Here is a 57,671-nt window from a genome sequence, read left to right on the forward strand (position 1 = left end):
GCCCGGTTCTTGTTTCTTTGTCATGGAATCACCTTATAAATTAATAATGATTCACTTCAAAAGTGTCCTCCAAAATTAGACCACAGCAAACAGCGGCGCCCTTGCCTCCCCGCGCTGGGCCTCGGCCGCGGCAGGCTCGAAGCTCGCTCACCCCACTTCGACCCCCGTCGCCGCTGGACATATTCGGACTACAAGCAACACGACAAATCGGCAAGGTCGATTGGGAAATGGACATTAGAACTTGTGGCTTATCCCCGTCATAAAGCGCGTGGTCGTCCCTTGCCCGCGAACCACCTGATCTTCAAGCGAGTAGCGTGTGGCCAGGCCTGCCATGGCATAAAGGGTGGTACGCGGTGACAGGGTATGCACGTAGCCCAGTGTTGCAACCTGCCCGGCCCGGGCTTTTGTGCCATCCTGCCAATGCCAGCCGGGTTTGACGTAAGACCATTGGGCCAGAACCGTGCCATGGGCGCTCACGGGAACGGCGAGGCCAAGCAGATACGCGTCCTCTTGACCGCCATTGGCAAACTCGGCCGCCCCAAGCCCCAAGCCCAGCCCGCTCGGATCGCCGCCATCCAGGCCGGCATAGCCGTTTTTCATGCGGCTCCAGGCGACTGAGAGTTTTGCCACTTGGAAATCGTACGAAGCGCCCAGCTGCCAGGCTTCCGGGTTTTTACCTCCGGGTAGCACAGTGCTGGATAAATAGGCCTTATCCCAAGTTGCCACGAGCAATAATGGCCCCTGGCTATATTGCAAAGCTGCGCTGACCATGGGGGATTTCTGGCCGTTGATTTGCGTGCCGGTAACGTCAAAGCTATATCCAGCGCCAAAGCTGAAACCCGAGAGCGAAGGCGATACATAGTTGACGGCGTTGCTGACCCGATAATTATCCGATGCCTTGAAGGTCGCGCCCATGCCCATTTCTTTCCAGGACGCAATTTCAAGCTGGCTGCCGAATTGCTGTGCGATCGTATGTTGGCGCCCTAGCCGCAACTCGCCCAAATGCTGGCTATTCAAGCCTACCCACGCAGCATGGCTGAAAAAACTGTCCTTGTCGGACAAATGCCCTGTTGCCGCATCGAAGAGTGATTCGAGCTGAAATGTCGCCGACAGATCGTCGCTCAGTTTTTCCTGACCCTTGATGCCAAACAGTGAATCGGTAAGGCCGCCGGAGACGACTCCGGTCACGGAGCTCTTGGCGCCATCGGGGCCTGACACATGAGTAGAGGCAATGCCGGCATCCACAATACCGTATACGGTGACCTCGGATTCGGCGGAGTAAGCGACGTTCGTTGCCGCAGCGAGTATCCCTACCATTAATAAGCCGTACTTCATCGATTCTCCATTTATGCGATAAAAATAAGCGTCTATTTAAACACACAAATACGAATCATTGCTATTAAGCTTATAAATTAACGGCTGGCGCATTCCCCATCAGACATCTCGAGACAGGATCCCCCATGCCAAACAAGCCCGCAATGGCCTTTACAGCTCAAACTGCATACCCATTTCAACCACGCGATTGGGTGGTATTTTGTAGAACCGGGTACTGCGGGTGGCGTTGCGCGCCATGAAGGCGAACAGACTGCGGCGCCAGCTTAACCGCCACGACAGCCTGCGCACGACAAGCACGGTTTGGCGCGACAGGAAATACGAGGTTCGCATGGGCTCCAGATTGAGCTCGGGATGCGTCTGTGCGATCTGCTCGAGCAACTGCGGCACATTGGGTTCTTGTTTGAATCCCCACGTAGCCACCACCTGCCAGCTGGAACGGCTAAGGCGCTCAAGTACAAAGCGCTCATTAAACGGGACATAAGGCACGTCTGCGCTTTGCACATTCAAGAAGACGGCCTGTTCGTGCAGTATTTTGTTATGTTTAAGATTATGTAAGAGCGCCGGCGGCACTGTATTGACGATCATGCTCATGAACACGGCCGTGCCGTCCACACGCGTGGGTGGATATTCCTCGAGCGCTTCCATAAACGTTTTAAGCGGTTGCTGGTCGCCGGCCAGGGTTTCGTGCATTTGTTCACGGCCCTGTTTCCAGGTAAGCATCATGACAAGAATAGTCAGGCCCACGATCAGCGGCAACCAGCCTCCCTCGACAATCTTCAACGCATTGGACGAGAACAGCAAAATGTCCAGTATCAGAAACACGCTAAGCAAAGACATCCATAAAACACGTTTTGCACCCACCGACTTTCGGGGCAGTACGGAAAAGGCCAGCATCGAGGTCATCAGCATGGTGCCCGTAACCGCAAACCCATAGGCCTGCGCCAGGCGGTCGGACGATTCAAAAGCCAGCACCAGCACCAGCACCGCCACAAACAACAGCATATTGACGCGCGGCAAATAAACCTGGCCTTCCTCGCGAGCCGAGGTGTGCTGTATTACCATGCGCGGCCAAAACCCCAGTTGAACGGCCTGACGCGTGACCGAAAACGCACCGGAAATCACGGATTGCGAGGCGATGACCGTTGCGACCGTTGCCAAAACCACCAGCGGGACCAGCCCCCAGGAAGGCGCCATTAAAAAAAACGGATTTTTAATGGCTGAAGGGTCTGCCATCAACAAAGCCCCCTGCCCGAAATAGCACAGCACCAGTGCGGGCAGCACCAGGCCGAACCAGGCGCGCTGAATGGCTGGACGGCCATAATGGCCCATATCGGCGTACAGGGCTTCGGCGCCCGTCAGCGCCAGCACGACCGCTCCCAGCAGCAAGAAGGTGCCCCAGGGCGCATCGCCAATAAAGGTCAGCGCCCACATGGGGTTGAGGGCCAGCAGTATCTGCGGGGTTTGCGCAATACGCCAGGCGCCCAATACCCCCAGCGTCACGAACCACAACAGCATAATGGGGCCAAACAGCTTACCTACCGCGCCGGTACCCCGCGACTGGATGAAGAACAGACCCGCCAGCACCAGCACGGACAAGGGAACGACCCAATGATCCAGACGGTGCGAAACAATGCTCACTCCTTCGATCGCCGACAGCACTGAAATAGCCGGCGTGATCATGCTATCGCCATAAAACAGAGCCGCGCCGATCAGGCCAAGCACGGTCAAAACCCATTTCTTCCGCCCCGAAAAGCCGCGCACGGCCAGTTCCATCAGCGCCAGCGTCCCACCCTCGCCATGGTTGTCGGCACGCAGAACCAGCATCACATATTTAAGCGACACCACCACCATCAGCATCCAGAACAAAATCGACAGCACACCCAGAATGTGCTCGTTATCCAGCGTCGGAAACTCGGACAACGACACCTTGATGGTGTACAGCGGGCTGGTGCCTATATCGCCATAGACCACGCCCAGCGCGCCCATCATAAGCGCCGCTCCCGGCGATCGCTTAGCCTTCGAACCGTCATGCCCCGCCGCTGTTTTATTCATGTAATTGCTCTTGTTAGTTTGGCGCCAATCCGCGGGCCTGGAAACACAATACTGATCCGCGTACCGGCAAATGCCGGGCGGCTGGCCAGATTCCACCAGGCCCCATGGGCCCGCGCAATTTCCCGGACAATGGCCAGACCCAAGCCCGAGCCTCCCGCATTGGCCCGGGGAGAACGATAAAAGGCCTCGAACACCCGCACGCTGTCGGCCTGATCGACCCCCGACCCGTCGTCTTCGACTGCCAGCGCAGGCGGATTGGCGGTTATTTGCAGGCGTATGTTTTGAGCGCCCACGCCATAGCGTAATGCGTTATCGATCAGATTGCTTAGCAATTCCTCCAGCAGCAAGGGGTCGCCATCGATCCAGACCGGATCGTCGGGCGCAACCAGATGAATTTGCACCTGGCTTGCGCGCGCTGCCGGTATCCACTCGGCGCCGCTGATGCGGGCCCACTCGCACAAATCCAGACGCACAAAACTATCTTGCGGCCGGGTGGACGAATCCACGCGCGCCAGCACCAACAACTGCTGGCCCAAGCGTATCATACGATCGGTGACGCTCTTGATCCGTTCCGCACGCACCCGCACATCATCGGGCAGTTGCCGCGCCAGCATGAGCTCGGACTCAAGCTTGAGACCGGCCAATGGAGTTCTGAGCTGATGCGCCGCGTGGCCAACAAAGCGCTTCTGGGCCTGCATGGAGTCGTCCAGACGCACCAGAAGGTCATTGAAGTGAGCGACCACCGGGACCACTTCGGTCGGCAACCCCGCCATCCCCAAGGGCTGCAAATCGTCGATGGAGCGCTGGCTAATCTCTTCGGAAAGGCGGTTGATCGGTTCCAGACCCGAACGCACACCGGACACCAGTACCCAGGCAAACAACAATACCAGCAAAAACTGGCTGAAAATCATGGACCAGAAAATGTCTTCGAGCAGCCAGGCGTCCAGGCTGATCTGGCGCGTCATGGCCCAGGTCGCAATCAGGTCGAGCACAACCAGGACAATCACCGCCGGCAAAAGACGCAGCACCAGATGGCGCGCGAGCGAGCCCGGTGGCATTAGCGCAGCCAGCTGCCCTGGTGAAAATCTGGGTTTGGACGAACGGCCCAATGACTCAGGCGGCACTTTCGACGTCGAGCAAGTAGCCAAAGCCACGTACAGTCTGTATGCCCGCGCCCGTCCCTTCCAGACGCTTGCGCAAGCGATATACATAGACCTCAACCGCATTTTCGCTGAAATCGGCATCCCATGCCGACAGGGAATTGACGATCTGGCGCTTGGTGACTACCCGCCCCACCCGTGCCATCAACATCTCAAGCACCGACAGTTCGCGCACTGACAGCGACAGCCGATCGCCGTTGACGCGCACTTCACGGCCCACGGTATCGAACACCAAAGGGCCCGCTTCGATAAAAGGCTGTGCCTGACCCGCCCGGCGCCGTGCAAAGGCACGTACCCGAGCGGCCAGCTCGGGCAATTCGAAAGGCTTGGTGACGTAGTCGTCGGCCCCCGCGTCGAGCCCGGCCACGCGATCCTCGACGCCGTCGCGCGCGGTCAGGATCAACACCGGAATTTGCTGCCCATTGCTGCGCAGCTGGCGCAACACTTCGAGGCCGCTCAGGCCAGGCAGATTCAAATCAAGCAATAACAGGTCGTACGATTGCCCCGCCACGGCCCCCAGCACCTGGTCGCCGTCTTTCAGCCAGTCGACCGCATACCCCTGCTCAATCAGGAACTCCTGCAGCGCATGGCCCAGGGTGGTGTCATCTTCAATTACTAGAACTCGCATGGCGTGATTCTATATCGAACCGAAAATTTTGGGTGAAACACCCCGGACTATCGTTGCGGCGTTACAAATTAGGCGACTTACTTTACCGCGGGGGTCGCGGGGGGCCGAGTAACAAACCCCAGCTGTTTCAAACCAGCCAGGCGCGCATCCCCCATAATCCGGGCCAGCACTTCATAGCGCGTGTTCAAATCGGCGCGTATGCGTACCTGCGGTTGCGGATCCGCTTGCGCCTCCTGCGAGAAACGTTGTGCCAGTTGATCCATAGACACCGGCTGTTCGTTCCAGAACAGGAGTCCCTGCGCATCGACGGCCAGGTCTATCGTCTTGGTCTCCGGCTTGGCTTGTGCCGCACTGGCCTGCGGAATATCGATTTTGATCGAGTGCGTCAGCAGCGGCGCCGTGATGATGAAGATCACCAGCAGCACCAGCATGACGTCGATGAGAGGAACCATATTGATTTCCGAAACAGTATGGCTGCCCTCCTTGCTATCGAAGCTTCCGAATGCCATGCCTATTCTCCCGAGGCCGCCAGCGCCACATGGCGCCGCTTGATATTGGACACATCCACTTGCTGCCCTGTGGAAAGAAAGGTAAACAGATCGTGGGCGAAGGCGTCCAGACGCGCCAGATAGACTCGATTGCCGCGTACAAAGCCGTTGTACGCCAGCACGGCCGGAATCGCCACGGCCAATCCCAATCCGGTCATGATCAGCGCTTCGCCCACCGGGCCGGCAATCCGGTTCACGCTCACCCCCTCGGACAGACCAATACTGACCAGCGCATGGTACACACCCCAGACCGTCCCAAACAAGCCTACAAACGGCGCGGTAGAGCCTATCGAAGCCAGAACCGTCAGGCCATTTTCCAGCCTTGCGGTTTCTTCGTCGATCACCTTGCGTATCGTGCGCGTAACGAACGCGCCGGTCGAGCCCTTCTCTTCAAGCTTGAGCGCACCGTACTTGGCGTGATGGTTGCAGGCATGTATGGCATGGCTGGCCACGTGAGAAAAGGGCTCGGTGGCCCCATGCGTCTTGATCTCATTTTCAACTTGCTCAAGCGAACTGGCGCCCCAGAACTCGGCCAGGAATTTAGTCGAGCGGCGCTGCATTTGAAGGTTCATGATTGATTTCACAAAAATCAAATACCAGCTAAATAAAGACATCAGCAACAAAAATCCAAAGAGCGCCTTGCCCACCAGATCACTATGCCCGATAAAATGCAGGATCCCCGTACCCTGCCCCGCGGCCTCCGCGACACCGGGCGCAAGCGCCGCTGCATGACTCGCCGGCTCCGCCGCGCTGCTTATTTGTGCAAGCACCTGCAAGGCGCCGTTCAATAAATCAAGCATTTTCGTTCCTATAAAACAAAATCAAATGGAATATCCGCCATCGCGGCATAGGCAATGCCGTTTTCCGTATAAGGCTTGAAATGAGCCGCGCGCGCCGCATCGAGCGCCGCGCTGTCAAGCCGCGAATAGCCCGAAGAGTGACGCACCGATACGCTAACGACCGAGCCTTGCGCAGAGATCAAGACCCTGACGATGACCCGCCCCTGCTCTCCGCGCCGCTCGGATAGGCGCGGATAAACAGGAACGGGGCGCTGGCCCAGGTAATCCACCCGGCCTATCAATCGCGGCTGGTCCGACTGGGCGGGGCGCAACGGCGCGCTGGAAGATGCGGCGGCCGTCGACGCAACGGTGCCGGGCGGCGGCTCAACGTTCGTTTTGGCCAATGTCGGCCGGGGAGCGGGCTCGGCGGATTTAAGTACAGGCTTGGGCCTGGCGTTGTGCTCAGGCTTATGCTCGGGCTTGCGTTCGTGCCTGCGCGGCTTGGGGGGGATCTGCACCACCTTTTCCTCTGCCGGCGACACCACCACGGGCAGCTTCTCGGGCTCCACAGCCGCAGTATCCACCACCGGTTCCGGCGGCAATTCATGCGTCGTTTCCGGTGGAGCCTCGGCCGGCTCTTCGGGCTGCGGCTCCGCTTGAGGCGCCTTTTCCTCAGCTGCCGCCGCCGCAGGCGGCAATGGCGCTGGCGCAGGGCCCGGAGCCTGGGCCGGCTCCATGGCGATTTCAACCATCTGCACATCGGCCGCGTCAGGCGGCTGGATTTGAGATTGAACCGACGGCGCCGCCAATACAAGACCCAACACGGCAAGATGCAAGCCCAGCACTAACCCCGCCGCGATTAATTTAACCGGCACAGAACGATAATTTAGGCCGACAGTCGAAAGCAAGAAGAGTCCAGCGCAGAGTAGAAGTTGAACAGACCAGACGCCATCGCGACAGCGCCTGGCGCAAGGCTTTGCATCTCAGATTAAATAAGAAGCATTCGCAATTATAAACAATCTTAACGCTTAGCAGCAACAGTCCAGCCTCAAGGCGCTACGCTGGCATCGCCTTGGCCACTGCGTTCCAATGCCGCCGCGACAAAGCCGCTCGCCTTCATCTCTTCGACAAACGACGCCAGGTACCGCCACCCGCTCGTGCGCCCCTTGGGCGTAACCATGGCCTGATCGATGGCGGTAAAACGCCCGTCCATGACACGAAAGCCACGATGTCCGGCTGCATAGGCCATCAATGGTTGCCTGACACCGGCTACGGCATCAAGAGACTGCTCTACAAACAACTCGATCGCCGCCGCCGATGTCGCCGCCCGGACAATCTCGGCGTGCTGCAAACTACGGGTCAGGAACAGGTCGTATGCGGCACCCTTGCCCACTGCCACACGCACCCCTGCGCCATCGACATCATCCACCCGCATGAGAGGCGAATCGGCCGGCACCATATAAGTGCCTTCGATAATGACGTAGGGCTTGGTGAACTGAACCTTTTCGGCGCGCACCGGATCGACGGCCATGAAAGCGATATCCCACGTGTCGGACTCGGCAGCGGCAAAGACCTTACCGGCCGCATCAAACGCAATGAACTCTGCACCCAGGCCCAGTTGCCGGGCAAGTTCTTTAGCCAGATCGACCGACACGCCCATGGACTCGCCCGTCTCCGGGTGCCGCTGCGCCAGGACAGGATTGCCAAAATTAAGAGCAACTCGAAGCTTGCCATGAGGGGCCAGGTCGTTAATGACAGCGGACACGGTATTCATAAGCACTCCTGGCGGCAAGATGGCTATTCTATTTCTAAATCAATCGTGAACGCGAAAGCAGAGCGCAGATGTAGCGGTAGCCCTTGTGGCTGCCATCAATACGGCCAAGCAGACAAGCGAAGCTGACCAAGTTCACGATTAATTTAGAAATGGAATTAGACCAATTATCGGTGGCGCTTTAACGCCTCTTCCATTAAACCGGAACAAACCCGGAAATGAAACCCGGAATAAAAAAACCACCTAATGAATCAGGTGGTTTTTAAGCATGCAAGTGGTGGGTGCTACAGGGTTCGAACCTGTGACCTACGCCTTGTAAGGGCGCCGCTCTACCAACTGAGCTAAGCACCCCTTTGAACCTTGGGGCCACTTCACTTCATGCAAAACGAAGCGAAATTATAGCGATTTGTCGTATGCGGCGCAAACAAGAAGCGGCTATTAATTAACAGCGTCTTTAAGTGCTTTGCCGGGACGGAATTTGGGCACTTTGGCTTTTTTGATTTTGATGGCTTCGCCGGTGCGAGGATTACGGCCGGTACGGGCAGCGCGTTCGGACACGGCAAATGTGCCAAACCCAACCAGAGTCACCGTGCCGCCTTTCTTTTTTAGCGTAGCCTTGACAGCGCCAATAAATGCATCAAGAGCGCGACCAGCGTCGGCTTTGGATAAATCGGCTTTGGTGGAGATATGTTCGATAAGCTCTGTTTTATTCATTAAGGATTACCCCTAAAAATTATTAAAACCAGACGCCTCCCATAAGAACCGCCTGGCGTTTTATCGGTAAGCACGCGTCGCACACACTGTGCTATTCGTGCTGCCCAGTCATCAAAGACAGTGCAACAAAGCGAGATCGCTTAACGACGCTAAGCCATCAGTACGCTTCGTTGGCTAAAACGTATTAAGCCTTTTAAAAATAAGGCTGTCAAGCAGTAAACCTCTCAGAACCCGCATATCTGTTAGGATTTTTGTTTCGGCAAAGCAACAGCGGCAAACTTGACAAAAATTTAAGTGCGTCATCCGCCTGTCAATGTATCGTCAAGCCAGCGCCTGAACAAAATCATCAATCAGATCCTGCGTGTCCTCGATCCCCACCGATACGCGCAACTGATTATCTGAAATACCCATCAACGCACGCTGCTGCGCGCCCATCTCGTAATAGATGGTATGCGCTACCGGCAGCACCAGGGTGCGGTTGTCACCCAAATGGGTAGCCAGAATCAGAACACGCAGTCTGTTAAGAAACTCGAACACGTCAAGATCGTCAGCCAGTTCAATACCCATCAACGTCCCAAAGCGATGCCCGTACAAATCGACGGCACGCTCGTGTTGGGGATGGCTGGGCAAGCCGGGGTAATGGACCTTGGCAACCCGGGGATGGCCCGCAAGAAATTGCGCCAGGGTCAGCGCATTGGAGCAGCCCTTTTCCATGCGCAAGGCCAAAGTTTCAGCGCCTGCCGCAATTCGATGCGCCGCCTCGGCAGACAGGGTCCCACCCATATCGCGCAACCCTTTTTTCTTGATCTGCAACAAGCCCCAGGACGTGGGGGAGCCCTTGCGATAGGGCGCGGCAATGTTGGGATACGCCGACCAGTCGTACAGGCCGGTGTCGGTCACGGCTCCGCCCATGGCGTTGCCATGCCCTCCGATATGCTTGGACAGGGAGTTCACAACCAGGGACGCCCCCAGTGTGATGCCCTGGCACAACCACGGAGTCGCCAAGGTATTGTCGAGTACGTAGACCAGTTTTTCCTGCCGGCACCAATCACCGATGGCACGCAAATCGGCAATTTGCGTGCCCGGATTGGCAATGGCTTCCGTAAAAACCATCCGGGTTTCGGGCCGCAAGGCCTGTTTGACACTTTCAATGTCGGTCGCGTCGACCAGCGTCACCTCGACCCCCATGCCCATCAACGTGCCAAACAAGCTATTGGTGTTGCCAAAAACATATTTGCTGGAAATCAGATGGTCGCCCGCGCGCAGCAGAGCGAAAAAAGTAGCCGCCAGCGCGGCCATGCCTGTTGCAAAACTGACCGTGCCGACTCCACCTTCCATTTGCGACACTTTGGCCTCGAGAGCGGCCGTGGTGGGCGTGCCCTGACGCGCGTACGTAAACCCGGCCTTGCCTTGAAACACAGCCGCCAGCTCGCGCGAGTCGGCGTAAGCATATTCGGATGAGGCATGCATGGGCTTGTGTATGGCCCCGTGTTCGACCGACCCGCGACGGTCGGAATGAAGAATCGTGGTGGTAAAGCCGTTTTTTTGTGGCATGGTCAATGGGTACAAGGTGGTGCGATGCTGCGAACGCCGGGTTTAAAAACGCCGAAGCGCCCATACACGGGCGCGATCGACAATCCAAGTACGTAACTATAGACCTATTTTTCAACGCTGGCGTTGACGCACCGACTCGTAAAGGCACACCGCGCTGGCTACGCTGACATTCAGGCTTTCGACCGAGCCCAGCATGGGGATGGCGACGCGCTGGTCGCACGTCTCGCCTGTAAGGCGACGCATGCCCTCGCCTTCGGCGCCCAGCACCCACGCCATGGACCGACGGGCATCGACCTGATAGAGATCGCCCGAGGCCTGATCATCAGTGCCTACCAGCCAGACATTACGTTCCTTTAGCTGGCGCATGGTGCGCGCAAGATTGGTAACCATGATGTAGGGCACGATCTCTGCCGCCCCGCAAGCCACGCGCGTAACGGTACTGTTCAACCCCACTGCACGGTCGCGCGGCGCAATCACCGCATGAACCCCGGCGGCATCCGCCGTGCGCAAACACGCCCCCAGGTTATGCGGGTCGGTCACGCCATCCAGAATAAGCAACAGCGCCGGTTGACCCTTATCCTCCAGGCCATCGAGCACTTCATCCACATCGACGGCCAGCTTTTCGGCTTCGGCCAGCGCCACCACACCCTGATGCTTGATGCCACGCGCCAGGCCGTCAAGCCGCTCGGTCGACACCGGATGCACCCGCACTTGAGCGGCCTGAGCCTGATCGATGAAGGTCTGCATGCGCTTGTCGCGGCGCGATGCCTCGACATACAGCTCCTTGATCGAAGCCGGCGCATGCCGCAAGCGTGCAACGACGGCATGAAAGCCGGCCAGAACCTGATGAGACGCCATGAAACCCTTCCGTAGATTATTCTTGCATTCTATATGAGCGGCATCCCTGCCCTAGCGGCGACCACGCCCAGGTTTGCGGGAACCGCCCACACCCGATTTCGCACTGCGCTTGGCGGCAGCCCTGCGTTCACGCGACGTGGTGCCCTTCAAGGCCTCAGGCTTGGTCGAGGCCGCACGCTTGGCGCGAGGTTTGGGCGTTTTTTCAGGCGCCGCCACCGCTTTCTGCAGCTCCTTGAAACCCGTGCCCTTCACCAACCGGAATTCGATGCGCCGGGCCTCGAGATCAACCCGCGCGACCTGGACCTGCACCGCGTCGGTCAAACGATAGCGGATGCCGGTGCGTTCGCCGCGCAGTTCGTGCATGGCTTCGTTGAATTGAAAGTAGTCCGAACCCAGCTCCGAGACGTGCACCATGCCTTCCACATGCATGGTATCGAGCGTGATGAAGACGCCGAAAGTCGCCACACCCGTTACGCGGCCGCTAAATACCTCGCCCACATGTTCCTTCATGAACCAGCACTTAAGCCAGGCTTCGACATCGCGCGACGCATCGTCGGCACGCCGCTCGCGAGCCGACAGCAACAAACCCAGCTTCTCCCAGACCGCATGCTCGCGCTCGCCCCGAGGCAGCGCCGCCGCGGCCGCCACGTCTTCGATCTGCGGCACATAATGCTTGCCGGCCAGAATCGACTTGATCACCCGATGCGTCAAAAGATCGGGGTAGCGCCGGATCGGCGACGTAAAGTGCGAGTAATGCTCGTACGCCAGGCCAAAGTGCCCCATCTGCTCGGGACTGTAGATGGCCTGCTGCAAAGAGCGCAGGCACATGGTCTGCAAAATTTCAAAATCGGGACGATTGCTGGCCGATTGAACCAATTGCGCGTAGTCGCGCGTACTGGGCTCATCGCCCCCGCCAAGCGTCAACCCCAGATTGCGCAAGTACTCGCGCAAGGCTTTCAGCTTTTCGGGAGTGGGCCCTTCATGCACCCGATACAAACCCGAGCGTTTATTGCGCACCATGAAATCGGCCGCACACGTATTGGCGGCCAGCATGCATTCTTCAATCAGGCGGTGCGCATCGTTGCGCTGATACGAAACAATCTTCTCGATCCGCCCCAGCGGGTTGCACAAAATCTTGGTTTCGGCCGTATCGAAATCGATGGCGCCGCGCCGGGTTCGCGCCGGAGCCAACAACTGAAACAGCTCATACAGATTCTGCAAATGCGGCAACACATCCTGCATGGCCAGCGCCGCCGGCCCGGTGGGCTGCTGCAAGGCGGCCCAGACGTCGGTATAAGTAGTGCGGGCATGCGAATGAATGACCGCATCGTAAAACTGATAGGCACTGACTGTGCCGGCATTGGCGCCGCTCGCATGGATCACCATATCGCAAACCAGGACAAGGCGATCGACCTTGGGGTTCAGCGAGCAAATGCCGTTCGATAGCGACTCGGGCAGCATCGGGATAACGCGCCGCGGGAAATAGACACTGGTGCCGCGCAAAAGCGCATCGGCATCGATTGCATCGCCTACCCGCACATAATGACTGACATCGGCAATGGCCACCAGCAGGCGCCAGCCGGATTTCTTGCGCTTGGCGGTTCCCATCTCGACGGGCGTGCAAAACACCGCATCGTCGAAATCGCGCGCATCTTCGCCATCGATCGTGACAAACGGAACATCGCGCAGATCGATGCGGCCCTTGAGTTCACCAGCCTTGACGGTAGCGGGCAGCTTGGCCGCCTGCACGAGCGACTCGGGTGAAAATTCCAGGGGCACATCGAACTTGCGCACCGCAATTTCAATTTCCATACCTGGATCGTCAATCTCGCCCAGCACTTCAACCACTCTACCCATGGGTTGGGTATGGCGAGTAGGCTGCTGGACGATTTGCACCGTAACGACTTGTCCGTGCTCGGCCCCCGCCGTGTCCGATGCCGGAATCAGGATATCGTGCTTGATGCGTTGATCTTCGGGGGCGACGATAAGCGCCCCGCGTTCGTTAAGAAAACGCCCCACCAGCTTGTCGGTGCGCCGTTCGATGACTTCGACGATCGTGGCTTCAGACTTGCCGCGGTATTCGCCATCGGGCTTGGCCAGAACCCGGTCGCCATGCAAAACCTTGAGCATTTCACGGGGCGACAAAAACAGATCGGGGCCGCCATCGTCGCGCAATAAAAAACCAAAGCCATCACGATGGCCCTGTACGCGTCCCGCGATAAAGTCGGGCTTGCTGGTCAAGGTCAGCCGGCCCTGGGGATCAGACACCAACTGCCCGTCTCTTTCCATGGCTTTGAGGCGGCGCTCGAATCCGACGGAAATAGGCAACGTCGCGCCTACCGCCTCGACAAGCGTTTTGAGCGCCACCGGTTGTGGCGACAAGCGCAACTGCTTCAGAATTACTTCCCGGCTGGGAACGCCAGGGTCAAAATCGGGGGGCAACTCGGACACACCTTGGGGGATCTCGTTGTTATTAACTTCGTTTTTGGATCGTTTGGTCAAAAGATAAATTTCCGTTTATTAAAATATAAGCTATACTAGCGCCTCTTAGCGATTTGGATCAAACCAAAGCGTTGGGCCCAGGTGGCGGAATTGGTAGACGCGCATGGTTCAGGTCCATGTGCCGCAAGGTGTGGAGGTTCGAGTCCTCTCCTGGGCACCACCCAATGATTTTAAAGCATATTCATATATGCCTCAATGAAAACCGGTGGTTGCAACAACAGGCCGCAAGACATCGTCTTGGCGGCCTTTGTTTTCAGGGCTGCAGCAAAGCCGAAAAATGGCTCGGCAAGAGATTCAATAGTTTGAATCAAGCCGTCAATGCCCGGCGCATGGTGATGTGCAAGATGCCGGCTTCCATGCAGGGCTCGCCTTCGGCCACAAAGTGGTGCGCTTCATAGAAAGCACGGGCATGAACCTGCGCCAATAAAACAACTTCGGGATAGTTGCGGGCTTTCGCCTCGTCAACCAGTGCCGTCAACAGGCGAGACCCCACACCCGCGCCACGATACGGCGCGCGCACAGCCATGCGGCCAATATGCGCATCGCGCAGCAAACGACCCGTGCCTATGGGTGCGCCAAGCTCGTCATAAGCCACCGCATGCACGCAATGCGCATCTTCGTGGTCCATTTCCAGCTCGGGCGGTACCCGCTGCTCTTCTACGAATACCTCATAGCGTATAGCCATGGCGGGCCCTTTGCACAAATTCCAATCGCCCACCACTATTCTGATTTGCCCAGTCAAGGCATGCTCCTTTTCAACTGGCCAGCTTAAGCCCGATGATCCCGACGATGATGAAAGCCACACTGATCAGTCTGGGAAGACTGGCCGAGTCGCCAAACAGGATAATGCCCAGGATCACCGTTCCTACCGCACCCACGCCCACCCATACGGCATAAGCCGAGCCCACGGGCAATGATCTCATTGCAATTCCCAGCAAGACCACGCTGATGGTCATGGCCAAAACCGTGCCGACAGTCGGCCACAAGCGCGTAAATCCTTCGGTGTACTTCAGGCCTATGGCCCAACCTACTTCGAACAAGCCCGCAATAACAAGAATCAGCCAGGGCATACGATAAATCTCCAATTGCCAGGGGCCGTCCCCACTAATCGCCGAAGCAGTGAGGTCGTCCCCACTTTCGAAAACGCTACGATTCTACTACTATCGACCCCTTCCTCCTCCCTGACCGTTGCCCGCCGTTCCCATGCCCGTGATTCCCGCTATCGCCGCTCTGGTCGTTTTCGCCGGCACCCTGTTTCTGGTGATCCGGCAACCCCGAGGGCTAGGCATAGGCTGGAGCGCACTGGGAGGCGCGGCCATCTGCCTGGCGCTGGGCCTGATCCATCGCAGCGATATCGCCGAAATCTGGCGTATTGTCTGGAACGCGACGGCCACCCTGATCGCGATCATTATCACCAATACCATTCTGGATGAAGCAGGCTTTTTCAAATGGTTCGCGCTGCACGTCGTGCGATGGTCACGCGGCAGCGGGATGACCCTGCTCATACTGATAACGCTGTTCGGAGCGGGCATCTCGGGGCTGCTGACCAATGACGGGGCCGCGCTGATCCTGACACCCATCGTTATCGAGATCCTGCTCGCGCTGGGCTTCTCAGGCGCGAGCCTCTTTGCCTTTGTCATCTCGGCCGGCTTTATCGCCGATGCCGCCAGTTTGCCCTTGAGCATATCCAACCTGGTCAATATTTTATCGGCCGATTATTTCGGAATCGGCTTTCGCAGCTACGCAGCCGTGATGGTGCCGGTCAACGCCATCGCGATCGTCGCGAGCCTGATCGTGCTGGGGCTCTATTTCAAGAAGGACATTCCAGGCCGCTATCCCGTCAGCACCCTGCCCGACCCCGCCGCAGGAATACGCGACCGCCTCACCTTTCATACGGGGTGGGTGGTGCTGCTCCTGACGTTGGCCGGATTCTTCACGCTGGGGCGCTTCTCTATTCCCACCAGTGTCATTGCCGGCGCCGGCGCTCTGGTTTTACTGGTCGTCGCCGGCCGAAACCATATTATCGGCACACGCCGGCTGCTGCGTCTTGCTCCCTGGAACGTCGTCTTCTTTTCGATGGGCATGTATTTAATCGTGCTGGCGCTACGCAACGCCGGGCTCATTCTATGGCTGTCGAACCTGTTCCAGTTTTTTGCCGACTCGGGGCTGTGGATGGCCACACTAGGCACCGGAGTCGTCGCGGCGTTTTTGTCGTCCATCACCAACAACCTGCCTGGCGTACTGCTGGGCATGTTGTCGATACAAGACAGTCACGCACCCGATCTCGTCCATCAGGCCATGATTTACGCAAATATTATCGGCAGCGATCTGGGCCCCAAGATCACCCCTATCGGCAGCCTGGCCACCTTGCTTTGGCTGCACGTGCTGGCGCGTCGAGGGATAAAAATCGGCTGGGGCGCTTACTTTCGCACCGGTATCGTACTGACGGTGCCGGTGCTATTGGCGACACTGATAGCCTTGGCGCTGCGGTTGCAGTTTATCCATTAGCTTGGATTACCCACATCTATATATCTATTGGTTATAAAAGAATACCTAACCATTTGTTCTCGAACAGGCCGCCAGACGCTAGACTCTGGTTTCAGAGTTTAGCGGTTTCACCTCCTTTTCAGACATCGAACGATGAATACCCTAGTCTCCAGGCTAAATCCCACTGCGCCCAGCTTGCCCGCTCGCGTCAATTACCTGCCGCTAATCGTATCGTTGGCCCTGCTGGCCATCGGGGCCAACTATCTGAATCACGAAGTCGGCTGGCGTCAAAGTTCGTTATGGCTTGTAGGTGCGCTGCTGGGCGTCACGCTCTACCATGCGTCGTTCGGTTTCACGCAGGCATGGCGCGTCTTTGTCTCCGACGGCCGCGGCGCCGGTTTGCGTGCACAAATGATCATGCTGGCTTTAGGCGTAGTCCTGTTTTTCCCCTGTCTGGCTCAAGGCAGTCTGTTTGGCCAACACGTATCAGGCATCGTCGCTCCCGCCAGCCTCTCCGTGGTCATCGGCGCATTCATCTTTGGCGTAGGCATGCAGTTAGGCGGGGGCTGCGCATCGGGCACCCTGTTTGCCGTGGGCGGGGGCAGCACCCGCATGATCGTCACCCTGCTCGGCTTTGTCGGCGGCTCGGTGCTGGCCACCGTTAATTTCACTTGGTGGGCTACCCTGCCTTCTCTTCCGCCTACGTCGCTTGTCCTGGCCTGGGGCTGGCCTGCCGCCCTGGTCGCCAACCTGGCCGTATTCACCCTGATCTATTGGCTTACCACCCTGGTTGAAAAACGCCGCCACGGCGCGCTCGTTAAACAGGCAGACAGCCCGCGCACCCCATTCTGGCAACTTATCCGCGGCCCATGGCCGCTCGTCTGGGGCGCCGTAGCGCTCGTGCTTCTTAATTTCGCTACCCTGGCGCTGTCCGGCCGCCCCTGGGGCATCACATCGGCGTTCACCTTATGGGGCGCCAAGGCGCTCGACGCGGCCGGCACCGACGTCGCATTCTGGCAATACTGGGCGAACGACCAGAACACCCTGTTCGCCCCCGTTCGCCAGGATGTCACCACCGTCATGGATATCGGCATTATGCTGGGTGCGCTGGCTGCCGCGTCGCTGGCCGGCCGTTTCGCGCCTATCTGGAAAATCCCGCTGGGTTCGCTGGTTGCCGCCATACTCGGCGGCCTGATGCTGGGGTTCGGCGCCCGCCTGGGTTGGGGCTGCAATATCGGTGCTTATTTCAGCGGTATGATTTCCGGCAGCCTGCACGCCTGGATATGGCTGCCCAGCGCTTTTGCCGGCAGCATTCTGGGCGTACGCCTGCGTCCATTGTTCGGCCTGGCCGTAGAAAAAACCCCGCGCCCGAGCGGTTGCTAAGCCGGAGGCGGCGCCTATAAAGGTGTCGCGCCTTTGTATTCGTGTGGCACCCACAAGGGGTGCCGCCACATGAACAACGGCCACGTATTTGTAGCGGAAACGCAGTTGTAGCGGAAACGCAGGTTTTGTAGCGGCACCCCTTGTGGGTGCCATAACGGTCAACGAGCGCGCTTCTGTAGCGGCAACCCCTGCGGCTGCCAAATCGCCAACAAACGGAACAACGCAAACAAAAACAGATCCACACTTTAGCCGCATCAAAAACTAATGCACCCAGGGGCGGGCTCTGGTATGGTTCATGGCAAAGAAACATCAGGATCAAGTCATGAACCGTCTGCTTACACGCTATACCGCTTTTTATCTGGCCATATTCGGAACACTGATTACCGCGTTTCTGACGCTGGCCGCCAGCGGCTGGTGGTTGATACCCACCGCCGTATTCGCGGCTCTCACCGCACTGGGCATCACCGACCTCAGGCAAACTCACCACGCCATCCGCCGCAATTATCCAGTCATAGGCAATCTGCGCTTCATCTTTGAGGCGATTCGCCCCGAAATCCGCCAATACTTCCTGGAAGACGATACCCAGCAATTGCCATTTTCACGCGCGGACCGCTCGCTGGTGTATCAACGGGCCAAACAGCAGGTCGACAAACGCCCCTTTGGCACCCAACGCGACGTGTACGGTACAGACTACGAATGGATCAACCACTCCATGGATCCGGCGCATCCCGAGAACAGCGACTTCCGCATCACGGTTGGCGGCCCCGATTGCGCCCAACCCGTTTCCCTCTCGGTACTGAATATCTCGGCCATGAGCTTTGGCGCCTTGTCGGCCAACGCCGTCATGGCGCTGAACAAAGGTGCTTTGCTGGGCAATTTTGCTCACGACACCGGTGAGGGCGGCGTCAGCCGCTACCACATTGCCCACGGCGGCGGGCTGATCTGGAATATCGGCTCAGGGTATTTCGGTTGCCGCGACGAGCACGGCCAATTTTCGGAACAGGCCTTTGCCGAGCGCGCCACGCAAGACAATATCAAAATGATTGAAATCAAACTGTCGCAAGGCGCCAAACCCGGGCATGGCGGCATTTTGCCCGGAGCCAAAGTAACACCCGAGATCGCTGCCGCCCGAGGCGTCGCTGCCTGGCAGGACTGCAACTCTCCAGCCAAACACAGCGCCTTTAGCACGCCTATCGAGCTCATGGAATTTATCGCGCGCCTGCGCACTCTCTGTGGCGGCAAGCCCGTTGGATTCAAACTGTGCGTAGGCCACCCGTGGGAATGGTTCGCTATTGCCAAGGCGATGCTCAAGACAGGCATTACCCCCGACTTTATCGTGGTCGACGGCGCCGAAGGCGGCACGGGCGCCGCCCCCATCGAATTTGTCGACCATGTGGGAACGCCTCTGCGCGAAGGCCTGCGCCTGGTACACAATACCTTGGTCGGCATCGGCCTGCGCGAACGTATCAAGCTAGGGGCTTCGGGCAAGATCATCAGTGCCTTCGACATGGCACGCACCATGGCCATGGGCGCCGACTGGTGCAACAGCGCACGCGCGTTCATGTTTGCCATCGGCTGCATCCAGGCCCAGACTTGCCACACGGGCAACTGCCCCACCGGTGTGACGACTCAAGACCCGAAGCGACAAGAAGCCCTGGTGGTCACCGATAAATCGGTGCGCGTCGCCCACTTTCATGAAAATACATTAAAAGCGCTCGGCGAACTGCTGGGCGCGGCCGGCCTGGAACACCCCTGCGACCTGCGCCCCCACCACATTGCCCGGCGCATAGCCAGCGGCGAAGTGCGTGTGCTCTCCGCCTTGTTCCCCGATCTTGAAAAAGGCGAATTGCTAAAGGGCAAATTCAGGCAAACGATATTCAGGGTAGCGTGGCCCATGGCCCAGGCCGAATCCTTTGCGCCCACCTACAGCCTAAGCGCCGCGTTGTCGGGCAACGCCGCCGCACCTGTCCCAAACAATACAGAGGCGATCGAAGAGCCTGCGTAACAGGCCGAGCGGTTTGCGCCACCTCTGGTGCCGCCTCGACCACTAGCGCGAAATACGCTGCGTCCCGACTCCCGCATCTATTGTCCCGTAAAATTCGACCCCGGAACGCGGCGAGGCACTGGATGTTCCATCCGCTGCGCTATCGGATGAAGAGGGCTGAATAGCGCAGGCGGTCAGCAACGCCAGCATCACTGATACACAAAATAGGATACGTTTCATCGAAGCTCCAATAAGACTGTCGGCGGCTCTCCCAGGAGGGTTACAAAATTGGTATTTGCCCTGAGTTGTCAAGTTTTCTGATTAGGATTATCGTTGAATCACTGCCGCACTGGCAGTTCAACTATCGTCAACGATAGTGCATTTAACACTGCTTCCTGGCAGTGTTCACTGCCATCCCGGCAGTAGGGCCCTGCCAAAAGGCGGGGCCTTTAATATTCCACACCATCGTATAACAAATACCATCGGGCCGTGGTACGCAAGCCTGCCTGAATGGCATCGTCCTCCCCTGGCTCACCCTGCCTTGCTAGCACACGTGGTGAGTAAATTATGGTATAGTTTTGCGCTTTGGCGCATTAGCTCAGCCGGTTAGAGCGACGGAATCATAATCCGCAGGTCCCCTGTTCGAATCAGGGATGCGCCACCAGAATTTTCTTATGCCGTACCAAGCAATTAATTTCGCCAACCTTTCCCAAGGTTGGCGTTTTTATTTCGCCGCTGATCCAGGCGGGAACAACCCGACATACCGAATTCTTACCTATTTTGCATACGCAAATGGCTCGGGCTTCAGCGACCGGAGATAGGTTATCAATGCCTTCATATCCGAGTCATCAATATTCTGGTACCAGTCAAACGCCATGATGCGTTTCAGATGGGTGCCGCTCTTGTCGACTCCATCGCGAATTGCGCGCGCAATCTGTGCGTCACTCCAGCTCTTGAGCCCGCTTTCATCGGGAGTCAGGTTGGGCGTAACCGCTTCGCCACCCGCCGGCCACTTGATTACCTGGCCGCCCGCCCCCAGACGCGCCGTAACCAGCATACCTTTGTTATTGCGCGGCGTGTGGCAGTCCATGCAGTGACCAATATTGGCGAGATATTCGCCATACTTCAGGGTATTTGTCGTTGCAGGCAAATCAACGTGCGCTACCGGCGGACCATAATTGGGAGGCAATGGTATGTTGTAACTTGATTTCTTTACCTGATGTTTTATGGCGGGCTGGGCTTTCAGGTAGGCAATAATGGCGGCCAGGTCCGAGTCGGACAGGTTTCGATAGAACGGAACGGGCATCGGCGGCCCGATCAGCGTTCCATCAGGCCGTATGCCTTCACGAATCGCCTTGGCAAGTTGCGCATCGGTCCACTTGCCTATCCCCGTTTCGGGGTCCGGAGTAATGTTTGGCGCGTACGCCTTGAAAGCGGCATCATCAAAGAACATGCCGCCCGACAGGCCTTTATCGAACAGCGGCTGGCCTTTGTCGTCTCGCGCAATATGACAGTTGGCGCAAGCCACCACGCCTTCCATCAGGTATTTTCCCCGCATCAGAAGCGCATCGTCCTGCGCCCAGCTCGCTGCGCCCTGGCCCGCCAACACAATGCACAAGGCGACCCGCAAGAATGTCCGCAATTTATTTCTCCCTTATTGATTTGTCGAAAAAATCCAATGGCCTGGCGTCACGCCGACAGCGTAAGCCCGTAGCGCGTCATGACTTCGAGTAGTTTGACCTTGTCGGGTGGGCCGCCCGCGTCGATTACGGCCTTGATATCGCGAAAGTATTGCGGGCCGATGTCCGGCGTTTGCATAATCAGCGCCCGAGCGGTTTTGCCATGTGGATTGTTGAAAGCATGCACCGCGCCGCGCGGAGTGAACATAGAGTCCCCGGGCCCCAAGTCGCGGGTAGTTTCATTGACCGAATAACGCAACGTTCCGTCAAGCACATAGACGAACTCATCGTTATCCGCATGGCTGTGCGGCGGCGGCACATTCGCGTTGGGCGGCACAGTCAATTCGAAGGAACCCAGGCGACTGTGGCTGCCTGCGGCACAGCCGTCAAGCAAATAACGGATTTCCAACTGACCAAGCCGGATGACTTCCTGCTCGTCTGTAGAACTTTGCATGGTGGGCTCCTTTCGGCACGACATTTTTGTTCAGGGTGATTCTAGGCTTTTCCTCCCGGACGTCAATGGTTAAAACGACCTAGGCTTGCTGCCGGTATGTCAATCGTTCCCTTCATGTACTGCACGGCCGAGCCGGAAACATAAACACGGTCGTCCGCCACACGGCACCTCAGCAACCCGCCGCGGCGCGACGCCTGCAACGCGACAAGATTCGCCTTCCCAAGCCTGTCGGCCCAAAACGGAGCAAGGCCCGCGTGTATGGAACCTGTGACCGGGTCTTCCTCCCCACCATTGGCCGGCCAAAAATAACGTGAAACGAAATCATGCTGCAGCCCCGGAGCCGTCACCACCACATCCAATGGACCCAGCTCCACCAGTTTCTGCAGTCGCGGCACGACATCCCTGACGTCTTGCTCTTTCTCATAAACCGCAAAATAGGCCTGCTGGTTTTTTAAAACCTCATGCGGCTGAATGGACAAGCCCTCAAGCAGGCTTGCCGGTGCCGTTTCCAACCGTTCCGGGCTGCGCCGTGGAAAACTCATTTCTATCAACCCCCCGGCCAACTTGACAACCGACAGGCTGCCCACGGCCTTGGCGGAAAACTCAATGGCAGCGACATCTTTATTTTCGTTAAATATCACATACGCGCTGGCAAGCGTTGCGTGCCCGCAAAAATCAATTTCCTTGATTGGCGAGAACCACCGTATTTCGAACACGGCCTGGCCGCCACGCACGAAAAATGCCGTTTCGGACACGTTGTTCTCAGTAGCTATCGACTGCATCACGGCGTCGGGCAACCACTTCTGAAGCGGCACGATGGCGGCATAATTGCCTTTAAAGACTTCATCGGTAAAGGCATCGATTTGATGAATGACAAGCTTCATTGAATCCTTCGGTTTAAAGTTCGATTTCCCTATGGGCCGGGATTTTTCGGAGCAGTCCGGCCAATCCCAAGAAGTGTAATATGAAGCACACCAAACCGATAGCGCTTCCCGGTTTTTACGGGGCGCTCAATTGCGGTAAAAATAGTCAATAATCAGGTAAAGGATAGATTGTGAAAATAGCGATGATGGGGTCTGGCGGAGTTGGCGGCTTTTTTGGCGGAAAACTCGCACAGGCAGGCTTTGACGTCAGTTTCATTGCTCGCGGCGCGCACCTGGCTGCAATGCGCGAACGCGGCCTGGTGATCGAAAACGAAACACAAGGCGAGACTCGTTTGCCGAAAGTGCAGGCGACCGATGACCCAACGACATTGGGACAGGTTGATCTCGTGATTCTCTCGGTAAAGCTGTGGGATACCGAATCGGCGGCACAATTGATCAAGCCGCTGGTGGGGCCGAACACCGGAATATTGTCGCTGCAAAACGGTGTCATCAAAGACGACATTTTGCGTCGCGCATATGGCACAGCGGCCATAATGGGCGGCGTGGCCTATGTGGGCGCCTATATTTCGAGGCCCGGCGCCATTCACCAGATAGGCACGATGCAGCGGATTGTGCTGGGCGAATATGACGGCCACAAATCGGCCCGTGCCGAGTTTCTGCACAAAGCATTATTGCGTGCGGGAATTACCTCCGAGCTAAGCACGGATGTGCGCCGATCCATCTGGGAAAAATACGTTTTGCTGGTGGGGCTATCGGCTACGACCACATCAATGCGCTCGCCGCTCGGCCCCATTCTCGACAATACCCAAAGTCGCGCCTTCATGCTGCAGGTAATGCGTGAAGTTGTAGCGGTCGGCCGCGCTCATGGCGTCGCCCTGCCCGAAGGCTTCGCTGATGACCGTCTTGCCTTTGCCAGTACCTTGCCTGGCAATATGGACTCGTCGATGCACCACGACCTTAAAAGCGGCAACCCTCTGGAAGTGGATTGGCTAAGCGGCGGCGTGGTGCAACTCGGGCGCGAGAAAAACATACCGACGCCCGCCAACAGCGCAGTGTGCAATATTCTTGCCCTGTATGCGGCCGGCACCAAGAGAACACTGGATCACGCACAAGAAGCATCATGACCGATGACCATTGGGCCCTGATGCCCTTGGCGCCTAAACCTTTACGCCCAGGTATTTTTCAATGACGCTGTTCTCATACTGGAGCTGTTCAGGGGTGCCCTCGTACACCACGTGCCCATTATTGATAATGTAGCAACGATGCGCGAACGACAAGGCAGCGCGCACGTTTTGCTCGACAATCACAATCGTATGACCGTCGTCGGCCAGTTTGCGACACACCAGCATCAGGTCGCGCACGATAAGTGGAGCCAACCCTTCGAAAGGCTCGTCGAGCAAAATAAGGCCGGCGTTGCGTATCATGGCCCGGGCAATCGCCACCATTTGCTGCTCGCCACCCGACAGTTCCTTGCCACGATGCTTGCGCCGTTCGGCCAGCCGCGGAAAAGTTTCGTAGATGGCGTCGAGTGACATAGGATCCGGGGCCGACATGGCCGCCAACTGCAGATTCTCGTGCACACTGATGGAGCCGAATACACGCCGTTCTTCGGGTACCAGCTGTATGCCGCGCGCGGCCAGCTCGTGGGGCAGCATATGCTGCACTTCGACGCCTTTATGGCGAATAACCCCGCTCTTGGGCTTGACGACCCCCATCAAGGACTTGAGCGTGGTGCTTTTGCCCGCACCGTTGCGCCCCAGCAAAGCAATGACCTCGTTCTCTTCGACGCGCATCGACACATCAAAGAGAATATGGGAATCCCCGTAATAACTATTGATCTTTTCAACTTCAAGCAGACTCATGCTCGTCCATCCCTCCGAGATACGCTGCCTGTACAGCGGAATTGGCCCGAATTTCATCGGGAGTGCCTTCCGCCAGCTTGCGGCCTTCGTAAAGCACGGTAATGCGTTCGGCCAGCTCGAACATCGCGTCCATATCGTGCTCGACGATCACCATGCTGCGGCCCTTGCGTATTGATTTAAGCAACGCCACCACATGAACGCGCTCTTCCGGTCCCAGGCCAGCCAGTGGCTCGTCGAACAGCAGGACGTTCGCGCCAGTGGCAAGCGCCAGGCCAATTTCAAGGCGCCGCTTTTCGCCATAAGGCAGTTCAGACACAAGCGAATCCGCCCGATGCGACAAACCAACCAACGCGATGGCCGCATCAACCTGCTCGGCCAAGCCTTCGACACGATGCAAGCCGCGCAGCATATCGGGCTTGAAGCGCCCACGACGCCGCGCCAACACGGGAATAATGGCGTTCTGACGAACCGTCAGGGCGTCGAACAACTGATTGATCTGATAGCTTTTACTCATGCCCAGCTGACACACCGCGGTCACACCTACCCCGGTGATCTCGTCGCCGCGCAGGAACACTTGCCCTGTCGTGGTTTGCAGCTCGCCCGCCAACATGCTGAAGAAGGTGGATTTTCCGGCACCGTTAGGGCCGATCACACCACGCAGCTCGCCTTCCCTCAACGAAAACGAAACATCGTTGACGGCAGCCAGGCCGCCATACTGCTTGCTGATGCCGCGCGCCTCGAGCACCGGCATATCGGCACCCAGGGATTTGGCCGGAACAATGGCAAGGGGTGCACGTACAGGTTGTTCCGCGAGTACTTCTTCACGCTTGAACGTAAACCAGCGCCTGGCGCCGGCGATGAGCGCGCCCGCCACCCCGTGGCGAAATACGGTAACCAGTATGACGAAAATCACACCCAGAATCAATTTCCAGTACGCGCCCACACCCGCTATATTTTGCAAGCCTTCGTACAGGTACAACCAGATCGTAGCGCCCAGCAACGGCCCCAATAGCGTACCCGCGCCGCCCATGACCGTCTGGATGACCAGTTGCGCAGACGTATCCAGGGCAAAAGCGTCTGGGGGCATATAAGCCTGGAAAATGCCCAGCAAGCCACCTGCCAAACCGCCATAAGCGGCAGCAATCACAAAAACGCTAAGCTTGTAGTAGTTGATGGAGTGGCCCAGGGCAATGGTACGTTTTGGATTGCCGCGTATGGCCTTGAGCACAGCGCCAAATGGCGAACGCACAATACGGCGCGCGATGAGATAGCCCACATAAAAGAATATGGCCACGAAGCAATACATGGGCCAGCCACTGGATATATGCAAAGTGGTAAAGCCCAGATTGATAACCGGAGGCGGCACGCCGGCGATTCCGTTTTCGCCGCCCGTATAACTTTTGAACGATGAGTTTTCAAGAAAGAAAAACATTTCGCCAAACGCCAGCGTACTCATGGCGAAATAAATGCCTGTGCGACGAAGGGTGAGGTAGCCGATCACCACACCCGCCACAACCGCCACCAACGTACCAATAAGCAAGGCCAACAGCATGGGCACAGCCCCGCCGGTCAGCAGGTAAGCGGTGACAAACCCGCCCACACCGTAAAAAGCCGCCTGGCCAAACGATAGCAAGCCGGTATAGCCAAACAGCAGATCGAAACCCAGGCCGAACAAGCCCCAGATAAGAATGCGGGTCATGAGATCGGCGCCGATGCCTATGGAAGGCAGGACGAAAGGAGCGAAGATCAGGCAGATTCCAACCACCAGTTCGGGGATCTGCCGACGCAATAAAGCGCCCGGTCGATTGTGCGAAATCATTCGCGCCCCTCCTGTCCCATAATGCCTTGGGGACGGAATATCAGCACAAGCGCCATCGCAACAAACAACATGACATCGGAATAAGCAGGATCAAACATAGAGGTAAGACTAAGAATTTCGCCCGCGATAATGCCCCCGATAATGGCGCCCGGGAAGGACCCCACGCCACCGATGACCACCACCACAAACGAATCAACGAGAACCCGAAAACCCATATCGGGGGCCAGCGTGACAATAGGCGCATCGATCACGCCGGCATAGCCCGCGGCCATGGCCCCGATGCCAAACACCAGCAGGAAAATACGCTTGACATTAATGCCAAGGATGTTGACCATCAGCGAATCTTCGATTCCCGCGCGCACGATCAAACCCAGGCTGGTTCGATACAGCACAAAATAAAGCACCACCAAGGTACCGGCCGAAATAGCCAGCGCTTCGAGTCGGTACAGGGGATAAATAAGGGAGCCGATATGCACAATGCCCTGGCCCCATGGGGGCGTAGGCACCGACAGGCTTACGCCGCCAAAAATCCCGCGCACGATCTCGACCAGGACAATGCCTATGCCGAAGGTAACCAGGATCTGATCTTCGGGCGGACGCCCGTAAAACAGACGCACCAAGCCGCGCTCCATGATCAAGCCGACCACGAGCGCTGCCAGCGCGCCTACCCCTATGGCGATCACAAACGAATCTGTGGCGCCATAGGTGGCAAAGCCCGCGTAAGCCCCGACTACAAACAGAGCCCCGTGCGCAAAGTTAACAACACCCAGCGTGCCGTAAATAATTGTCAAGCCAGTACTGATTAGAGCCAGCAACAGGCCCGTTGCGAGCCCGTTAAATAGCTGCGATAAAAACAACGACATGCTAGGCATTCAATCCCCCGCTTACCTTTATATATACGTCGAACTAACTATTTATATGAATAGTCTTAGACGTACGAGCCTAGCTTGCAACCAAAGTGACCCACTGGAGGCATGACAGACGCCCCATCGACAACGGCGACGATCTCGAACAGATCGGACTTGTCTTTCATGTCGGCCTTTTTCTTGCCGCGCACAATGGGGAAATTGATGACGCCCTGATGGTCTTCGCCACGGAACCACACCTCGCCCACGGGGCCTTCGCGCTTCTGGCCTTTTTCGTAAGCCTTGATGACTTCCGGGGCATAGAATGTGCCCGCCCGTTCGATGGCGTCAGCCCACAAAGCGGTATTGAGGTAAGCGATATAGGCCGAATCGTGCGGCTTGGAATTGAATTTTTTCTCGAACGCGGTAACGAAATCTTTGGCGACCGGATATTTGTCCTGCAGCGTCCACCAGAAGCCCGTTGCGCCATAGACACCCTCGATGACGTCCGGCCCGAGCTCCTCACCCAGAAACGGCGCCATGTACGGGACGACCAAGGACATTTTGTCGAGAATGCCAAACTGCTTGGCCTGTTTGATCGAGTTGGCGGCGTCAGCACCGTAATCGATCACAACCAGGGTATCGGCGCCGCTATTGGCGATGTTGATCAAATACGAGCTGTAGTCTTTGGCGCCCAGCGGGTGTACCTGCTGGCCCATTGTTTTCCAGCCTTCTTTTTCGGTGAACTCTTTCATCGAATCGTAGGTGGTATGCCCATAGGTGTAATCGGGAACCAGATATACCGCCTTGCGATTCTTGCCCATGGATTTGGCCAATACAGGCGAAATCGCCTTGGCTGCCGTGTAAGCGAAGTAGCACAGACGGAACCCGTAACGCTGGCAATCCACCCCGGTTGTTTCATTGGAGCCGCTGATAGCCGCCAGGTAAATGGTTTTTTCGCGATTGCAGACCTTTTGCAGGGCAATAGCCACAGCGCTGCTCACGCTGCCCGAAATCATCATGGCTTTGTTTTCATGAATGAAGCGCGTAGCAGCCTGAACGGCAGAATTGGGCTTGGTTTCAGCATCGATAACGCCGTACTTCACGGTTTTACCCAAGATGCCTTTTTTTGTCAGCGGTGAAATCTTTTTGATTTCAGCCGCACCGGCATTGAGCTGTTCAATGGCCAGCTCGTAGCCTTTTTGTTCGTCTGCGCCCTCGGCGGAGTATGGACCGGTCAAATCGAGAGTCAGACCCACAAAAACCGAATCACCGCTTACACCGGCCGGGTAATTGCCCAGTGCCGGATACTTATCGGCCGCCAACGCCATACCTGGTACGGCTGGCAACATTGCCGCTCCGGCAGCCCCTGCCCCCATCTTCAGCAACGACCGACGGTCAATGCCGCCCTGTTGGCTGCCGGGACCCTTTTTTGTATCTTCCATACTGATCTCCTTTGTGTGTAAACAAAATTGCTCGTCGAGCTTGATGTCGGTTTTGGTAGCCGGCAAAAGAACAGTGCAACAACAGCAAGCGAACAGGCTCGTCGGCTTGCATACAATATGCGCACTTTGGGCGCGCACCTACCCGCCCGCCACGATATTTTTTTATATCTGGTTACGATGTGTTTTCAATATATCGCGCCGCGGCAAAAAAATATAGCAATTTATCCCTAGGGAAAACCTTCATTGAAGTCCCAACCCGGGCTTGATCAATTGACGAAAACGGCATACAGGCTGCTTAGTCGAGCCTGATCCGCCCTGCGTATTCGCGTAATATGCCCAGGCTCGGATCTTTGCGCGGCCAGATCAGTCCGACGCCGTCATCGTTGTAACGCGGCAGTACGTGCAAATGTAAGTGCGGCACCGTTTGCCAACCCGCAGGCTTGTTGGCCTGCAAGATGGTCATGCCGTCAGGCTTGAATGCAGCGGCGACCGCACGGGCTATTTTGTGCGCCGCACGCATCATTGCCATCGCCGTTTCTTCGTCGGCCTGCATCAACGTTTCGTAAGGCTGCTTGCTTGCAACCAGCACATGCCCGGGATTGACCTGGCCGGCATCCATGAAGGCATACACATGATCATCTTCGTAAACCTTGGCGCAAGGAATTTCGCCGCGGATAATTTTCGAAAACACAGTCTCCATGCTTTGCTCGCTTTATCAATACGACATATACAAGAAGGCCGCAACCACGCTCCAACAAGATACTGCCGGGTCATGGCACCCACAAGGGGTGCCGCCACAAACATGCCCACCCGTCGTTCACGTAGCGGCACCCCTAGTGGGTGCCATTGCCCCCAACACATCACCACGCACCGCAACTGCCACCATCGCCACCAGACATAAATTTCGCGCCGGCCATTCAGAGCCACGTAAGTGTTCCAGTATAGGATACCCGCTTGGGTTCAGAAATAAAAACAGGAGACTTTAATGTTACGCAAAGCTATTTCGTATTTGCTGGCTGCGTCGTTGCTTACGGTGACGGCAATGGCGGGTGCCGCGACGGCGCCGTCCGAGATCAAGCTCGGAACACTCTATGCGTCATCAGGACCTTTCGCAGCGATTTCCATGCCGGTTTATCAAGGCCTGAAGCTCTGGGTTAACCAGGAAAACGCGCAAGGCGGGGTCATGGTCAAACCCTTCAATAAACGCATTCCCATCAAGCTCATTTCTTACGACGACCAAAGCAATACCGCAACAGCGGCTACCTTGTACAACCAGTTAGTGACGCAAGACAAAGTTGATCTGCTGGTGGCCGACAGCGGCTCGGTACTGACGGCGCTGGCCGTGCCCATTGCACGCGAACACAAGATACTGCTGTTTGATCAAACAGGCACTGGCGGTACCTTTTTTACCAAAGACAACCCATACATCGTGCTGCTGTCCGATCCCGTATCGACCATCTGGCCAAAATACGTGGCGGACTTCCTGACGCATGAAGGGCCCAAGCTTGGCATCAAGCGTGTTGCCCTGCTGTACGCCACCAACGATTTTACGGGCACGCAAGCCAACGCTGTACGCGGCTTCATCAAGGCATCGGGCGCTCCGATAGAACTGGTGTACGACAAAGGCGTACCCACTAATACCACCAACTACACGGTACTGATCAACAATATCCAGGCAGCCAAGCCGGACGCCGTGATTCAAATGGGCTATCCCGGCAACGATATCGCGTTCCTGCGCAACCTGCATGATTCGGGCACCCACTTCAACTGGTTGTTTGCCATTTACCCCGGACTGGAAACTGAACATCTGGAAAAGACAGTAGGCGCCGATGGCCTGAAGTATGTCTACACCTACACGCCTTCGTCAGCCGTTGAATACCACGCTGAATCGGGCATGTCGCTGCCGCAGTTCCGGGAAGCATGGAACAAGGCCTATCCAGACGGCAAAGTGGCGTTTGGCTTTAATTCCGTTGCCGGCTACACCAGCGGCCTGATCATACAAAACGCTCTGGCTGTCACCGAAAGCATGGATCAGTTGGCGCTGCGTAAAGCCGTGTTCAGCCTGTCGGGCAAACTCAAAACCCTGGACGGCACGTTTGCGCTGGATGAAAACGGCGCGCAAGTGGGTGAAATCACTCCACTGGGCCAGTTGGTTCCCGACGGTAAAGGCAGCGTGAAATTTACGGTCGTCTATCCTTCGGACGTAGCAACGGGGAAAGCGATTTACCCAGCGCCATCCAAATAAGGCCTTGTCAGGCTCCCCTTTCAGGGTTCCTGAGAGGGGCCTGATGCCCGTCGCGATGCACTGCATCGTTATTCAACACGAGCCCGCCGCCATATGCTTGAGTACTCGATAGTAGCCGGCCTGCTTTTTGGCCTTTATTTCAGCCTGGTCGGCCTGGGCTTGAACCTGGTCTTTGGCGTAATGCGCATCGTCAATCTGGCGCACGGCGATTTCGTCATGCTGGGCGCCTTGGCCGCGGTGGGGTGCTACAGTGCCTACGCCATCAGCCCGATTGCGGCGGCAGTGCTGTCGCTGTTCGCATTCGCCATTGTCGGCTTTCCTCTGTACTACCTGCTGGTGCCCCGCCTGCTGCGCTCGTCCGACCCGGAGATGCTGTCGATCATTCTGTTTTTCGGACTATCGCAAGTCATTGAATCGCTAACGACGATCGTGGTTGGCCCCAGCGAGCGTTCGATTCCGGGGCGCGCATTGGGTGGCGGTCCGGTCCATCTGCTGGGTCAAACATTCCCCTCAGCCTGGGTCATCAGCGCCGTAGCCAGCGGCATCGCCGTCATGCTGCTGTTTCTCTACCTCTATCACACCCGTGCGGGACGCCTGACGCGCGCCGTGATGGTTGACCGCAACGAGGCGCTGGCTACCGGAATCGATGTCGACCGGATATCGGCGCTCGCTTTCGGCATCGGGTTGGGCCTGGCGGCCGTGGCCGGCTGCTTTGCCCCATTCATGCTGGGCAGTGTCACGCCCGCCATCGGCGTCAATCTAACCATACAGTCATTTACGGTGATTATTGTCGGCTCGCTGGGCAGCCCCTTGGGCACGGTTCTGGGCGGCCTGATCTACGGTGTGTCGCTGATGCTTATGCAAACCTATTTCAGTTCCTGGGCGGGCTTGCTGCCCTACCTGCTTCTAATCGCCATTCTTCTCGTGCGGCCCAGCGGGCTGTTGGGCCGCAAGGTGCGGTATGTCTAAAGCACTGCGACACTCCCTGCAGGTTCTGATTCCGCTTGTTGGCGCGGCGGCCCTGCTGCCGTATGTCTACCACAATCAGCTCCTGCTGTTTAATTTCATCGTGTTTTTAACCCTGGCGCAAGGCGTAAACATTATTTACGGCTTCACCGGCTACCTGCCCTTTGGTTATGTCGGATTCTTCGGCGCCGGAGCCTACGGATTTGCGATCGCCGTCATGCATCTGCACGCGCCGCCTTTGGTGGCCATGGTGGCAGGCGCATCGGCCTCGGTGCTGTTCGGGCTGGTGCTCACGCCCATGCTGCGGCTATCGGGCCCGTATTTCGCTATTGCCAACCTGGCGGCGGCGCTGGCAATTTCCGAAATCGTGTCCAACCCCGCACTCGAATCCATTACCAAAGGGCCTTATGGCGTGTCGCTTTCGGGTATATTCCAGCCCGCCTTCAGCTATGCCGTGGCAATCGTGGTCATGGCATTTTCGATGGGCTGCGTACTGTACTTGCGCCACTCGCGCTTCGGGCTGGCTTTGCAAGCCATCAAGGACGATCCCATCAGCGCGGCGATGGCGGGGATCAATGTGGTGCGCGCACGCATCGTGGCCTGGCTGCTTTCGGCATTGATCGCAGGCCTGATCGGCGCCAACTTTGCCTGGTTCGTGTCGGTGTTTTATCCCGACAACGTATTCAGCCCCGATTTCAGCATTTTCGCCATCGTTTTCGCCCTGTTCGGTGGGGTCGCCACGGCGACCGGGCCGATACTCGGAGTGGTGCTGCTCTACGGTCTGTACAACGTCATCGGCATTTCAACGCCACAATATTTTCAACTGATATATGGTTTACTGATTATGGCCCTGGTGTTATTTTTGCCCAACGGGCTGACCTCGTTGCTGCGGCGCTGGGGCATCCATGTCATCTGAAGCGTCGGGCATCGCAACTGCCTCCCCGCTGCTCACGGTCAAAAACCTGGCCAAGCGATTTGGTGCTTTCCAGGCGCTGCAAAGTGTCAGCTTCAACGTTCGTCCCGGCGAAGTGTTGGGCCTTGTCGGGCCTAACGGCTCGGGCAAGACAACCTGCATTAATCTGATTACCGGCCTGTACAAGCCCGATGGCGGGGCCATCCAATACCAGGGACGCTCGATCGGTGGGCTGCCTTCGCACCGGCTGGCACACATGGGAATCAATCGCAGCTTTCAAATTCCAAAACCGTTCAAATCACTTACCGTACGCGAAAACATCGAAGTTGCCGTGGCCTATGGCGGGCGCGGCTCGGATACGGCTGAAATCAAGCGCCTGCTGGAGTTTCTCGAACTGGATCTGCTGACCGATCGTCTGGCAAGCGAGCTGACGAGCGGCCAACAGAAGATGCTCGATCTGGCCCGCGCACTGGCGACCAAACCGGCGCTGCTGTGCGTCGACGAGCTGGGTGCCGGCTTGAACCCCAATGAGCTCACGCACGTGGCCCAGCGCCTGCGCGAGCTGGCCCGTTCGGGCATGGCCTTGCTGGTGGTGGAGCATCTGATGGACTTCGTGGACCAGGTGACAGATCGCCTTATCGTGCTCAGCGTGGGCAAAGATATTTTTTCGGGCCCCCTGTCGCAAGCAGTCCAGGATGCCCAGGTGGTGGAAGTCTTTTTGGGAGCGCCCGATGAGCACTGATTTGCTCACCGCATCCGGCCTGGATGCAGGCTATGGCGGAGTGCAGGCGCTATGGGGCGCGGGCCTGTCGGTGCGCGCCAAGGAAACCGTGGTGCTGATGGGCCCTAATGGCGCGGGGAAGACGACGCTAATCAAAACAATTATGGGCCTGGTCCAAAGCTGGAAAGGAGAGATCAGTTTTGAAGGCCGCAACATCGTTCACGATCGAACCGATAAACGGGTTCGTGCCGGCATTGCCTACATGTCCGAAATAGGCTGCTTTCCAGGCTTGAGCGTCGAGGACAATTTACGTATCGGGGGCCAGTTCCTCCCCGCCGCCGAATTCAAACGGCATATCGACGACCTTTATGATCGCTTCCCTACTCTGGCGCAAAAACGCAGGGCGCTGGGCGGCAGCCTGTCTGGCGGCCAACGAAAAATCCTGGGGGTCGCCAAGGCCCTAGCCGGCAAGCCCAGGCTTTTGGTCATGGACGAACCCTCCGCCGGCCTGTCGCCTTTATTCGTCAGAGAAGTTATCCACGTCCTGGGTCAATTCCGCGATTCAGGCCTGGCGCTCCTGATTGCGGAACAAAACATCCGCTTCCTGGACTTGGCCGACCGCGTCTATACCCTTGAAGGAGGGCGAATCGGCTTTGAAGGGACGGTACAAGCCCTGCACGCCGATGCCGCGCTGGAGCGCGCCTATTTCGGGTTGAAAAAAACCTGAATTCGTGCGCTAAATGAGGCCCCTCCGGCAAGAACCCCATCTGCCGCAACGCCCCTCACATCAGGCATAACACCCACTCAATTTGTCACATCCTTGGCGCCGTTTTTTTGCTACGCTCGGGTTGCCGAGGACGTGGTTGCGAGCCATGGTAATTCAACATAAATAGTACAAAATAGCTTATAAACAAAGACAAAATTTTTATATAAAAAGCGAAAACACATCGCATAAACTGAGCCTGTTCTTTTGGAGCAAGAACAACCCTCAACTGCAATCTCCGAGTACAAGTAAAACAGCATCAGCCGCACAACAGGCTGACCCAGACGTTATCCAACTGGCATTCACGCAGAGTCGCTCGCCATCGGCCGCCCGACGCCATGCAGCATCAGTCACCATCGAGTTCGCACGATCCCGATCAGGAGAATCATCATGAATGATATTGTCGACAAATATGTAGTCTATGCCCGTAAGATTGCCGTGCAATACGAAGCAAAACAGGTCGCTTTTGCTGATCTCACGGGCCTGGTCGAGGAGTTCGCCTCGAAGTTCACCGCACAGGTCAACGAGCTGCCGGAGTCGCAGCGCGCTCCCACCCGCGCCGCGCTCGAAACAGCCATCGAAGCCGTGCAAAATTCCCTGGATGAACATAGCCTCTCCGCGCAAGCGCTGGAAGAAATTCTGCTTTCGTTTAACCGCACGCCTATTTATTAGCGGCGTGGCAACGATGGCGTTATGAAATGCACCTGTCGCTTGTAGTGGCAGCCCTTGTGGCTGCCAAAACCGTTAGCCGACAGGACGGTATCTTATTGGCCGACAGACGGTATCTTGCATGAATGACAGGCACGAGGCCTGTCGCTACAGGCCTGTCGCCACAAAATTCGCGCGCGCATTTCTGTAGCGGCAGCCCTTGTGGCTGCCAATAACTTACCCTTTAAAATAACATCAAAAATGCGCAACCCCGAACGCAAGCGCTCCTGCATGCTATCCGTTCATTCAGTCTCGACAAGCCGCCATGCCCCCCCCCAACAAACTCCGAATTCTTCACTGCCTTTGGCAGGGATACGCGTGGTCGAAATGACTCACATGGTCATGGGTCCGATTTTGGGATGCTGTTCATCGTGAATACCATCGTAAATTGCGATGGAGTCCATCGCCAGAGCGCCCTTATAAACACATGGCGATCCGGTTAGACTGCTTCCTAAACTATCGACAATAATTACGGAGACAAATCCATGCGCCCTATTACCTACCGCTTTTTTAGTGTTGCGGTCGGCTTTGCCTGTATTTCGCTAAGCTCTGTTGGTCAGGCTGCCGACGCCTACCCTGACCACACGGTCCGGCTTATCGTGCCGAGCTCGCCCGGGTCGACACTGGATCTCGTAGCGCGCACCTTCGGCCCTCCCCTCTCCAAGGAATTGAAACAATCCTTCGTGGTGGAAAACAAGGCTGGAGCGTCCAACATTACGGGTACGCGTGAAGTCGTGGTAGCTCCGCCCAACGGCTACACCATAGGTATGATTTCATCCAATCATGCCGTCAATCCAAGCTTGCATAAACGTCTACCCTACGATTCGATCCGGGACATCACTCCCATTACAATCATCGGCACCACACCGCTGGTTTTGGTTGTACCAAAAAACTCACCATACAAAACCGTGGACCAGCTCATTACAGCAGCCAAAGCGCACCCGGGCAAGATCAACTACGGATCCGCCGGCACGGGCACTGCCCTGCATCTGGCGGCGCTAATGTTTACCACAAAAGCTCATGTCGATATGATGCATATCCCGTACAAAGGCGGCAATCCGCTCATCACTGATTTGATGTCAGGCCAGATTGACTTTGCTTTTCTGGGAATGCCCTCTGTGTTGGCGCAAGTCAATGCGGGCACGCTCCATGCTCTGGCCGTCACCACCTTGAAACGCTCGACCAGCATGCCCAACGTACCCACGTTGGACGAGTCAGGATTGAAGGGCTACGACTACGATCCCTGGATTGCATTGTTCGGCCCAGCCAAGCTTCCTTCGCCCATTACGCAAAAACTGCAAAGTGAAGTCCACAAAATACTGCATCGTCCCGATGTTGAAAAACAATTCGCGGTGCAAGGATTCGTGGCGACAGGCAGCAGTTCTGTCGATGCGTTGGCCACGATCAAGAATGACATCAAGCTCAGCGCCGATCTGCTCAAAGCGGCACATATAAAAGCGATGGACTGACCGCGTAGAAATATGATGCATACAAGGTTTTTATGGCGCCCACAAGGGATGCCTCGACGAAATACTAGCTTCCCATTGCCCGCTGCAGCCGCCTCCAGCCTATACTGCTACGTTCAAATCAGACGTTACAGCACGAGGGCCAGAACATGTGGAAAGTTGATCCGACTTCACTCTATTTGTTCATTGCGGTGTGCGAAGAAGGCAGTATCGCGCGAGCGGCCGAACGTGAACTAGCGTCGCCGGCGGCCATCAGCAAACGCATCGCCGACATCGAAAAATCCATAGGAACCCCACTGTTGTCGCGCAGTCAGAAGGGCGTCACCCCCACCGCCGCGGGACAAGTCTTGCTGCGGCACGCCCGAAACCTGATCGGCAACATCGATAAATTGCGCAGCGAATTGAGCGAATATGCGAGCGGGGTCAAAGGTCATGTACGGCTACTGGCCAATGTGTCGTCAATCACTGAATTCTTACCCGAAGAACTCACGACCTTCTTTCAAAAATACGAGCATATTCAGGTCGATCTCGAAGAACGCGTCAGCCTAGAAATTGCAAGAGGCGTGATCGACGGGAGTGCCGACCTGGGTATTTGCCGAGACTTTGTATCGACCGGCGACCTACACACCATCCCATACCGCAGCGACCATTTTGCACTGGTTGTGCACGACAAGCATCCGCTGGCCCATCGAAGCTCATTGCCTTTCGAAGAGGCCATACACTACGAACAAATAGGCCTGGCGCCCAACGCGGCCGTCAACGTCCTGATGACACGCATTGCAGCCCAAAAAGGCGTAGAACTGCGCTATCGAACCCACATCACTACTTTCGATGCCGCCTGCCGCTTCGTTCAGGCCGGACTGGCTGTAGCCGTGCTGCCATTCGAGGTTGTGGTGCGCTACAGCCACATGGTCGGGCTGCGCATCATACCGTTGACAGACGCTTGGGCCACCCGACGTTTCATCATTTGCACACGCCGAACCGATAAACTATCCATACCGGCGCGACGCCTGCTCGATCATCTGCTCGATCGCGTACCGGCCATCTCATGACCACCATCGTTATCCGCGATGGACACCATCGCCTGCCAGTCCTTATGCCCAGCGCTACAAATCTATAAACTCAAATTTACCTACTTGCCACCTACAAAGTTGACTATGGTTCAAGCCGATACCAAGGCCATCGTACAGGAAGTCGGATTGCGCGATGGCCTGCAAGCCGCCGCATGCACCATGCCCACCAAAGACAAGATCCGATGGATCGACGCGGCCTACCAAGCCGGCGTACGCCATATGGAAATTGCGTCTTTCGTGCCGCCCAGGCTACTGCCGCAAATGGCCGATGCCGCCGAAGTCGTCACCTATGCAAAAGGCTACCACGACCTCGTCATCACAGCGCTCGTTCCCAACGAAAAGGGAGCATTGAATGCCCTGGCGGCCGGTGTCCACCGCATCGTCGTCCCGATCTCAGTTAGTCACGCCCATAGCCTGGCTAATGTGCACAAGACGCCAGCGGCCATGGTGGAAGAATTTGGCAAGATACGCACGCTTATCGCTAACCAGAAAAACCCGATAAATCTGGTCGCCGGTTTGTCGACCGTGTTCGGCTGTACGTTGCAAGGAATAGTAAGCCTCCAGGCGGTGTGCGACATCGTCGAAAAATGCCTGGAGGCCGGCGCCGATATCATCGCCCTGGCCGACACAACCGGCCACGCTACGCCACTACAGGTCAGCCAAACCATAGCAGCCGTAAAAAAAATAGCTGGGTCAAAATTCACCTCTATGCACTTCCATGATACTCGCGGCATGGGCCTGCCAAACACCCTGGTCGCGTTAGAGCACGGCATCCGCGAATTCGACGCCTCACTGGGAGGCCTGGGTGGATGCCCGAACGCACCGGGCGCCACGGGCAATGTGGTTACCGAAGACCTGGTCTACATGCTGGAGAGCATGGGCTACGCCACGGGTATTGATCTGGCCAAACTGGTGGCTATGCGCGACATCATCCGCCAGGCCTTGCCCAACGAGCCGCTATATGGCTTTATCGCACGCGCAGGCATTCCTATAAGCTATCCATTCATTCAATCCTGACAAGCCTGCCATGCATCCCGAACAAACTCCGAACTCTCCGCTGCCTCTGGCAGGAATACGCGTGGTTGAAATGACGCACATGGTCATGGGCCCGACTTGCGGCATGATTCTGGGCGATCTGGGCGCCGAGGTAATCAAGGTCGAACCGCCGCAGGGAGACCGCACGCGCACCTTGCTAGGCGCCGGCGCAGGCTTTTTTCGCACCTTCAATCGCAACAAGAAAAGCGTTGCCCTGGACGTGAACAATCCGCTCGGACTCGATGCCCTGCACAAACTGATCGACGCCGCTGATGTCTTTGTAGAAAATTTCAAGCCGGGCCGCATGGCCGCGCTGGGCCTGGATTACGCCACGCTCAAGCAACGCAATCCCAAATTGATCTACGCATCGCACAAGGGGTTTCTCTCCGGGCCCTACGAAAAGCGCCTGGCTCTGGATGAAGTCGTGCAGATGATGGCCGGCCTGGCCTATATGACCGGCCCGGCCGGTATGCCCCTGCGTGCCGGCAGTTCCGTCAACGACATCATGGGCGGCCTCTTCGGCGCCCTGGGAGTGTTGGCCGCCCTGTTTCAGCGCAGGCAAGCCCAGGTGGGCCACGAAGTCCAGAGTGCGCTATTTGAAAATTGTGTCCTGCTCTCGGCCCAGCATATGCAGCAATATATCGTGACAGGCATGGCAGCCGCCCCCATGCCCGAGCGCATTAGCGCCTGGGGCATCTACGACACCTTCGAACTGGCTGACAAAGAGCAGATGTTCGTAGCCGCTACCGGCGACGCTCAATGGAAGACCTTATGCGAAATCATTCAGCGTCCCGATTTACATGCGAACGCGCACTTGGCCAGCAATAATGATCGCGTTCTGGCCCGTGACTGGCTGATTCCCGAGCTGCGCACGACACTCGCCCGGTTCGATTCGTCATGGCTCGCACGCGAATTCGAGGAAAAAAGCATACCGTTCGCAGCCATTACTCGACCGGAACAATTATTCGACGACCCACACCTGCTCGCGAGCGGCGGCCTGGGAAACCAGGAGCTTGAAGACGGCTCCACCACCCGAGTGCCTTTGCTGCCCATTTCGCTCGACGGCGCCCGCCTGCAGCCGCGCATGCCCATTGCGTCTATAGGCGAACATACTTCCGAGATCATGCAGGCCTTGGGATACAGCGCGGAACAGATACAGGAAATGAAGCGGACCCATTAATGTGGCCTGCATGGGTTTGGTGGCTGAGCGTTGATGGCAGCCACAAGGGGTGCCGCTACAAATTCAATCTGTGGGTCGCCGCGATGGCGGAGGCAGTTAAAATGCACCCATGAAAATTGGAATGTTCTTCATCAGCCTGCTGGCCATGGCGGCCTCCTGGTACTGGATTGGCCATCGCAACAGCTACGCGCAGTCCTTCTCCCAACAGTTGAAAAGCGCCTTCAAATGCGTGGCTATCGGTATAGCCGTGTACTTTTCGCTGCTCTTCGCCGTGATGCTTTATCTTGTGGCGACAACGGGCTGATTCATGGAATACAGCACAATAAAAATACAAAATATATTGTTACTTTGAACTAGTCTATTCATCCGTCTTGCAAAAAATGACAAAATGAAATGTAATGATCTCGACCTTTCCCCTATGCAAGTCGGGGCCCGCCTGTAACTAAACACTCATTTATCGACGTAATATTTCAGCATGGACGGCATGCGCCATTCTCTTTTTCTCAGCCTGCGATTAATTGGCGTATGCATCATTTTTTTGACGTGCGCCCGTCCAGTCTTGGCCACCGAGGCTACCTGGCCCGTACCTCCGTCACGCCTCAGCCTGCCCACTCCATATGGAACTCTCGACATCAAAACCAGTGGCTATATTTACGAATCTCACCTGACGCTCGACGGTGTCGACCTGGAGCCAAAAATTGAAGGGTTGCTCAACATCACCTACGCATTCTCCATATCCAAAGCAAAGGCCTTCATGGCCCTGGTGTCGATCGGCACAGGCAACAATGCGTGCCCGGTTTCTTACCGCTGGGTGACCATTCACAAAGGAGGCTATAAAGTTTCCCCCGCCTTTGGCTCGTGTTCCAATCAAATCAGGGTTTCCGCTCGGGGCCGCATTTTCACGCTCGCTACTCCTAACTCTCAAAAGCCTGATAAAACCGATATTTACGTTTATGATGGCAAGAGCATCAAGCACCGCCGCCCGTAATCTGTGGCATCCCGCGATTAACCGCCTTATGCCGTTTTCATCTATTCCCAGATGGCACCCACAAGAGGTGCCGCTACATCATTAGGTTACGCATGACAACACCCCAGTGGGGCTACGAACGCCCGGAATGCCGAGGCAGCTTTGCTCTAAGCTTGTTCCTCGATGATATGGACAGATTGGTCACGCATTACGCCGCGAAGACTGAAAACCTGGAGGTTCGGCAATTTCAAGCGCAAGCCGCCGCTAACAAGCTTGTGCAGGCATACCAAAAAAATGCACGCGGGACCCAAGCGTTTATCCATCAATCGATAGAAATCCGCTCGGTCATCGACGATGCGGGCCGCGTGCAATTCGTACCGATATTCTCGTCCGGCTTGAAAGCCTGCTTAATGGAATTGCTTAAGCGCTCCAACAAGACTCATCTGCACTAAGCCCGAACAGTGTCGCCGCCGGAAACAGATTGTTCATCGAGCCCGAAATGTTCCTTCATCTTCGCCCACCCTTTCGGAGTCACCTGAACCAGGCGCGAAGTTTTTGATCGACGCAACCACTCCGATTCACACAGCACGGCCATAAGCCGGACACCCAAGGGGCCGGCCAAATGGTGGGTACGCTCGGTCCAGTCCAGACATTGCCGCGCAATCCCGCGCCGGGTAGGCGCATCGGCTACCGAAATGCCTATCGTGCCAAACCACCTTGCTCCGGCAGGGGTCACGCTATACAGCTTCTGGGCCGCAGGCTTGAGATAGCGCCGCTCCACCAAAGCCGTGGTCACGGCTACCCCCAATTGACCCGCCAAGTGGTCATAACAACAGCGGGCCATTTGCAAATCCTGGGCCTGACGGCCAAGCGGCCTATGCCGGACAGGCTGACCAATGGCCGCAAGATGCTCCAGCGCATGAGCCACGTTCGGGCCGGCCAGACGGTAGTAACGATGCCGCCCTTCGGATTCGCATAACAGCAACCCGCCGGCGAGGAGCTTGGACAAGTGCGAGCTGGCCGTCTGCGCCGTAATACCCGCGGCATAGGCCAGTTCCCCGGCAGGCAAGGCACGTCCATCCATCAACGCCGCAAGCATGATCGCACGGGTCGGATCGCCTATGAGGAAGGCGACGGAAGATACATTGGGAAACGCAATCATGGGAAACGCTCCAGTGACAACTGGTAAATCTTACGCCCGGACAGGTCTGCATGTTTCGATGCATGACGAAGCATTCAAGAGCGGATCCATCATGAGCAACAGCCACGTATTTGTACCGGCACGCATGTTTTGTAGCAGCACCCCTTGTGGGTGCCATCGGCTCCCACAAACAGTCAAAGGCTACCCTCGGCCTCGACGACCAAAATACGCGCCTGGCCAATGGGGTGCGCCACATGCTCTGTGCCCACCGATGCATAGAACACGTCACCCGTCTCTAGGACAGCGCGAAGCTCATCGCCATTGTCCCGGTAATGCATCTCGACTCGCCCATCGAGCACCGCAAACACTTCCTGCCCGTCATTGACATGCCATTTGTACGGCTGGTCGGTCCAGTGCAACCGTACGGTAATGCCATTCATCGTGGCAATATCCAGTGCGCCCCAAGGCCGATTTGCAGTGAATTCTTTGCTTCGTATGATCTTCATGATTTTTAGCTGATGGGCGGATGCAGCACTGGCTGAAGGCTTTGGCAGCCACAAGGGCTGCCGCTACATGAGCGGATACGTATTTGTAGCGGCAGCCCTTGTGGCTGCCATCGATCATTCATTCACCCCGTTCCCCGCATCCTGAAACCGACATCTCGCCCCACCGCAACCCGGTCAGGACGCCTGCTGGTAATAGATATTCTGCGGGTGCCGCGCCTCGGCAAAGAAGAACCAGCGTTCGGCGACCAGGCCGGCATACTGAACTACAAAAGCAACAACCAGCAAGGCGACGGGCGCTGACAAGGACAGCGACAGCGCCAGCAATATGAACGGCACGAGGAACGCGCCGAGCAAAAAACCGTACTTGACCGTCTGCAGCGTGCGCGGGGATTTGCCGTGAAAGAACTCCCGCATATTGAACGCGCTGCCGGTAAAGCCGCGAGACTTCTGAACCACTTTCTGCGCCACAATGCCCGTGGCGCTTTGCACCGTCGACTTGGGTTGCAGCCGGGCATTGCGTGCCAGCGAGGCCAGCCGCGACACGCAGCCGGCTACCGTCAACACACACGCCCAAAGCGCCAGGTTCCCTGCGAGCGATGGGGCGAAGCACGCGGCGCACAGCGCGGCCAGGGTGAAGCCCGACGCGCAGCCCAGCAACACAAAATTCACCATCGTCAACGGGCTTGCCCATTCCTGTAGAAAGCGCAGGCACGAATAGATCATGGCGGTGCACACGAACAACACCGCAGCGGCCAGCACAGCGACAACTCCAATGGTCAGCGTATAGCCTTGCGACAAGCCTATTGCATGGGCGCCGCCATATAGGAACGCAAGTGCAAGAAACGCCGGCAACGCAAGACACTCGCGCGATAGCCACGAAGTACGCCACATGGCAATCGCCCGCCAGGCGCGCTCGGGGTGCCCCAGATGGAAAAACGATGCCAATAGACCCAGCCCGCCAAGAACGACGGCCACAGCGGCGCCTGCGATATAGAACGCCGATTCAGGCGGCGCCAGCAGGCCCGCGCCTGCGGCAAACTCCATCGCAACCAGCGCCAGCATCAGCCCCTGCGCCGCGCCGCATAATGTTGTCAAAAACACGACCGAAAAGGCAGGCCGCATTGCACTCTCCTTGCTGATCGGTCTGTACGGCACAGTGCGCGCCGTACGACCTCACTGCGTTGTGTATACGATTAATCGAACATCAAACATGCGCCGCCACAGACGCAAGATTGACTTGACCGCTTTCGAGCTGCCCTTCCAGACTCTCGGCTTGCGGTTGCGATGCGGACCCGCACGAACACGACTGTGCCGAGCATCCGTGCGCTTCGGTCTTGCGCCGCGGCAGATAATGATTGGCCGGGCGCGTGCCCCACTCGGGCATCAACTGATAGCCGCCACGTTCGCGGATGGCCTGCGAAACCTCTGAATCCGGGTCGTGGATATCGCCGAACAGCCGCGCCGAAGTCGGGCAAGCCAGCACACAGGCGGGCTTGCGGTCGCGCTCGGGCAGCGCTTCGTTGTTAATACGATCCGCACACAGCGTGCATTTGGTCATTTCCTTGCGCTTCGGATCCAGCTCGCGCGCCCCGTAAGGACAGGCCCACGCGCAATAATTACAGCCTATGCATTTGTCGTAATCGACCAGGACCAGGCCATCCCCCTCGCGTTTGTAGCTGGCGCCTGTGGGGCAAACCGGCACGCACGGGGGATCTTCGCAGTGCAGGCAGGATTTGGGAAAATGAATGGTATCCGTGGCCGGAAACTCGCCGGCCTCGTAGGTCTGCACCCGGTTAAAAAACGTGCCTTCGGGATCGGCATCGTACGGTTGCAGATCGGCCAGGCTGCCCGCCTCGCCCGATGTGTTCCATTCCTTGCAGCTCGTCACGCACGCATGGCAACCCACGCACACATTCAAGTCGATTACCAGCGCCATCTGGGTCATATCGCGTCCCTCCCTATTTGTTTTTTGCGGCGCGGCGCAGCCTGGCGGCAAATTCGCCGCGCCCCGCGAAGTAGGTCTGAACCATCCGCGTGACGACATTGGTGGCGCCAGGCATGGGCACCATCGGCGCAAATTGCGGCAAGGTTGTGTCGTCCTCATCGGCCTGCGCTGGATAGATGCGCACCCGCACGTCGAACCAGCCGGCTTGTCCGGTGACAGGGTCGGAGTTCGACAGGCGCGCCTGTCCATTTTCCGCCGGCAATTCATCGGTGATCAAGTGATTGAGCAAAAAGCCGCGCTGCGATTCATTGGCATCCGGGCCCAGGTTCCAGGCGCCCGCCGCCTTGCCGATCGCGTTCCATGTCCAGACCGTGCCGGGCTCTACCGCCTCGCTGTAGCGCGCCATGCAGCGCACCTTGCCCCAGGGCGATTCCACGTATATCCAGCCGCCGTCGGCAATGCCGCTCTGCGCGGCGACCTTCGGATTGACGAACAGATAGTTCTCGCTGTGGATTTGCCGCAGCCACGCATTTTGCGAATCCCAGGAATGGTACATCGCCATCGGCCGCTGCGTGATCGCCGTCAGCGGGAACTTCTGCAAATCAGTCACGCCGCTTTCCAGGGGTTCATACCAAAAAGGCAGCGGATCGAAATAGCGCTCGATCCGGGCGCGCAGATGGTCAGGGGGCTGGCGCCCGCGGGTCTTACCCTGCGCCGCGAGCCGGAATTTCTGCATGACGTCCGAATATAGCTGGATCACGATGGGCTGGCCGAACTTGCGCAGCCCGTTCTCGACCGCCCATTTCATGTAGGGGCCATTGCAATTGCGCATGTACTGAAATGTTTCGGGCAGCACGTGATGATGGAAGCAATCGTTCTTCGCGTACTGCTCCCATTGATTCGGATTGGGTTCGCCGACCAGCGCTTTGTCGCCGTTCTTGCCGCGCCAACCAATCAGGAAACCCATGCCCGAATTAGGCGCCGTCTCATAATTGACGATGAAATCCGGATAATCGCGGTATTTAGGCTTGCCATCGGACGTCGTGAATGCCGGCAGCTTGAGCCGGCCGGCCAACTCGACCAGCACCTCCTGGAACGGCTTGCACTGGCCTGTGGGCGGCACGACCGGCACGCGCACCGAATCGGCCGGGCCGTCGAATTCGGAAATGGGCCGATCCAGCATGGACATTACATCGTGCCGTTCCAGATACGTGGTATCGGGCAGGATCAGATCGGCAAACGCCGTCATCTCCGATTGGAACGCATCGCACACCACCAGGAACGGGATCTTGTATTCGCCGTCTTCACGCTTGTCCACCAGCATCTTTCGGACTTCGACGGTGTTCATCGAGGAGTTCCACGCCATGTTGGCCATGAAGATCATCAAGGTATCGATGGGGTAAGGATCACCGCGCCATGCGTTCGTGATGAGGCTGTGCATCAGGCCGTGCACCGCCAGCGGAAATTCCCACGAGAACGCCTTGTCGATCCGTACCGGGGCGCCCTGCTCGTCGATGAAAAGGTCTTCGGGCGCCGCCGGCCAACCCAGCGGGCCGCTGGGCAGCGGCGTATTCGGTTTGACTTCGTCCGGGCTTTTCGGAGGCTTGGCCGATGGCGGCACCGCGCGTGGATACGGCGATTTGTGCCGAAAGCCCCCCGGGGTATCGATCGTGCCCAGCATCGACATCAGCACCGATAGTGCGCGTATGGTCTGGAAACCGTTGGAGTGTGCGGCCAGCCCGCGCATGGCATGGAACGCAACGGGATTGCCGCGCACCGTTTCGTGCACAACACCCCACGAATCGGTCCAGCGGATCGGCAGTTCGATCTTGTGTTCGCGCGAAGTTTGAATCATTTCACCCGCAATGCGCCGTATGGTGTCGGCCGCAATGCCGGTGATCTGCGCGGCCCACTCGGGGGTACAGGCGGCGACGCGCTCGCGCAGCAAGGTGAACGATGGCGTCACCGGCGTGCCATCATCGAGCACGTAGCGGCCATCCAGCGCCGGCTCGGCGCCGGGCGCGTGCTGCAGCACGGCTTTGCCGGCTTTCGCGTCCCACCACATGCGGTTCTGCGGATATAGGGGATTCAATTCGGGACTGTCGCTATCCTGGACGAACAGGCCGAATGTGTCGCTGTCAGCCCTCAGATCGACCAGTTCTCCCGCATTCGTATAGCGCGCGACGAACTCATGATCATAGGCATCCCGTTCAATCAACTCGTGGATCAGCGCCATGAACAGCGCCCCATCGGTACCAGGCCGGATCGCCACCCACTCATCGGCAATCGCCGCGTAGCCCGTGCGCACCGGGTTAATCGCAATAAAGCGCCCGCCCGCGCGCTTGAACTTGGAGATGGCGATTTTCAGGGGATTCGAATGATGGTCTTCGGCGGTGCCTATCATCAGGAACAGCTTGGCCTGATCCAGATCGGGCCCTCCGAATTCCCAGAACGACCCGCCCATCGTGTAGATCATGCCCGCCGCCATATTGGCCGAACAGAAGCCGCCATGCGCCGCGTAGTTCGGCGTACCGAACTGCTTGGCGAACAAGCCGGTCAGCGCCTGCATCTGGTCGCGGCCGGTGAAAAGCGCAAACTGCTTGGGGTCGGTGGCGCGCAAATGGGCAAGGCGCTTTTCCAGCAATGAAAAAACGTGCTCCCAGGACACCGGCTCGAACTGCGCGGCGCCACGCTCGGTGCCGGGCTTGCGCATCAGCGGCTGGGTCAGGCGCGCCGGCGAATACTGCTTCATGATGCCCGACGAACCCTTGGCGCAGATCACCCCCTGATTGAGAGGATGGTTGGGATTTCCGTCTATATAGCGGACCTCGCCGTCGCGCAAATGCACGCGTATGCCACACCTGCAGGCGCACATATAACAGGTCGTAGTCTTGACTTCGAGAGATTCTTGCTGCGTACGCTGCCCATGCTCCATGCATATCTCCTGCCGGTTTATTTAAGCCGGTCCGCTGAACCCGACGACACGTCTGAGCGTGCAATTTGCATCATCCTAACATCAAAATCGATACTTGGAGTACCGAAATTTATTATTTTTTTAATAAAAATGGCGGACAGAAAAAAACGATGGTCAATGACTGTTGCAGCGTTGATGTCTGCAGCCTCATTCCCGACGAACCGGCGCTCGCCCACGCTGCCTTCCTGCCAAGACTGTCCCGAAAATGATTATTCCGCATCCCACGATCATTACGGGCGTAATTTTCTCATCCAGAAATACAGCCCCCCACAACATTCCGAAAACGGGAATAAGAAAGGTCACCGACGCCGCGAAAGCCGCACCGACATGCTCGACCAGCCTGAAGAACAGAATATAGGCGAAGCCGGTGCAAACAACCCCCAACGCAGCAACACATGCCCAAGTCAATGACGTAACGCTATGCGCGGGCCAAAAAAACAACGCCAGCGGCATCAGGACGAGTGCCGCAAAAAACTGACTGCCAAAAGCCACGACCATGGGCTGGACTCCGACCAGATATCGTTTCGAGTAGTTAATTCCGAAGCCATAAAACACAGCCGCAAGCAAGGCGGCGGCAATTGCCAGGGGTACCCCTGCAATGCCCGCACCGAGCGTTTCCCACACCAGGACGACAACACCTCCAAATCCCACCAGCAAACCGAGAATCTGCTGGCGGCCTACGACCACCTGAAACCCGGTCAGGGCAATCAGCGCTACCCAGAGAGGCGTCGTTGCATTCAGGATGGAATCCAGGCCCGCACCGACATACAGGGTTGAATAGGCCAATAAACAAAACGGGATCGCGGAATTGGTGACGCCAAGAATAAACAAGGCCTTCGCCTTGGCTCGAAACTGGCCCCGCGCCACCACCGAGCGCAATACAGGCGCCAGGACCAGCGTGGCGATCCCGACACGCAAGGCAATCAGGGGAATCGGCCCCAACTCAGGCGCGCCAATACGCATGAATAAAAAGGATGCACCCCAAATCGCGGCCAGAACCAGGAGTTCGACAAAGTTCATTCGCAAAATTGTGCCTCAATTAACCACAACGGGTGTCAGATAATAAAATGTACAGATTATGCGGGCCGTACGCACCCTGCTTCTTGCGTTTGATTTCGCTTTGGGGCCTGCACTTGCGGATCAGTCGTGCAGCCTGCTATGCACGAGATGGTTTTTCAGCTTGTCCCAGTCCCACTCAACGCCCAGGCCAGGGGCCAATGACGCAACGGCTCTGCCATGCTCAATGCTTATCGAAGCCTGCGTGATCACATCGAGCTGCGGTATATATTCCAGCCAACGGCTATTCGGTATGGCACAGCACAGCGCGACGTGAATTTCCATAAGGAAATGCGGGCAGATCGGCACGTTATACGCCTCTGCCATATGCGCAACCTTGAGCCAGGGAGTAATGCCGCCAATACGCCCCACATCGACCTGGACGATGGAACAGGCATCGCTTTGCAGATAATCCTTGAATTGCGAAATGCTATAGAGCGATTCGCCCACGGCAATTGGCACCGACGTCGATGCGCACAGGCGGCGGTGAGCCCCGACATCATCGGCGTGTATGGGTTCCTCGAACCAGGCAATATTCAGCGGCTCGTAGCAATGAGCCCGGCGTATCGCTTCGTCCAGGGTAAAGCCCTGATTAGCGTCCGTCATGATGTCCCATGCATCGCCGACGGCAGTGCGTACGGCAGCGAGCCGATGGACGTCTTCGGCGACATGAGGGCGTCCAACCTTGATTTTAGTGCCGCCAAACCCAGCCTCTTTGGCGCGCAAAGCCTCATCAACCAATTGCGCCTCGTCCAGATGCAGCCAACCGCCTTCGGTGTAGTAAACCTGAATGCTGTCCTTGGCGCCGCCGGCCAGTTTGTGCAAGGGCAACCCCGCCTTTCGCGCGCGCAGATCCCATAACGCCGTGTCGACGGCGGCCAGGGCGATCGAGGTTATCGCACCCACCGCCGTGGCATGCACGCGATAGAACATGTCGCGCCATAATTTTTCGATGTCCTGGGCGTCCCGGCCGATCAGCATGGGCGCCAGATGATCATCGAGCAGCTTGATAACCGAAGACCCGCCTGTACCTATGGTGTAGCTATAGCCGGTGCCCACCGCACCATCCGCGTCGCGGATGCGGACAATGGGAGTCTCCTGGCATTCGAAGCTTTGGACAGCATCGGTGCGCACCACATTGGGTTTCAAATTGACTAAAAGCACCTCGACAGAGACGATCGCAGCCATTGTGTTTCCCCTTGAATTTCGAGAACCGGTAGCTTACTCCAGCTTGCATCACCCACTCCTGTGCGGTCGCCCCAAAGGCATTGACACATCCCATCCCTTTTCAACCCGGGACTAACGACCGTTGTCGTCATGCTTATGCCAGCGAAGGGAAGATAAAGGAAAACCTTGCCGCAATGTTGTCCCGGATGAGGGATAAGCATCTGCAGCTGCTGGTGTTGGGCGGCACAAAAGTAGATAGGTACACGCATCTCGGGACTAATTTACTTCCCTAAATTCCCGGAGAGGATTACTGTATGTCGATGGGTCTCATCTTGGATATGTAGAACGATGAACATCTCTACTTTTCTGCTGATGATCGTAGCTGTGGTGGTGCTTGCCTGGATCATATGGCTGGCCAAGGCATCTGCGCTGTTGAAAGACCAACTGATTCCGCAAATCCCTGCGCACCGTCAAACCTTTAGCTTGGCAAGAAGCCAGATGGCGTTCTGGTTCCTGATTGTATTGCTCAGCTTTCTGTATCTGTTCATAAAAACGGGCTCAACCGATGTGATTACGTCTCAGGCGTTAATGCTTATGGGGCTTTCAGCGTTGACAGCGGGCGGCGGGGCCGTTGTCGATAGCATGCGGGACACGCCGGAAGACGCGATGAACGACGGGCTTAAGGCATTGGGATTGAGTAGTTATCAGGATGTCCTGTCGCTGGAGGCTGACATTGCAGCCTTAACGGCGCAAGGCGATGCCTTAAGCGTGCCCGGCAAGGCAAAACTGAACGACCTGGTGTTGCTGCTACAGACCTATAAAAACAGGACTCAGCCGTTCGAGACCAATGGCTGGTTCAAAGACCTGACAACCGATATTGATGGTACCGCGTTACACAGGCTGCAGGCTGTGGTGTGGACGATTGTAGTAGGCAGTATTTTTATCTACCAAGTCTGTCTAACAGGTGCCATGCCGAATTTAAATGAAAATTTGCTGCTGTTAATGGGAATAAGCAATGCAGGCTATGTTGGCTTTAAATCCAACGAAACCCAGTATTAGGGATACAGCTCATGGCTGATATTCAACATGTTGTTGTGCTGATGTTGGAGAACCGTTCGTTCGATAGTCTGCTGGGAACGTTCAGCGCCTCCACGCCTAAATTTAACGGGCTGAAAGGTTCAGAGAGCAATCGTATTGGCAACCTGACCTATCGGGTTCGCAATGATCTGCCTGGCGGCGGTTCCTTTACGATCCCTACGCCCGATCCGGGTGAAAGCTATATCGATATCACCGAGCAACTGTTTTACCCCCATGACTGGCGTGGTGCTTATCCGCCGACCATGGGTGGCTTTGCCAATAACTATGCCATTCAATCGCCGTCAGATGGCTTTCACGATCCGCAGGCCGTGATGCACACCTATACTGAAGAACAGGTGCCGGTACTGCATCAATTGGCAAAGGCTTTTGCCGTGTCGGATCAATGGTTCGCCTCCGCCCCTTGCCAAACCTGGCCAAACCGGTTTTTTGCCCATACTGGAACATGCTACGGCATTGTCAATAACAAGGATTTTTTCGGGGCAGGCCAAGAGCCATTTCGTCAGCGTAGTATTTTTCGTGTATTGGAGGATGCAGGGCAGCCATGGAAGGTGTATTTTCATGACTTTCCACAGTCTCTGCTTTTGGCCGATATTCTGGATGTGGCGGCTAGCCATTATCATGGGTTCGCGCAATTTCTCGTGGACGCCGAGGCCGGGGTACTGCCTGCCTACAGCTTTATCGAACCGAATTATTTCGCCAATATCTTTACGAGTACACCGCCCAATGACCAGCACCCGCCACATGATATTCGGTATGGCGAAAAACTGATTGCCGATGCGTACAATGCCATCCGCGCCTCCAGTTGCTGGGAAAAAACACTGCTGATCATTACTTACGACGAACATGGCGGGTGCTACGATCATGTGCCACCGCCACGGGCGGTGCCGCCCGGTGACGGAAAAATGGCGCCAGATGGTTTTGCCTTTGACGCCTATGGCGTGCGCATCCCGGCAGTCATTGTGACGCCCTGGGTTCGGGCCGGGTCAGTGTTGAGCCCCTTGGATCACGGGCCGTACCCATTTGACCATACGAGTCTTATCAAGACAGTGCGCGAATTATTTGGCATTTCAAAACCGCTGACCGACCGCGATGCGGCGGCGCCGAGCTTGCTGCCTTACTTGGGTTTGGCCACGCCGTTCAATGACGGGCCAAGAGCCATTGTGCCGAGCAATCTGCAACCCAGCCGCGCCGAAATGCAAAATTTGGGCAACGCGCAGCCCAATGATCATTTAAAAGCGCTGGGCGCTGCAGCGGAGCGGCTTGATTCCGGGTTTAGGACCATTGAGCGCGATGTCGCACAGGCGGCCGAAACCGTGGCGCAGATTGGCGCCAGGGCTATTGCGCAGGTGGAAGCATTTTTAAGCCGTCTTTAGGGTGAGCCGCGTTCTGCTCCGTGTGGTGCCCACATGGTGAACTTGATCCTGCCCAGCGTAAAACAATTGATCCTTAACCTGGGATCGGCCGGCAAATAGGTTTCGATTGCAGTTTTCTAGCCAGTTTATGCGCGCGATGCGAGGCTTGGCCCGGGTTCTGTATCCGGCAAGATGGCAGCCACAAGGGCTGCCGCTACAAATTCCAACTTTGCTCCAGATGCAGAAACGCCACCTGGAAAGGTGGCGCTAGTTGCTTGATACTACCGAAAAATTCTGGTGGGCTGTGAGCGGCTCGAACGCTCGACCTACGGATTAAGAGTCCGCTGCTCTACCAACTGAGCTAACAACCCACGCCTGGCTAAACGACTGTCTTTCAAGAGACAGAAACCTAACCAAGGCCGAAATTATATTACAGATTCGAAGATCGCTTTTTTCAGGCCGATAAAGCACCCAATTTTTCCTGCAGCGATACGAATCATGGCGGGATTCATGGTTTTTACCCACCCCGCCCAGCGGCCTGTCACGGCACAAGCCAGAGGCCGAGTCGGTTATCGTACGATACTCATGGTAAAAAATACCGTATATCGGGATCCGTCGACCGGCTAATCTATAGGGCAACAAACATGTCTGATACCAACCTGCACCGTGCAAGCAACCCGCCTGACCCAGATGGCGGCGATGCGCGTCTGGAGGAACGCAGTTTGAATCGTCTTTTCCGGGATGCACGCACGCATCGGGCGTGGGAAACGCGCTCTATTCCCGAGCCGTTGTTGCACGAACTGTATGCGCTGATGATCATGGGGCCTACGTCGGCCAACTGCCTGCCGGCGCGTATCGTCTTTGTGTACAGCCCGCAGGCCAAAGCGCGGCTGGTGCCATTGATGAACGAGGGCAACCGCGAGCAGACGCGGCTGGCTCCGGTTACAGCCATCATTGCCTACGATCTGGAATTCTACGAGCAAATGCCCAAGCTGTACCCCCATCAGCCGGACGCGCGTTCGTGGTTCAACTCGACACCGGCGGCGGCACGCGAAGCGGCCCTGCGCAACGGCAGCCTGCAAGGCGGCTATTTCATTATGGCTGCGCGGTCGCTGGGACTGGACTGCGGGCCTATGGGAGGGTTTGACGCCGCCGCAGTCGCCCAGGCTTTTTTCCCTACAAAACCTTATGAAGTGAACTTCATATGCAATCTGGGCTATGGCCTGCCCGAACGTCTGCACCCTCGATTGCCCAGGCTAGCTTTTGATGAAGCCTGCTCGGTAGTCTGAGCCATCGCTTTAGACATCGCCGCCGTGCGGCGGCGATGTCTAAAGCTGCCTGGCCAGTTCGGCGGCCAGCCCCACATACGAGCGTGGGGTCATGGCCAGCAGGCGGGCCTTGGGTTCGGCGGGCAAGTCCAACCCCAAAATAAATTCCCGCAACCGTTCCTGATCGATGCCTTTGCCGCGCGTCAGCGCTTTGAGCTGCTCGTAGGGTTGAGGCAACCCGTAACGGCGCATGACGGTTTGCACCGGTTCGGCCAATACTTCCCAGCAGCCATCGATGTCGGCATTGATGGCTGCTGCGTTCAATTCAAGCTTTCCTATGCCGCGCAGGCAGGCATCCCAGGCCACCGCGCAATAGCCAAACGCTACGCCCAGATTGCGCAATACGGTGGAATCGGTCAAGTCTCGCTGCCAGCGCGAGATCGGCAGTTTTTCCGACAAATGGCGCAAGACGGCATTGGCCAGCCCCAGATTGCCCTCGGAGTTCTCGAAATCGATGGGGTTGACTTTGTGCGGCATGGTGGACGAGCCCACTTCGCCATCCTTCAAGCGTTGCTTGAAATAGCCCAGTGATATATAGCCCCACAGGTCGCGATCCATATCCAGCACAATCGTGTTGGCGCGCGCCACGGCATCGAACAGTGCCGCCATCCAGTCATGCGGCTCAATCTGTATGGTATGCGGGTTCTGCGTCAGGCCCAGGCCGGTCAACACCTTGGCGCTGAACGCCGGCCAATCCACCTCGGGGTAAGCGGCCAGGTGCGCATTGTAATTGCCGGTCGCCCCATTAAGCTTGGCCAGCGGCTCGACAGCCTCTATGGCGGCGATCGCACGTGCGAGCCGGGCCGCGACATTGGCGAATTCCTTGCCCACGGTCGTCGGGCTGGCGGGTTGTCCGTGAGTGCGCGAAAGCATGGGTTGGTCGGCAAACTGGCGAGCCAGGGCCTGCAATTGCACACACACTTCGTTTAAGCGCGGCACGATAAACCCGGAACGCGCCCGGGTCAACATAAGCGCATGCGAGGTATTGTTGATGTCTTCCGAGGTGCACGCGAAATGGATGAACTCGCTCGCGCGGGCCAGTTCATCGTTATCGGCCACGCGCTCTTTCAGCCAGTACTCTACAGCCTTGACATCATGATTAGTGGTTTTTTCGATTTCCTTGATCAGGGCCGCATCGCGCTCGGAAAAATGAGCGATCAGCTCGCGCAATTCGGCACGCGACGCCTGTGAAAAAGGCGCCAGCTCGGGCAAGCCCGCCTCTGACAACCCGACCAGCCACGCAATCTCGACCTCAACGCGGTGAGCCATGAACGCGGCTTCCGACAACACCCCGCGCAGCGCCCTCCCGCGAGAGGCGTAGCGCCCGTCCAAGGGAGACAGGGCATTCAAATGGCTGAGTTGTTCGTCTATCTGCATCAAAGACTCGCGTGAGAGAAAAGGCAATCGGAAAGTTTAACATTGCGCTATGGGAGGGCTTCCCCCGCGCATTGGGCGGCAAACACTCATATAAACCACATATTGACGTTTTCTAACCTATACACGGCGATTTTGCCCTCGCCCAGCCACAAATCGGGGTCGTTATCCTGTTATACTTTTTTGCCTGTAACCCTCCCACACATCCCATGAAACTGATCGGTTCGCTGACTAGCCCATATGTACGCAAGGTGCGCATCGTTTTGGCCGAAAAAAAACTCGAGTACGAATTCGTACTCGAGGACGTGTGGGCTCACGACACAAAGATCCAGGAATCCAATCCTTTAGGCAAAGTTCCCTGCCTGATCATGGACGATGGCGGCAGCCTGTTCGATTCACGTGTCATCGTCGAATATCTCGATACGCTTTCGCCTGTCGGCCGCCTCATCCCTCAACCAGGCAGAGACCGCACAGCAACCAAGTGCTGGGAAGCGATTGCCGATGGCGTGCTTGACGCCGCCGTGGCCATCAACATAGAGGTCAATAAGCGGCCCGCCAATTTGCGCAGCGACGACTGGGTCGAGCGTCAGCACAAGAAGATATCCGCAGCGCTCGATTTTATGGACGAAGGCGTCAATACGCAGGCTTTCTGCATGGGCATCAATTTTGGCCTGGCCGATATTGCCGTCGGCTGTGCACTAGGCTACCTCGACCTGCGCTTCAATCAGTTGAACTGGCGCAATCAATGCGGGCACCTGGCGCGTCTGGAAGAAAAGCTGGCAAGCCGCCCCTCGTTCATCAGCACCCTGCCACCCAAAAAATAGTCGCGTCGGGCATTGCGGCCTGCCGGCCCATGGCCTACGCAGATCGAATAAAGCCGCCCCCTAAGCAAACATCGCCGGCATAGAGCACGGCAGACTGCCCCGGCGTGACCGCCCATTGTGCCTGATCAAAACCAAGGCGAAATTCGTCGGCCCCCGGTTCATGCAACAGGCAGGCCGCGTCGGCCTGGCGATAGCGCGTCTTGGCCGCGTATGCGCCGGGCTGGGGCGCGGCTCCCGACACCCAGCTCGCTTCCTGAGCCTGCAACTGCCGGGCCAATAACCAAGGGTGGTCGTGGCCCTGGACGACATACAAGGTATTGCTTTCGAGATCTTTGCGGGCGGTATACCAGGCGTCGGCCGTGCCGTCGTCGCGCTGCCGCCCTTTTACCCCCCCAATGCCCAGCCCTTTGCGCTGGCCCAGGGTATAAAAAGACAGGCCGTGGTGCTCGCCCACCAACACCGAATCGGGCGTCTTGATCGGGCCGGGCCGAGTCGGCAGATAGCGGTTCAAAAACTCGCGAAACGGCCGTTCGCCAATAAAACAGATTCCGGTCGAATCTTTCTTGGCGGCATTGGGCAGCTTTAGAGAATGAGCTATGCGACGAACTTCGGTCTTTAAAATCTCACCCAATGGAAATAGCGTGCGAGACAGTTGGGCCTGATCCAGCCGATGCAAAAAATAACTTTGGTCTTTGGTCAGATCCAGCGCCTTGAGCAGTTCGTAGCGTGTGCCCTGGCCCGTTTCTACCGCACGAACCCGCGCATAATGGCCGGTGGCGATCAGGTCGGCGCCTAAAGACATCGCATGATCAAGGAAGGCCTTGAACTTGATTTCAGCGTTGCAAAGCACATCCGGGTTGGGAGTGCGCCCTGCCGCATATTCGCGTAAAAAATCGGCAAATACCCGGTCCTTGTATTCAGCGGCAAAATTCACCGCTTCGATGTCGACGCCAATCAGATCGGCCACACTGGCCGCATCGAGCCAATCCTGGCGGCTGGAGCAATACTCGGAATCGTCATCGTCTTCCCAGTTTTTCATGAAGAGCCCAAGCACTTCATAACCTTGCTGCTTGAGCAGCCACGCCGTCACCGAGGAGTCCACGCCCCCCGACATCCCCACCACCACGCGCCCTTTCGATGCCGATAATTTAGCCATGAAGGTATTTTAATCTGATCGAGGTAAAACGCGCCTGGCGGGCTGTTTTGTCACATGGCACCCACAAGGGGTGCCGCTACATGAGCGACCGGCACGTTTTTGTAGCGGCACCCCTTGTGGGTGCCACAACCCCTACGTTCACAATTTTGGCCTGCTCAAACCCTGACCATCGACACGGCATCTACGCCCGGGCTCGACCAATAGCCTCATCCAGCACCTCGACCCAATGCCGCACGGGGGTGGGCGTACCGCTTTGCAGATGTGTAATGCAGCCGATGTTGGACGAAACAATGCAATCAGGGCTTGCTGCCTGCAGCGCGTCCAGTTTGCGATCTCGCAACGCCAAGGATAATTCAGGCTGGGTAACCGAATAAGTTCCAGCCGATCCGCAGCATAAATGCGAGTCGGCAAACGGCTGCAAATCGAAACCGAGGTCGGTCAACAATTGTTCGGTCAGGCCCCGCAAATTCTGCCAATGCTGCAGCGTGCATGGCGGATGGAAAGTGACGCGTTCGGGCAATTTTGCAACCATGGGCTTTAACTGCGCCGCATGCGGCGCCACGAGCTCGGCGATATCGCGCACTTTGTCCACCAGACGCAAAGCGCGCGGTGCGTAGTCCGGATCGAAGCGCAAATGATGAGCATAGTCTTTGACCATCCCCCCGCAGCCCGAGGCATTCATGACTACCGCCTCGACCGTGCCACTATCCAATAAAGGCAACCAGGCATCGATATTGGTGCGCATTTGCGTCAATGCCGCCTCTTGCGCATCAAGATGAAAATTGATGGCGCCGCAGCAACCGGCCTGCGCCGCGATTTGGGTGCCTATGCCCAGGGCATCGAGCACGCGTATGGTGGCCGCATTGATGCTGGGCATCATGGCCGGCTGGACGCAGCCCGCCAGCATCAGAACCTGACGTGCATGCCGTGTCCCATCGGGCAAGACGCCAGCCGGACGCGCTTGCGGAAT

54 protein-coding genes and 4 tRNA genes (1 of these 58 running past the window's edge) are annotated in these 57,671 nt (G+C 57.1%); 23 read left to right on the plus strand and 35 right to left on the minus strand.

The features are described from left to right. Positions 1-234: 234 nt before the first annotated feature. The 13 genes from EDC26_RS16765 to rnr form a co-directional block, all read right to left on the minus strand. Complete coding sequence (locus EDC26_RS16765; protein WP_243700963.1) at positions 235-1,335, minus strand: porin; 1,101 nt, start codon at positions 1,333-1,335, stop codon at positions 235-237. Between the two features lie 150 nt (positions 1,336-1,485). Then, positions 1,486-3,387, minus strand: coding sequence for a potassium transporter Kup (locus EDC26_RS16770; RefSeq protein ID WP_132584764.1), 1,902 nt, complete (start codon positions 3,385-3,387; stop codon positions 1,486-1,488). After that, entirely contained in the window at positions 3,384-4,445 is a 1,062-nt protein-coding gene (locus tag EDC26_RS16775) for a sensor histidine kinase (protein ID WP_132584766.1), read from the minus strand. Before EDC26_RS16775 ends, EDC26_RS16770 begins: the two co-directional genes overlap by 4 nt. A 55-nt stretch (positions 4,446-4,500) precedes the next feature. Further along, positions 4,501-5,175 (minus strand): response regulator transcription factor, encoded by a 675-nt coding sequence (locus EDC26_RS16780; RefSeq protein WP_132584768.1) that lies wholly within the window; start codon positions 5,173-5,175, stop codon positions 4,501-4,503. Between the two features lie 77 nt (positions 5,176-5,252). Continuing rightward, positions 5,253-5,684 (minus strand): ExbD/TolR family protein, encoded by a 432-nt coding sequence (locus EDC26_RS16785; RefSeq protein WP_132584770.1) that lies wholly within the window; start codon positions 5,682-5,684, stop codon positions 5,253-5,255. Between the two features lie 2 nt (positions 5,685-5,686). Then, on the minus strand, positions 5,687-6,523 hold the full coding sequence (locus EDC26_RS16790; protein ID WP_132584772.1) for a MotA/TolQ/ExbB proton channel family protein: 837 nt from the start codon (positions 6,521-6,523) through the stop codon (positions 5,687-5,689). A gap of 8 nt (positions 6,524-6,531) precedes the next feature. Further along, the gene (locus tag EDC26_RS16795) at positions 6,532-7,410 is read right to left on the minus strand and encodes an energy transducer TonB (protein ID WP_243700964.1); all 879 of its coding nucleotides are present in this window, start codon (positions 7,408-7,410) and stop codon (positions 6,532-6,534) included. A 140-nt stretch (positions 7,411-7,550) separates the two neighbouring features. Further along, positions 7,551-8,276: an ABC transporter substrate-binding protein gene (locus tag EDC26_RS16800; protein ID WP_132584774.1), complete on the minus strand. Its 726-nt coding sequence runs from the start codon at positions 8,274-8,276 to the stop codon at positions 7,551-7,553. A gap of 272 nt (positions 8,277-8,548) precedes the next feature. After that, positions 8,549-8,624, minus strand: a tRNA-Val gene (locus tag EDC26_RS16805). 87 nt (positions 8,625-8,711) lie between these two features. Next, a complete protein-coding gene (locus EDC26_RS16810; protein ID WP_132584777.1) occupies positions 8,712-8,987 on the minus strand; it encodes an HU family DNA-binding protein in 276 nt (91 codons plus the stop codon). 321 nt (positions 8,988-9,308) lie between these two features. Continuing rightward, the gene (locus EDC26_RS16815; protein ID WP_132584779.1) at positions 9,309-10,541 is read right to left on the minus strand and encodes a cystathionine gamma-synthase family protein; all 1,233 of its coding nucleotides are present in this window, start codon (positions 10,539-10,541) and stop codon (positions 9,309-9,311) included. Positions 10,542-10,652: 111 nt separating this feature from the next. Then, positions 10,653-11,399, minus strand: a complete 747-nt coding sequence (gene rlmB, locus EDC26_RS16820) for a 23S rRNA (guanosine(2251)-2'-O)-methyltransferase RlmB (protein ID WP_132584781.1) — start codon at positions 11,397-11,399, stop codon at positions 10,653-10,655. A gap of 51 nt (positions 11,400-11,450) precedes the next feature. Beyond that, a complete protein-coding gene (gene rnr / locus EDC26_RS16825) occupies positions 11,451-13,901 on the minus strand; it encodes a ribonuclease R (protein ID WP_132584783.1) in 2,451 nt (816 codons plus the stop codon). 75 nt (positions 13,902-13,976) lie between these two features. On the opposite strand from rnr, the gene EDC26_RS16830 reads away from it, so the two are divergent. Then, positions 13,977-14,061, plus strand: a tRNA-Leu gene (locus tag EDC26_RS16830). Positions 14,062-14,071: 10 nt separating this feature from the next. Here EDC26_RS16830 and EDC26_RS20180 read toward each other — a convergent pair. The 3 genes from EDC26_RS20180 to sugE are packed head-to-tail and all read right to left on the minus strand — an operon-like array spanning position 14,072 to position 14,971. After that, positions 14,072-14,212 carry a hypothetical protein gene (locus EDC26_RS20180; protein WP_165931061.1) on the minus strand — a complete coding sequence of 47 codons (141 nt, stop codon included), beginning with the start codon at positions 14,210-14,212 and terminating at the stop codon, positions 14,072-14,074. Further along, positions 14,209-14,643 (minus strand): GNAT family N-acetyltransferase, encoded by a 435-nt coding sequence (locus EDC26_RS16835; RefSeq protein WP_243700965.1) that lies wholly within the window; start codon positions 14,641-14,643, stop codon positions 14,209-14,211. Before EDC26_RS16835 ends, EDC26_RS20180 begins: the two co-directional genes overlap by 4 nt. Before the next feature lie 13 nt (positions 14,644-14,656). Further along, positions 14,657-14,971, minus strand: coding sequence for a quaternary ammonium compound efflux SMR transporter SugE (sugE, locus tag EDC26_RS16840; RefSeq protein WP_132584785.1), 315 nt, complete (start codon positions 14,969-14,971; stop codon positions 14,657-14,659). A gap of 133 nt (positions 14,972-15,104) precedes the next feature. Between sugE and EDC26_RS16845 the strand changes: the two genes are divergently transcribed. The 4 genes from EDC26_RS16845 to EDC26_RS16860 all read left to right on the plus strand — a co-directional run bounded on the left by EDC26_RS16845 (position 15,105) and on the right by EDC26_RS16860 (position 20,419). Then, positions 15,105-16,409, plus strand: a complete 1,305-nt coding sequence (locus EDC26_RS16845) for an arsenic transporter (protein WP_132584787.1) — start codon at positions 15,105-15,107, stop codon at positions 16,407-16,409. A gap of 132 nt (positions 16,410-16,541) precedes the next feature. Beyond that, the gene (locus tag EDC26_RS16850) at positions 16,542-17,771 is read left to right on the plus strand and encodes a YeeE/YedE family protein (RefSeq protein WP_132584789.1); all 1,230 of its coding nucleotides are present in this window, start codon (positions 16,542-16,544) and stop codon (positions 17,769-17,771) included. Positions 17,772-18,093: 322 nt separating this feature from the next. Beyond that, entirely contained in the window at positions 18,094-19,776 is a 1,683-nt protein-coding gene (locus EDC26_RS16855; protein WP_132584791.1) for an FMN-binding glutamate synthase family protein, read from the plus strand. A gap of 566 nt (positions 19,777-20,342) precedes the next feature. Further along, positions 20,343-20,419 (plus strand) — tRNA-Met (locus EDC26_RS16860). Positions 20,420-20,530: 111 nt separating this feature from the next. On the opposite strand, the gene EDC26_RS16865 is transcribed toward EDC26_RS16860, so the two are convergent. From EDC26_RS16865 to EDC26_RS16875, 3 genes are all read right to left on the minus strand, one after another. Beyond that, positions 20,531-21,397, minus strand: a complete 867-nt coding sequence (locus EDC26_RS16865; protein ID WP_132584793.1) for a c-type cytochrome — start codon at positions 21,395-21,397, stop codon at positions 20,531-20,533. A 47-nt stretch (positions 21,398-21,444) separates the two neighbouring features. After that, the gene (locus EDC26_RS16870) at positions 21,445-21,888 is read right to left on the minus strand and encodes a cupin domain-containing protein (protein ID WP_132584795.1); all 444 of its coding nucleotides are present in this window, start codon (positions 21,886-21,888) and stop codon (positions 21,445-21,447) included. 62 nt (positions 21,889-21,950) lie between these two features. Then, positions 21,951-22,772 (minus strand): PhzF family phenazine biosynthesis protein, encoded by an 822-nt coding sequence (locus EDC26_RS16875; protein WP_207915186.1) that lies wholly within the window; start codon positions 22,770-22,772, stop codon positions 21,951-21,953. 170 nt (positions 22,773-22,942) lie between these two features. Between EDC26_RS16875 and EDC26_RS16880 the strand changes: the two genes are divergently transcribed. Further along, positions 22,943-23,896 carry a ketopantoate reductase family protein gene (locus tag EDC26_RS16880; RefSeq protein ID WP_132584797.1) on the plus strand — a complete coding sequence of 318 codons (954 nt, stop codon included), beginning with the start codon at positions 22,943-22,945 and terminating at the stop codon, positions 23,894-23,896. Between the two features lie 33 nt (positions 23,897-23,929). Here the strand turns inward: EDC26_RS16880 and EDC26_RS16885 are convergent, their stop codons facing one another. The 5 genes from EDC26_RS16885 to EDC26_RS16905 form a co-directional block, all read right to left on the minus strand. Next, positions 23,930-24,634 carry an ABC transporter ATP-binding protein gene (locus EDC26_RS16885; protein ID WP_132584799.1) on the minus strand — a complete coding sequence of 235 codons (705 nt, stop codon included), beginning with the start codon at positions 24,632-24,634 and terminating at the stop codon, positions 23,930-23,932. Continuing rightward, a complete protein-coding gene (locus EDC26_RS16890; RefSeq protein WP_132584801.1) occupies positions 24,621-26,453 on the minus strand; it encodes a branched-chain amino acid ABC transporter ATP-binding protein/permease in 1,833 nt (610 codons plus the stop codon). The genes EDC26_RS16885 and EDC26_RS16890 overlap by 14 nt, the downstream gene beginning before the upstream one ends. Beyond that, positions 26,450-27,325 (minus strand): branched-chain amino acid ABC transporter permease, encoded by an 876-nt coding sequence (locus EDC26_RS16895; RefSeq protein ID WP_132584803.1) that lies wholly within the window; start codon positions 27,323-27,325, stop codon positions 26,450-26,452. Before EDC26_RS16895 ends, EDC26_RS16890 begins: the two co-directional genes overlap by 4 nt. Before the next feature lie 56 nt (positions 27,326-27,381). Beyond that, on the minus strand, positions 27,382-28,743 hold the full coding sequence (locus EDC26_RS16900) for a substrate-binding protein (protein WP_132584805.1): 1,362 nt from the start codon (positions 28,741-28,743) through the stop codon (positions 27,382-27,384). 295 nt (positions 28,744-29,038) lie between these two features. After that, positions 29,039-29,443: an HIT family protein gene (locus EDC26_RS16905; protein ID WP_132584807.1), complete on the minus strand. Its 405-nt coding sequence runs from the start codon at positions 29,441-29,443 to the stop codon at positions 29,039-29,041. Positions 29,444-29,728: 285 nt separating this feature from the next. On the opposite strand from EDC26_RS16905, the gene EDC26_RS16910 reads away from it, so the two are divergent. The 13 genes from EDC26_RS16910 to EDC26_RS16970 all read left to right on the plus strand — a co-directional run bounded on the left by EDC26_RS16910 (position 29,729) and on the right by EDC26_RS16970 (position 41,232). Next, on the plus strand, positions 29,729-30,988 hold the full coding sequence (locus EDC26_RS16910) for an ABC transporter substrate-binding protein (RefSeq protein ID WP_132584809.1): 1,260 nt from the start codon (positions 29,729-29,731) through the stop codon (positions 30,986-30,988). A 93-nt stretch (positions 30,989-31,081) separates the two neighbouring features. After that, entirely contained in the window at positions 31,082-31,957 is an 876-nt protein-coding gene (locus EDC26_RS16915) for a branched-chain amino acid ABC transporter permease (protein WP_132584811.1), read from the plus strand. After that, positions 31,950-32,870, plus strand: coding sequence for a branched-chain amino acid ABC transporter permease (locus EDC26_RS16920; RefSeq protein ID WP_132584813.1), 921 nt, complete (start codon positions 31,950-31,952; stop codon positions 32,868-32,870). The genes EDC26_RS16915 and EDC26_RS16920 overlap by 8 nt, the downstream gene beginning before the upstream one ends. Then, positions 32,860-33,609, plus strand: coding sequence for an ABC transporter ATP-binding protein (locus EDC26_RS16925; RefSeq protein ID WP_132584815.1), 750 nt, complete (start codon positions 32,860-32,862; stop codon positions 33,607-33,609). Before EDC26_RS16920 ends, EDC26_RS16925 begins: the two co-directional genes overlap by 11 nt. Then, positions 33,599-34,315: an ABC transporter ATP-binding protein gene (locus EDC26_RS16930; protein ID WP_132584817.1), complete on the plus strand. Its 717-nt coding sequence runs from the start codon at positions 33,599-33,601 to the stop codon at positions 34,313-34,315. The genes EDC26_RS16925 and EDC26_RS16930 overlap by 11 nt, the downstream gene beginning before the upstream one ends. A 426-nt stretch (positions 34,316-34,741) precedes the next feature. Further along, positions 34,742-35,023: a hypothetical protein gene (locus EDC26_RS16935; protein ID WP_132584819.1), complete on the plus strand. Its 282-nt coding sequence runs from the start codon at positions 34,742-34,744 to the stop codon at positions 35,021-35,023. A 521-nt stretch (positions 35,024-35,544) separates the two neighbouring features. Continuing rightward, entirely contained in the window at positions 35,545-36,528 is a 984-nt protein-coding gene (locus EDC26_RS16940) for a Bug family tripartite tricarboxylate transporter substrate binding protein (protein WP_132584821.1), read from the plus strand. 146 nt (positions 36,529-36,674) lie between these two features. Further along, positions 36,675-37,577 (plus strand): LysR family transcriptional regulator, encoded by a 903-nt coding sequence (locus EDC26_RS16945; RefSeq protein WP_132584823.1) that lies wholly within the window; start codon positions 36,675-36,677, stop codon positions 37,575-37,577. Between the two features lie 105 nt (positions 37,578-37,682). Next, positions 37,683-38,615: a hydroxymethylglutaryl-CoA lyase gene (locus EDC26_RS16950; RefSeq protein WP_132584825.1), complete on the plus strand. Its 933-nt coding sequence runs from the start codon at positions 37,683-37,685 to the stop codon at positions 38,613-38,615. A 10-nt stretch (positions 38,616-38,625) separates the two neighbouring features. Then, on the plus strand, positions 38,626-39,813 hold the full coding sequence (locus EDC26_RS16955; protein WP_132584827.1) for a CaiB/BaiF CoA transferase family protein: 1,188 nt from the start codon (positions 38,626-38,628) through the stop codon (positions 39,811-39,813). A 121-nt stretch (positions 39,814-39,934) separates the two neighbouring features. Then, on the plus strand, positions 39,935-40,117 hold the full coding sequence (locus EDC26_RS16960) for a hypothetical protein (protein WP_132584829.1): 183 nt from the start codon (positions 39,935-39,937) through the stop codon (positions 40,115-40,117). A gap of 180 nt (positions 40,118-40,297) precedes the next feature. Continuing rightward, positions 40,298-40,801, plus strand: coding sequence for a hypothetical protein (locus EDC26_RS16965; protein ID WP_132584927.1), 504 nt, complete (start codon positions 40,298-40,300; stop codon positions 40,799-40,801). A 92-nt stretch (positions 40,802-40,893) separates the two neighbouring features. Next, complete coding sequence (locus EDC26_RS16970) at positions 40,894-41,232, plus strand: hypothetical protein (protein ID WP_132584831.1); 339 nt, start codon at positions 40,894-40,896, stop codon at positions 41,230-41,232. On the opposite strand, the gene EDC26_RS16975 is transcribed toward EDC26_RS16970, so the two are convergent. From EDC26_RS16975 to EDC26_RS17005, 7 genes are all read right to left on the minus strand, one after another. Beyond that, on the minus strand, positions 41,229-41,942 hold the full coding sequence (locus EDC26_RS16975; RefSeq protein ID WP_132584833.1) for an ArsR/SmtB family transcription factor: 714 nt from the start codon (positions 41,940-41,942) through the stop codon (positions 41,229-41,231). The genes EDC26_RS16970 and EDC26_RS16975 overlap by 4 nt on opposite strands. A 173-nt stretch (positions 41,943-42,115) precedes the next feature. Beyond that, positions 42,116-42,427, minus strand: a complete 312-nt coding sequence (locus EDC26_RS16980; protein WP_132584835.1) for a cupin domain-containing protein — start codon at positions 42,425-42,427, stop codon at positions 42,116-42,118. A gap of 174 nt (positions 42,428-42,601) precedes the next feature. Next, positions 42,602-43,549, minus strand: coding sequence for a dimethyl sulfoxide reductase anchor subunit family protein (locus EDC26_RS16985; RefSeq protein WP_132584837.1), 948 nt, complete (start codon positions 43,547-43,549; stop codon positions 42,602-42,604). Between the two features lie 82 nt (positions 43,550-43,631). Further along, positions 43,632-44,372: a 4Fe-4S dicluster domain-containing protein gene (locus tag EDC26_RS16990; protein WP_132584839.1), complete on the minus strand. Its 741-nt coding sequence runs from the start codon at positions 44,370-44,372 to the stop codon at positions 43,632-43,634. Between the two features lie 13 nt (positions 44,373-44,385). Beyond that, positions 44,386-47,307 (minus strand): molybdopterin oxidoreductase family protein, encoded by a 2,922-nt coding sequence (locus EDC26_RS16995; RefSeq protein WP_132584841.1) that lies wholly within the window; start codon positions 47,305-47,307, stop codon positions 44,386-44,388. A 186-nt stretch (positions 47,308-47,493) separates the two neighbouring features. Beyond that, positions 47,494-48,366 carry a DMT family transporter gene (locus EDC26_RS17000; protein WP_132584843.1) on the minus strand — a complete coding sequence of 291 codons (873 nt, stop codon included), beginning with the start codon at positions 48,364-48,366 and terminating at the stop codon, positions 47,494-47,496. Between the two features lie 120 nt (positions 48,367-48,486). After that, on the minus strand, positions 48,487-49,590 hold the full coding sequence (locus EDC26_RS17005; protein ID WP_132584845.1) for a mandelate racemase/muconate lactonizing enzyme family protein: 1,104 nt from the start codon (positions 49,588-49,590) through the stop codon (positions 48,487-48,489). 327 nt (positions 49,591-49,917) lie between these two features. Between EDC26_RS17005 and EDC26_RS17010 the strand changes: the two genes are divergently transcribed. After that, positions 49,918-50,628 carry a hypothetical protein gene (locus EDC26_RS17010; protein WP_132584847.1) on the plus strand — a complete coding sequence of 237 codons (711 nt, stop codon included), beginning with the start codon at positions 49,918-49,920 and terminating at the stop codon, positions 50,626-50,628. Positions 50,629-50,639: 11 nt separating this feature from the next. Next, positions 50,640-52,040: an alkaline phosphatase family protein gene (locus tag EDC26_RS17015; protein ID WP_132584849.1), complete on the plus strand. Its 1,401-nt coding sequence runs from the start codon at positions 50,640-50,642 to the stop codon at positions 52,038-52,040. Between the two features lie 274 nt (positions 52,041-52,314). On the opposite strand, the gene EDC26_RS17020 is transcribed toward EDC26_RS17015, so the two are convergent. Further along, positions 52,315-52,390: transfer RNA gene (locus tag EDC26_RS17020), tRNA-Lys, on the minus strand. Between the two features lie 273 nt (positions 52,391-52,663). Here EDC26_RS17020 and EDC26_RS17025 point away from each other — a divergent pair. Continuing rightward, on the plus strand, positions 52,664-53,308 hold the full coding sequence (locus EDC26_RS17025) for a malonic semialdehyde reductase (protein WP_132584851.1): 645 nt from the start codon (positions 52,664-52,666) through the stop codon (positions 53,306-53,308). A 39-nt stretch (positions 53,309-53,347) separates the two neighbouring features. On the opposite strand, the gene purB is transcribed toward EDC26_RS17025, so the two are convergent. Continuing rightward, the gene (purB, locus tag EDC26_RS17030) at positions 53,348-54,724 is read right to left on the minus strand and encodes an adenylosuccinate lyase (RefSeq protein ID WP_132584853.1); all 1,377 of its coding nucleotides are present in this window, start codon (positions 54,722-54,724) and stop codon (positions 53,348-53,350) included. Between the two features lie 206 nt (positions 54,725-54,930). Between purB and EDC26_RS17035 the strand changes: the two genes are divergently transcribed. Beyond that, positions 54,931-55,545 carry a glutathione S-transferase N-terminal domain-containing protein gene (locus EDC26_RS17035; protein ID WP_132584855.1) on the plus strand — a complete coding sequence of 205 codons (615 nt, stop codon included), beginning with the start codon at positions 54,931-54,933 and terminating at the stop codon, positions 55,543-55,545. Positions 55,546-55,579: 34 nt separating this feature from the next. Here the strand turns inward: EDC26_RS17035 and mnmA are convergent, their stop codons facing one another. Together mnmA and glcF are read right to left on the minus strand one after the other, a co-directional pair. Then, complete coding sequence (gene mnmA, locus EDC26_RS17040; protein WP_132584857.1) at positions 55,580-56,701, minus strand: tRNA 2-thiouridine(34) synthase MnmA; 1,122 nt, start codon at positions 56,699-56,701, stop codon at positions 55,580-55,582. Between the two features lie 181 nt (positions 56,702-56,882). Next, positions 56,883-57,671, minus strand: the 3' portion of a protein-coding gene (glcF, locus tag EDC26_RS17045; protein ID WP_132584859.1) for a glycolate oxidase subunit GlcF. 447 nt of this gene lie beyond the right edge of the window; only the last 789 of its 1,236 coding nucleotides appear in the window; its start codon lies beyond the right edge, outside the window — the gene reads right to left on this strand; its stop codon occupies positions 56,883-56,885.

This window comes from Paralcaligenes ureilyticus (assembly GCF_004346225.1).
GTDB classification, from domain to species: Bacteria; Pseudomonadota; Gammaproteobacteria; order Burkholderiales; family Burkholderiaceae_B; genus Paralcaligenes; species Paralcaligenes ureilyticus.

What these genes read in the sequence shown, in the direction of transcription:
- EDC26_RS16765 (WP_243700963.1), bottom strand. Translation starts at nt 1,335, where the DNA reads ATGAAGTACGGCTTATTAATGGTAGGGATACTCGCTGCGGCAACGAAC.
- EDC26_RS16770 (WP_132584764.1), bottom strand. Translation starts at nt 3,387, where the DNA reads ATGAATAAAACAGCGGCGGGGCATGACGGTTCGAAGGCTAAGCGATCG.
- EDC26_RS16775 (WP_132584766.1), bottom strand. Translation starts at nt 4,445, where the DNA reads ATGCCACCGGGCTCGCTCGCGCGCCATCTGGTGCTGCGTCTTTTGCCG.
- EDC26_RS16780 (WP_132584768.1), bottom strand. Translation starts at nt 5,175, where the DNA reads ATGCGAGTTCTAGTAATTGAAGATGACACCACCCTGGGCCATGCGCTG.
- EDC26_RS16785 (WP_132584770.1), bottom strand. Translation starts at nt 5,684, where the DNA reads ATGGCATTCGGAAGCTTCGATAGCAAGGAGGGCAGCCATACTGTTTCG.
- EDC26_RS16790 (WP_132584772.1), bottom strand. Translation starts at nt 6,523, where the DNA reads ATGCTTGATTTATTGAACGGCGCCTTGCAGGTGCTTGCACAAATAAGC.
- EDC26_RS16800 (WP_132584774.1), bottom strand. Translation starts at nt 8,276, where the DNA reads ATGAATACCGTGTCCGCTGTCATTAACGACCTGGCCCCTCATGGCAAG.
- EDC26_RS16810 (WP_132584777.1), bottom strand. Translation starts at nt 8,987, where the DNA reads ATGAATAAAACAGAGCTTATCGAACATATCTCCACCAAAGCCGATTTA.
- EDC26_RS16815 (WP_132584779.1), bottom strand. Translation starts at nt 10,541, where the DNA reads ATGCCACAAAAAAACGGCTTTACCACCACGATTCTTCATTCCGACCGT.
- rlmB (WP_132584781.1), bottom strand. Translation starts at nt 11,399, where the DNA reads ATGGCGTCTCATCAGGTTCTGGCCGGCTTTCATGCCGTCGTTGCACGC.
- sugE (WP_132584785.1), bottom strand. Translation starts at nt 14,971, where the DNA reads ATGCCCTGGCTGATTCTTGTTATTGCGGGCTTGTTCGAAGTAGGTTGG.
- EDC26_RS16845 (WP_132584787.1), top strand. Translation starts at nt 15,105, where the DNA reads ATGCCCGTGATTCCCGCTATCGCCGCTCTGGTCGTTTTCGCCGGCACC.
- EDC26_RS16850 (WP_132584789.1), top strand. Translation starts at nt 16,542, where the DNA reads ATGAATACCCTAGTCTCCAGGCTAAATCCCACTGCGCCCAGCTTGCCC.
- EDC26_RS16855 (WP_132584791.1), top strand. Translation starts at nt 18,094, where the DNA reads ATGAACCGTCTGCTTACACGCTATACCGCTTTTTATCTGGCCATATTC.
- EDC26_RS16870 (WP_132584795.1), bottom strand. Translation starts at nt 21,888, where the DNA reads ATGCAAAGTTCTACAGACGAGCAGGAAGTCATCCGGCTTGGTCAGTTG.
- EDC26_RS16875 (WP_207915186.1), bottom strand. Translation starts at nt 22,772, where the DNA reads ATGAAGCTTGTCATTCATCAAATCGATGCCTTTACCGATGAAGTCTTT.
- EDC26_RS16885 (WP_132584799.1), bottom strand. Translation starts at nt 24,634, where the DNA reads ATGAGTCTGCTTGAAGTTGAAAAGATCAATAGTTATTACGGGGATTCC.
- EDC26_RS16890 (WP_132584801.1), bottom strand. Translation starts at nt 26,453, where the DNA reads ATGATTTCGCACAATCGACCGGGCGCTTTATTGCGTCGGCAGATCCCC.
- EDC26_RS16895 (WP_132584803.1), bottom strand. Translation starts at nt 27,325, where the DNA reads ATGCCTAGCATGTCGTTGTTTTTATCGCAGCTATTTAACGGGCTCGCA.
- EDC26_RS16900 (WP_132584805.1), bottom strand. Translation starts at nt 28,743, where the DNA reads ATGGAAGATACAAAAAAGGGTCCCGGCAGCCAACAGGGCGGCATTGAC.
- EDC26_RS16905 (WP_132584807.1), bottom strand. Translation starts at nt 29,443, where the DNA reads ATGGAGACTGTGTTTTCGAAAATTATCCGCGGCGAAATTCCTTGCGCC.
- EDC26_RS16910 (WP_132584809.1), top strand. Translation starts at nt 29,729, where the DNA reads ATGTTACGCAAAGCTATTTCGTATTTGCTGGCTGCGTCGTTGCTTACG.
- EDC26_RS16915 (WP_132584811.1), top strand. Translation starts at nt 31,082, where the DNA reads ATGCTTGAGTACTCGATAGTAGCCGGCCTGCTTTTTGGCCTTTATTTC.
- EDC26_RS16920 (WP_132584813.1), top strand. Translation starts at nt 31,950, where the DNA reads ATGTCTAAAGCACTGCGACACTCCCTGCAGGTTCTGATTCCGCTTGTT.
- EDC26_RS16925 (WP_132584815.1), top strand. Translation starts at nt 32,860, where the DNA reads ATGTCATCTGAAGCGTCGGGCATCGCAACTGCCTCCCCGCTGCTCACG.
- EDC26_RS16930 (WP_132584817.1), top strand. Translation starts at nt 33,599, where the DNA reads ATGAGCACTGATTTGCTCACCGCATCCGGCCTGGATGCAGGCTATGGC.
- EDC26_RS16935 (WP_132584819.1), top strand. Translation starts at nt 34,742, where the DNA reads ATGAATGATATTGTCGACAAATATGTAGTCTATGCCCGTAAGATTGCC.
- EDC26_RS16940 (WP_132584821.1), top strand. Translation starts at nt 35,545, where the DNA reads ATGCGCCCTATTACCTACCGCTTTTTTAGTGTTGCGGTCGGCTTTGCC.
- EDC26_RS16945 (WP_132584823.1), top strand. Translation starts at nt 36,675, where the DNA reads ATGTGGAAAGTTGATCCGACTTCACTCTATTTGTTCATTGCGGTGTGC.
- EDC26_RS16950 (WP_132584825.1), top strand. Translation starts at nt 37,683, where the DNA reads ATGGTTCAAGCCGATACCAAGGCCATCGTACAGGAAGTCGGATTGCGC.
- EDC26_RS16955 (WP_132584827.1), top strand. Translation starts at nt 38,626, where the DNA reads ATGCATCCCGAACAAACTCCGAACTCTCCGCTGCCTCTGGCAGGAATA.
- EDC26_RS16960 (WP_132584829.1), top strand. Translation starts at nt 39,935, where the DNA reads ATGTTCTTCATCAGCCTGCTGGCCATGGCGGCCTCCTGGTACTGGATT.
- EDC26_RS16965 (WP_132584927.1), top strand. Translation starts at nt 40,298, where the DNA reads ATGCGCCATTCTCTTTTTCTCAGCCTGCGATTAATTGGCGTATGCATC.
- EDC26_RS16970 (WP_132584831.1), top strand. Translation starts at nt 40,894, where the DNA reads ATGACAACACCCCAGTGGGGCTACGAACGCCCGGAATGCCGAGGCAGC.
- EDC26_RS16975 (WP_132584833.1), bottom strand. Translation starts at nt 41,942, where the DNA reads ATGATTGCGTTTCCCAATGTATCTTCCGTCGCCTTCCTCATAGGCGAT.
- EDC26_RS16980 (WP_132584835.1), bottom strand. Translation starts at nt 42,427, where the DNA reads ATGAAGATCATACGAAGCAAAGAATTCACTGCAAATCGGCCTTGGGGC.
- EDC26_RS16985 (WP_132584837.1), bottom strand. Translation starts at nt 43,549, where the DNA reads ATGCGGCCTGCCTTTTCGGTCGTGTTTTTGACAACATTATGCGGCGCG.
- EDC26_RS16990 (WP_132584839.1), bottom strand. Translation starts at nt 44,372, where the DNA reads ATGACCCAGATGGCGCTGGTAATCGACTTGAATGTGTGCGTGGGTTGC.
- EDC26_RS16995 (WP_132584841.1), bottom strand. Translation starts at nt 47,307, where the DNA reads ATGGAGCATGGGCAGCGTACGCAGCAAGAATCTCTCGAAGTCAAGACT.
- EDC26_RS17000 (WP_132584843.1), bottom strand. Translation starts at nt 48,366, where the DNA reads ATGAACTTTGTCGAACTCCTGGTTCTGGCCGCGATTTGGGGTGCATCC.
- EDC26_RS17005 (WP_132584845.1), bottom strand. Translation starts at nt 49,590, where the DNA reads ATGGCTGCGATCGTCTCTGTCGAGGTGCTTTTAGTCAATTTGAAACCC.
- EDC26_RS17010 (WP_132584847.1), top strand. Translation starts at nt 49,918, where the DNA reads ATGAACATCTCTACTTTTCTGCTGATGATCGTAGCTGTGGTGGTGCTT.
- EDC26_RS17015 (WP_132584849.1), top strand. Translation starts at nt 50,640, where the DNA reads ATGGCTGATATTCAACATGTTGTTGTGCTGATGTTGGAGAACCGTTCG.
- EDC26_RS17025 (WP_132584851.1), top strand. Translation starts at nt 52,664, where the DNA reads ATGTCTGATACCAACCTGCACCGTGCAAGCAACCCGCCTGACCCAGAT.
- purB (WP_132584853.1), bottom strand. Translation starts at nt 54,724, where the DNA reads ATGCAGATAGACGAACAACTCAGCCATTTGAATGCCCTGTCTCCCTTG.
- EDC26_RS17035 (WP_132584855.1), top strand. Translation starts at nt 54,931, where the DNA reads ATGAAACTGATCGGTTCGCTGACTAGCCCATATGTACGCAAGGTGCGC.
- mnmA (WP_132584857.1), bottom strand. Translation starts at nt 56,701, where the DNA reads ATGGCTAAATTATCGGCATCGAAAGGGCGCGTGGTGGTGGGGATGTCG.